Origin of the sequence: Saccharopolyspora sp. NPDC050389, from assembly GCF_040655595.1 — a bacterium.
Classification (GTDB): Bacteria; Actinomycetota; Actinomycetes; order Mycobacteriales; family Pseudonocardiaceae; genus Saccharopolyspora.
The window spans coordinates 1-56274 of the sequence record NZ_JBFAKG010000035.1; the positions used below are offsets into that span (position 1 = coordinate 1).

A 56274-nucleotide genomic window follows, 5' to 3' on the forward strand; every position below is an offset into this window, starting at 1 on the left:
CCCGCGGGCCCCCCCCTGCCCCCAGCCCCGCCCACCCCGCTCCCGTCGCTCCCCCTTAACCCAAACCACAACCCCGCGGTGGCGGTATTTTAATTCCGCTCCCCGACGTTCTGCTGTGGTTCGCCGGGAATAACGCCACCGGAAAAGGAACCAGTGGCTTCACCGGGCCTGCCGGTGAAGCCACTGCACGAGTGCGGCGCAGGCGGGCCGAAGGGCCAGAGTCACGCCCCGCAAATGCGATCCCGCCTTGGTTCCGCCACGTGGCGTGCGCGACCACGGACGGCGACTTTTACGCTGCACTCCTTGCCTTTCGGCAATCCCTGGGGTGCGCCGACGACGCAGGGGCGGCGCGGATGATCAGAAGTCGAACACGGAACCGGTCGCGGCCTTCAGCGCGCAAGGATTGGCCAGCTTCACCTGGTAGCCGACCGGCTGACCGCGCCAGGTGCCCTCCGCGGACGCGCTCACCTGACGGCTCTCCTTGGTGCAGGTCTTCGGCTCTCCCGGGTCCAACCGCTCGAACTTCCCGTCCACTTGTTGCAACTCCTCGCACGCATCGGACGCGCGCGGATGCTCTCCGCTCGCCGGATCGCAGGTCAGCGTGACCGTTCGGGATTTCTGGGATTCCGTCACCGTCAGCTTCAGCGTGCTCTGCCCCGCACCGTCGTCGGACGTGGCCGAAGCAACTCCTGGAACCAGTACCGCAGCAGCGAAAACGATGCTGACGGCACCGCGGCCGAGCAACCGGGAATCGGTCATTTCCTGCATCCTCCGTCCGAACCAGAAAGAAAGCCCCCGTCCTCTTTACCGCACCCCGAACGATCTCTCCGCGCGAACTACAAACGATCACCTATCGGGCTCCCTCGAAGCGGTAATCGCTACGGCCAGCCACCACCGGGCGGCGAATTCACTCCCTGCCGATCCACCGCGGCGATCGGCCGCTCCGATTCGGCGACGGCGCCGGACCACTCGGCGACGCCGGGTAGGCATCATTAACCCGCCAGTGTCCCAACCCGAAAAGAGGCGACGGAGTTTCACATCATTCTTCAATTTCGAGTACTCGCCGGCCGCGACGACGCCGGTGCCGCGCAAATTGAATGCAGGCCGGGGCCGGCGGACGGAACGTAGTCACGACGCGCCCCCAACCGGGCACGACCTGCCGATCGCGTGATCGTCTCGACACCGCCAAGCAGCGTGCTGCTGCACTGCGCAATGCCTTGCCTCTGACGAAGATCTCCGTCAGGTGCCCCACGGCGCGAGAACTCCGATCGAGATCATCAGATGAGGTGAGCGATCAAAATCTCGGGTTGCGCGGCTATCCGGCCACGCTATGTTTTAGACGACCCCGCTGCGGCAGGGTTTCAAAACCCGATGGGAATCCGCTGCCGATTCAGCCCAACGCAAAGTCGGCAAAGGATTCCTTGCGGCGTCATCCACTAAAGCAAGTACGAAGGGGATTTAAGTTATGCTTTCTGCCAAGCGCGTCATTGCTGCAACCGCTCTGGGGCTCCCCCTCATGCTCGGTGCCCCGGGAATGGCGCTGGCCGACGACGGCGGTCACGGGCACGGCAAGCCCTGCCACAGCAACAAGTGCCAGAAGAGCGATGACCAGAAAATCGACCAGGACCAGGACGCCAGCACCGACCAGGCCAACGTGAACGTGCCTACGCAGTACACGTTCAACGTGGGCAGCGGTGAAGCGAACTCGGCGAGCTGGAACAACCAGTCCAACGACGCCGACACCGACCAGACCGAGGTCGCCGTGCAGGAAGACTGGTGACGATAGCGGCCCCCTCGCTAGCTCAGTCCTCCCGCACCTGAAGAATGCTTGGCCCGGCGATCCTGTCGCCGGGCCAAGCACTTTTTCATCTCCACCTGTCTCCGTCGCGGTGCTCGCGCGGATTCGCCGAGGCTAGTCCTCGACCTGCATTTCGCCCTCGGTCTGCTCGGTGCCGTTGTAGTTGTTCTGCTGGGTAAAGGTCAGCGCCGCCTGCTCACCCTTGCCACCGTTGCTGACCTGGGTGATCGGCGAGACGTTGATGTTGTTCTGCACCGTGTGGTTCTGCTCGGCCTGCTCCTGGGTCTGCTTCACGATCCAGGAGGCCTTCGGCGGGCTCACCGAGTGCCCGTTGGCCGCCAGCGCCGTGCCGGACGCCACCAGCAGCAGCGGCAACGCGACAGCGGCCGCGGCGAGCGTCTGCTTCGCAGTACTCATCAACCGATTCCCTTCGTAGACCAATCGATTTCGTGCCGTCCCGGTGCCCCGCGGCGATCGGATTTGAAAACCACCTGGGCGCCCTGGAATCCGCAACCCCGAAATGGGGGGCAACAGAAACCTACCGGTGCAATGGCATTCGGAGGAGGATCCGAACATCTTGATCACTCCAAATAGTGATCACCTTTCGGGCGACATGCCGTCCACGGTGTCCGCTCCATGCCCATGACGAAACCCGCTGACCCGACGACTGCGCACGTCGGATCAGCGGGCTGCTACTTAGGCCCCGGCGGGGCCGGCCGGATCAGCTTCAGGCGTCGAACCGGAAGACGTTCGTGTTGCCGAACGACTGCCAGCGCGGTTCGAGCTTCAGCCAGGTCCCCACCGGAGCGTGCGGCTCGACGGCCACCGCGACGTCCTGGTCCAGCTTCGGGCTGATGATCCAGCCACCTTCGTCCCGCGCGAAAACCCAGTCTTGGCTCGGGTTTCCGGGCTGGCACGGCAGGGAGAGGACCTGCGGCCCGCCCTCCGCGTTGGCCTGCACACAACGGTTCGTCTGCTGGTTCCGAATGGTCCAGCTGCCGTCGAACCGGTCGGAGACGACCCACTTGTCGGCCTCGCCAAAGACGCCGAACGGGGCGGTCTTGACCACCGAGTCGCTGCCGAAGTCGACCCATCGGGACCCGTCGACGACGCTGCTGATCTCCGCCCCGGGGTACGCCGGGGAAGGAACCGAAGCGGCCTGGGCTCCCGCCGGCACGAGAGAAATCGCAGCCAGGGCACCGATAGCACCCAACATCCAGCGAGCACGCGTCATTACAAACCCCTCCAGACAGAAACTTCTTCGGGATCGGCGATCGGTTTTCCGACCGTCCGAATAAGATCTCTACCAGCACTGGAAGGAAATATCGCACCGGGTCACTACAAAGTGTGGCCACTGCGCGACATCGGTAACGACGCCTAGATCAAAGAAGATAACGGTCCTCAATGGACACGTTTCGGCAACGGCCGAGAACCCGAAAAGTGACAGTTGTTTCAGGTTAGCCGGGGCCGGGCGCACGGCTACCCGATCGCGTGAGGTGACGGGACCGGGCAGCCGCGCGGAGCGGCGTCAGGAGTACCGGATGTCCGGGAAGTCGCGCTGTGCCTGGACGAACTGGGCCTCCCAGTCCGCGGGCCAGCCGAACGCCTCGGTCGCAAGACCCTTCAGGTTCACCCCGGCCGCGCCGCTCATGAAGTGCACGAACTCGCCCCAGTTCATGTCGCGGGCGAATTCCTCGCCGGAAGCCGGGAAGTACCGCCCCAGCAGGTCGAAGTAGCGCACCATCACCTGGGCGCCGCCGTGGTCGCGCCACAGCGGGTGGAACCAGTCGCGGAACCAGTACGTGCCAGCGCGCGGGAAGTCGTCCACGTGGCCGTCGGCGGTCATCCGGTTGTAGAAGTCTTCCGCCTCGGCTGTCATTCCGAGCGACTTGTAGACGTCGTAGATGTAGAACTCCATCCACTTGCTGTCGCCCCACAGGCCGAATGCGGGCGAGCCGTGCTTCCCGGCGGCGATGCTCTCGACGACGTGCCCCGCCTCGTGCGTCACGAGCTCGTACTGCGGCGTGGTCCAGTTCTCGCCGCCGACGTCGCTGACGTTGCGGAAGTCGTGCGACTCGTTGTAGACGGTCGACGGATGGCCGCCGGAGTACTTGCCCTCGTGGTGGATCGAGTACAGCCGGTCGGCCGTCATCTGGTTGCCGGAGTTGCCGTAGGTCTGCTGCGAGTACTGCCACATCGACGTCAGGTAAGGCATCAGCCATTCCCGCGCGGCCGGGTCGACGTCCTGGTCGAAGTAGAGCGCCACGGTGTCGTTGTAGTCGATCAGCCGCAGGTTCTCGTCATGCTCGAACCAGTGCTCCTGCCAGTTGGCGGGCGGCGGATCCGCCAATTGCGCGGGATTCCCGGCGCTGGCGACGCCGGGGACCATCGCCGCCAGCGCCAGCGCCATTGCCGTGATCGCCCTGCTGCGCATGTCCACCTCGGGGCTCGGGGATGTTGGTCTGAACCAACGTAATCAGGCCGATGCGCACAGTCACCGACAGAACAGGACAGGTTCCCCATCGGGCAACAAGTCGACACGTCGACCCGCCGAATCCACAGTGGACATCTAATCGGCCGCAGGCCCGCGATCACCGCCAGAACGACGAAACCCTGCCGGTTAAGATCACCGACAGGGTTCGAGTGGAGCTGGTGCGCGATACTGGGATTGAACCAGTGACCCCTACCGTGTCAAGGTAGTGCTCTCCCGCTGAGCTAATCGCGCCGAGCGGCTCGGCCGCTTGCGAGGATCAGCTTAGCCGACCCTCGGAAGCGGCCGAGCACCGCCCCGCCTCACGCCTGGCGCTCGAAGGTGACCAGGAGACCTTCGACGCCGCCCGGGCCGAGCCGGCCCTTGACGTCCGCCCCGGTGATCGCCTTCAGCTGCCAGCCCTCGGCGGCGTAGTCGTTGAGCACCCGCTCCAGCTTGTCGCCCGACATCTTGCCGCCGAGCCACTTCTCCCGGAGCTCCACGACCTTGTACTGGTACGGCATCGGCTCTCCCGTCCGTTCGAAAACGTCCCAGGAGTCCAACGATGCGCGTCGCTCACCGGTTCCGTCAGGGATCGCAGGAGCTGCCCGGCACGGGCGCCAGGAACTCGGCGGCCACCCAACGCGCGTCGCCCAGATCGCGGAAACCGCCGACCACGTTGGGCGTCGCCGTCACCTCCTCGCCGTGGCCCAGCTTGCCGACCTTGTTCTCCCCGGAACCTGGCCCGGAGCGGACGTTGAGGACGTCGGCGGTGACGTGGAAGGTGCACGGCCCGGGCTCGCCGGCGCCGATACCGGCCTGGCCGGTGCCAACCAGGTAGCTCACCCCGAGCACACCGGCACCGACGAGCAACAACGGACGAGGCAACAGGAACACGGCATACCTCCTGGTCCGGGACGGTCAATCCAGCTATAACCGGCCCGGCGGCGGCCGCGGAACCCCAAGCCACCCGTCGGCACGCCCGGTTCAGCGCCTCGGGTGTCGCCCGCCTGGCGCTCGTGCGCGCGCGGTAATCCGGTTGGTTCCCGCATACCCGCACGCTTTAAGGACCTCGCATTGGACGCGCTCGACCACCAGGCGTTGGCGGACTGGTGGTGCCGGGCGATCGGCTACGTCCGCCGGGACAGCCTCACCGACGCCGACGACCGCCCCGCCGACTGGCCGGTGCCGATCGTCGACCCGGCCGGCGTCGGGCCGCTGATCTGGCTCAACCCGGTGCGGGAGCCGAAGAACGGCAAGAACCGGATGCACCTGGACGTCATCGGCGACCGCGACGAGCTGCTCGCGCTGGGCGCGACCCTGGTCCGCGCCAGGGACGAGGAGATCGGCTGGGACATCCTCGCCGACCCCGAAGGCAATACTCCAGTTGTGACCCTTTTTGCGGGCCAGCTTCAACCCTGGGTCCGCTCGTCAACATCTACACCGGTCGGCCCACAAAAGCGGCGAGCCGGAGGTACACGTCGGCGTCGTCGGCGACCGCCACGGCCGGTGCGAACGGTCCCCCCTCGCTGCGGTCCTCCGCCGCGAGGTTGCGGGTGAACCAGTCGAGGGCAGCCTCGGCCAGGACCGGGTCAAGGTCGTTGCCCCGATCGGTAACTCGGGAGAGATCCCAGGCGTGGACGGTGAATTCGTGCGTGTACGCCTCAAGCAGCTCATGTCCGGTCAGCGTTGCCCAGGACAGGGTGTAGCTCTTGCCGAGTGCCGAGTCGGGCTTCCAGACCTGTTCGAGGTCGGCACGAGCGCTGCGAAACGTGTCACCCCAGTTGTCGGTGTGGTCGTCGGCCGGATCTTTCACATGGGTCATGCCTTCGCCGTTGCCGAGGGACGTGAGCTTGCGCAGGACAGCGACGAGGTGAGCCAGCAGTGTCCGCAGGTCGTACTCGGCACACGGTGTGGGCAGGCCCAGGTCGGCGTTCCCAATCGCGTTGATCTGGTGTTCGGTCTGGTCGAGCGCGGCACTCAGGTGCGGCCGCGGATCCGGTGTCGCATCGACTTCGGTCATCAGGCAGATACCTCCTCGCGCTGGGCGGACGATCATCGGCGACCCAACCACGAGGTACCGACAACAATCCGTCCACAAGCCGATCCGCACGTGACAAGTCGGCGATGGGCCGCATCTGCTCGCAAATGAATGAGACGGCGACACCATCGGTGGCGATGACCAGAGCTGAAGGCAACGAGTTCTGCGCCTTCGCGCCCTGAGCGCGCCCATCACTCCTGTGCGAGCGCCGCCAGCTCGCGCCACTCCGGCATCGGCAGTTCGCCGGGCGTCGCTGTCAGCACCTGCAGGCAGACGTGGTCGGCACCGGCCTGGAAGTGCTCCCGCACCCGTTCGGCGATGTTCTCGACGCCGCTGGCGACGATCGCGTCGACCAGCCGGTCGCTGCCGCCGTCGGCGAGGTCGGCCTCGTCGAAGCCGAGCCGCAGCATGTTGTTGCGCTGGTGCGGGGCCTGCAGGTAACCGCCGACGTGCTCGCGCTGCGTCCGACGAGCCCGCTCCGGGTCCGGGTCGAGCACGACGGCCTGCTCGACCGCGAGGTACGCGCCCGAGCCCATGCGCTCACGCGCCATCGCAGTGTGCGAGACGGGCACGAAGTAGGTGTGCGCTCCCCAGGTGCGTTCGGCGGCCAGGTCGAGCATCTTCGGCCCCAGCGCGGCGAGGAGTCGCCGGGGCGGCACTGCTGCCGCGGCGGCGTTGAGCGGAACCTCGTCGAGGTTGTCGAGGTAGTCGCGCATGCTCGACACCGGCTTGCCGCTGAAGGGGATGCGATAGCCGGCGAAGGCGGTCGGCGAGCCGGACACCCGATGTCCGCCGAGGCCGAGCGCGAACCGGCCGGGGTGCTGATCGCCGAGCGAGCGTTCGGCGGCTGCCGTGGTGATCGGATCCCTCAGGTAGATGTTCGCGATACCGGTCGCCACGACGATTCTCTTCGTCGCGCCGAGCAGCAGCGCGGCCTGGGACACCGCGTCCCGGCCGAACGCCTCGCCGAACCACACCGCGCCGTAACCCAGGTCCTCCAGTTCCGCGGCGGCATCGCGGACCCGCGCGGCGGGATGCGGGTCGAACGCGAACGTCCAGATTCCGAGCCGGCCCGGGTCGTGCTGCGCGTGGGACATGTTCTGCCGCCTTCCGATTAAGCTGAGGCATCCTCCGGTTGAGGATACGGAGGCAGCCTCCGGTTGGCAACGAGTTTCCGATGGGTGAGGACATGACGACCGAGCGACGCCCGATGCGGGCCGACGCGCGCCGGAACTACGAACGACTGCTCGCGGAAGCCGAGGCCGCCTTCCGCGAGCGCGGAACCGACGCTTCGCTGGAGGAGATCGCGCGCAGCGCCGGAGTCGGCATCGGCACCCTCTACCGGCACTTCCCGACGCGAGACGCGCTGCTCGAAGCGCTGCTGCACGACCGCTTCGCCACGCTGTGCGAGATGAGCGCCGACCTGCTGAGCGCGAAGTCGCCGCACACCGCGCTGATCACCTGGCTGCGAGAATTCGCGAAGTCGTCGAACAGGTACCAGGGCCTGCCCGCCTCGGTGATGGCAACGCTGAACGACGAGGAGTCCCGGCTCTACGCGTCCTGCCATGCGATGCGGGACGCTGGAGAACAGTTGCTGGTGCGCGCCCAACAGGCCGGCGAGGTGCGCGCCGATCTCCGGGCGGACGAGCTCCTGCTGCTGGTGGCGTCGATCTCGTGGGCGAGCGAGCACAGCCCGAACAGCATCGACCGCTTCCTGACGTTGCTCGTCGAGGGCATCGAACCCTGACCGGCACTTGCGAACGCCGGGCGCTCCGCCGGAAATCGCGCCCGGAAACGGAAAACGCCGCTCCCCTGCTGGGGAGCGGCGTTCGCGGTGCAGAAGATCAGCGGTTGGCCATCTTCTTCTGGAGGTTCTCGTCCAGCGTCGCGAGGAACTCCTCGGTGGTCTGGAACGCCTGGTCGCCTCCGACCAGCAGTGCCAGGTCCTTGGTCATCTTGCCGCTCTCGACGGTTTCGATGACGACCTTCTCCAGCGTGTCGGCGAAGCCGACGACCTCCGGGGTCGAGTCCAGCTTGCCGCGGTGCTGCAGGCCGCGGGTCCACGCGAAGATCGACGCGATCGGGTTGGTCGAGGTGGGCTTGCCCTGCTGGTGCTGGCGGTAGTGGCGGGTGACCGTGCCGTGCGCGGCCTCGGCCTCCACCGTGCCGTCGGCGGTCATCAGGACCGAGGTCATCAGGCCCAGCGAGCCGAAGCCCTGCGCCACGGTGTCGGACTGCACGTCACCGTCGTAGTTCTTGCAGGCCCAGACGTAGCCGCCCTCCCACTTCAGGGCACTGGCGACCATGTCGTCGATCAGCCGGTGCTCGTAGCTGATGCCCTTGGCGTCGAACGCGGCCTTGTACTCGCTGTCGAAGATCTCCTGGAACACGTCCTTGAACATGCCGTCGTAGGCCTTGAGGATCGTGTTCTTGGTCGACATGTAGACCGGGTAGCCGCGGTCGAGGCCGTAGCGGAAGGACGCGCGCGCGAACTCCTCGATCGACTTGCGGTAGTTGTACATCGCCATCGCGACGCCGCCGTCCGCACCGAACTTGGCGACCTCGAACTCGATCGGCTCGCCGCCGTCTTCCGGCGTGTAGGTGACGGTGACGGTGCCCGGGCCGGGGACCTTGAAGTCGGTGGCCTTGTACTGGTCGCCGTGGGCGTGACGGCCGATGACGATCGGCTTCGTCCACGTCGGCACGTAGCGCGGGATGTTGGAGATCACGATCGGCTCGCGGAAGATGACGCCGCCGAGGATGTTGCGGATCGTCCCGTTCGGGCTCCGCCACATCTTCTTCAGGCCGAACTCCTCCACGCGGGCCTCGTCCGGCGTGATGGTGGCGCACTTCACGCCGACGCCGTGCTTGGCGATGGCATTGGCCGCGTCGACCGTGACCTGGTCGTCGGTGGCGTCCCGGTGCTCGATGCCGAGGTCGTAGTAGTCGAGGTTGATGTCCAGATAGGGGTGGATCAGCTTGTCCTTGATGAAGGACCAGATGATCCGGGTCATCTCATCGCCGTCGAGCTCGGCTACGGTGCCCTGGACCTTGATCTTGCTCATGTGGCGGGGTGCTCCTCTCGCGAGAATGCAAGCGGTACAAGCGTACTGCTATCGGCTTCGATTGTGCCTTGCCCCCGTCATCCGCCACCACCCCGGCGGACGCGCGATGCGCCACTGTTCGGCGACGCGACCAGGTGTCGTGATCTTCTTCTACGCTCGACACCCGACCGAGCGATCTTTGGTTGGCCGATCTTGGAGGGGGACCGTGGCTACCGGACCGACGCACGCGATGAGCGGGGTGGCCGCTTGGGCGGCAGTCACCGCCCTGGCCGACACTCACGCGTTAGGGCAATTATCCCCGAAGACCTGGGTGGTCGGGGCCACTCTGTCCGCCGGGGCCGCGCTGCTGCCCGACATCGATCACCCCAAGTCGACGGTGGCCAGCACCTTCGGCGCCGTCTCGCGCGGCGCGTCGGCCGGGATCAGCGGCTTCAGCGGCTTCGTCTACCGGATGACCCGCACCAAGCACGACAGCAACCGGGAGGGCACCCACCGCGGCTTCACCCACACCGTCGTCTTCGCCGTGCTCGCCGGGCTGATCACCACGGCCATCGTGCAGACCAGCGAGGGCGCCGCGCTCGGCGTGCTGATGTTCTTCTTCGCCGGGCTCGCGGTCCGCGGGCTCATGCACACCTGGTCGTCCAGCAAGGACGCGCTGATGATCACCGTGGCCTCGGTGCTGCTCACCCTCGCCTGCTGGGCCTGGGCCGGCGACCAGCCCACCAACGCCGCGGCCTTCGGGGTGGCGGTGATGATCGGCTGCGTCGCGCACTTCATCGGCGACGCGATCACCGAGCAAGGCTGCCCGATGCTCTGGCCGGTGCCGCTGAGCGGCAAGACCTGGTACCCGGTGGCCCCGCCGAAGGCAATGCGGATGCGCACCGGCGGCAAGGTGGAGATGGTGCTCGTCGGCCCGGGCCTGACGATCGCCGCCGTGGTGCTGAGCGCGGTCGTCCTCTTCCGGATCGGCGCGGCTCCGTGGCTCGCCCAGCTCGACCTGCCGCCCGAGATCATGGCCTGGATCGTCCCGTCCTGAACCGGTCCCGCACCCGAATCCACGGGAATTAGTCGATCTCGCGCCCGCTGGATGCGACATTTCGCCCATCGCTCGTTCCGGGGTCGATAGGGTACAAGAGCGGCACCACTTCGGTGCCGCCCGAAGCCCCGGAGGGAAGATGCGAGCTCGAAAGAGGTTCGTGGTGGCCGCCCTGTCGCTGCCGCTGCTGGCCGGCCTCGCCGCGTGCGGTGAGGTCCAGGAGGTCCGGCAGGGCCTGCAGAACGCCGACGAGCAGATCCAGCAGGCGCAGCAGAACCTGGATGCGGTGTCGGCCTGCGCGCAGGCGATCAACGTCGCGAGCTTCATGCCCAACTTCGCCGACCCGCAACAGGCGAAGGCCGACGCGGAGGCGAAGGCCGAGGAGCTGCGCAAGCTGGCCGAGCAGACGGCCGACCAGACGTTGCGCCAGAACCTGCTCGAAGTCGAGCAGTCCGTGCAGCGCGTCGCCTCCGGCGAGATCACGCTGGAGTCGAGCGCGGAGTGGACCACCGCCCAGCTCGAGCGGTACCAGCAGGTGACCACCACCTGCTCGCAGATCGGCAGCTGAGGTCGCCGCCCGCACCTCCGCGGCGCACCCGATGCGCGGTGTGGCCCCGGTCACTTAGTCTGGGACCGCGGAGGTGATGGGTGATGAAAGCAGCCGTTGGTGATCAACTGCACGTGCACAGCAGGCACGTCGACGAGGCCGACCAGATCGCCGAGATCCTGGAGGTCCGCGGCGAGGATGGCGCCCCGCCGTACAAGGTCCGGTTCAAGGACGGCCACGAGGGCCTGGTTTACCCGGGCAGCGATTGCTCGATCGAGGCGCCCCGTCCCCGGGAAGGGGACTGACCCGCAAGACACGGCCGGCGCTTCTCGCCGGCGCGGCTCCCCCGGGCGTCGCCTCGCAGCTCCAGAACTCCCCCAGCCGAGGCGCCCCCGAGGAGTCGGCGCGCGGCTCACTGCCAGGGCTGGTCGATTATCGACTCCAGCTCCGCCCGGAACAGCGGTTCCGGGTCGACGCGCATCCCGACGAATTGCCCCTCCACTTCGAGGCTGATCAGGCCGTGCATCCGCGACCACGCCTGCAGCCCGCGCTGCAGGACGACCGGCGGGAGCGGTGACCCGCCACGTCGCTCATGCCAAGCGGTGAGCTGCCGGTCGAACGCGGTGCGCTCCGCGGGCAGCCCGTCGGGCGCCAGGTCGGCGACCGCGTCGAGGAGCGGCCGGAGCGCCCGGTCGGCGAGGCCGATGGTGAGCTCCGGGGCCCGGAAGCCCGGCACCGGCGTGCCGAACAGCAGCAGGTAGCGGTGCGGCTGCTCCAGCGCCCAGGCCCTGAACCGCGCGCCGAGCTCGCGGACCTTCGCCGCCGGCGCCTTGCGGCGGTGCGCTTGCGCCGCGGCTTCCATCGCGTCGCCGAGGTCGTTGAAGGCGTCCACGATCAGATCGGTCAGCAGCGCGTCCCGGTTCTCGAAGTACCGGTACAGCGCTGGGCCGGTGATGCCCATCCGTTTCGCGATCGCGTTCACCGAGATCCCCGCCGGCCCTGATTCGGCCAGCTGGTCGAGCGCGACCCGCTTGGCCTCGTTGCGGGTCTGCTCCCGGAACCGCTCTCGCGGGCTGCGTGGCGCTGCGTCCATGACCCGTCCTCTCCACTTGACACCTCCACCGTAACAGGCTCATAGTTGCGTTAGAAGCTCTAACTAACGCGACAGCTCGTAACACGGAGGCGTCATGAGCATCCCCACCACCGGAACCGAGGTCGTGCTGACCGGCCTCGGCGGGACCGAGGTCGTCACCACGCGGCGCAGCGCGCCACCCGCGCCGGGACCGCACGGCGTGCTGATCCGGGTCGAAGCCACCGGGGTGTCCTTCGCCGAGGTCCAGATGCTGCGCGGGCGCTACCCGGCCCAGCCGAAGTTCCCGTTCGTGCCCGGTTACGACCTGGTCGGCGAGGTCGTCGCGGTCGGCTCGTCGGTCACCGGGTGGCGGCCGGGCCAGCGGGTCGCGGCCATGCCGCGCACCGGCGCGTGGGCCGAGTACGCCGAAATCCGGGACGGCGAACTGGTTTCCGTGCCGGACGAGGTCGATGCCACCGATGCGGCGGCGGTGATCCTCAACGGCGTCACGGCCTGGCAGCTGCTGCACCGCGCCGCGAAGATCCGAAGTGGACAGACGGTGCTGGTGCACGGCGCTGGCGGTGGCGTCGGCACCCTGCTGGCGAAGCTCGGCGTCGCCGCCGGCGCCCGAATGATCGGGACGGCCTCCGCGCGCCGGCACGAAGCGCTGCGGGACATCGGCATCGAGCTGATCGACCACCGCACCGAGGACGTCAGCGCCCGCGTGGCCGAGCTCGCGCCCGGCGGCGTGGACGCCATCTTCGACCCGCTCGGCCCGGCGAGCCTGGACCGGTCATGGCGACTCCTTGCGCCCGGCGGCTCCCTGCACGCCTACGGCAGCTCGGCGACGCTGCACGACGCCGGACCGTGGTGGCTGCCCTACCTGGGCCTGACCCGGCGGCTCGCCCGGTGGGAGCTGGCGCGGCTGCTCGGGCGCACCGGCGGCCGGCGCGCCCGCACGTACTACGTCAAGTCGAACGCGCAGTTCCGGACGGATCTGGCCGGGTTGCTCCGAATGGTCGCCAGTGGACAGTTGCGGCCGCTGGTCGCCACGCGGCTGCCGCTGGAATCCGCGGCGCGCGCGCTCGACCTGCACATCTCGGGCACCCAGACCGGGCGAATCCTGCTCGTCCCCGGACTTTCCCCGGATGGCGCCGGGGCTTGACGGCCGCAGACTGCGCACCGCCACGCGAAACCGGTCGAGGCCAGGCTCTAAGGTGGTCCGCGACGAGGGGTGTTTGGCTAGGAGGCGGTGAAGTGTTGCGAGACGACCGGCAAGCGGGGGCTCCTGCCGACCTGTCCGCGGTTTTCGGCACCGGTACAGGGGTTTCCGTCCCGCTACCGCCCGGTGAGGTCCTGACCGAGCAGACCACCCTCACCGATAACCCCAACCCGCTGTGCTGGATCAGCGACGCCGCTCCGGCTCCGCAGCTCGTCGCCGCCCTTCGCGCCGAGCATCGCATCACCGGGCTGTGGCCACTGCTGCTGTGCGACAGCGACGAGGTTTACGGGGAGCGGTGCACGGTCGGCGTCGTGCCGCCGGAACCGCTCGAACACATCGACCGCTGGCGGGTGGTCGACGTGATGGCCCGGATCTGGGACGGCCTGGTGCAGGCCGACGACGAGCTCGGCCCGGCGTACGACCTGGAAGTGCTGGCGCCGTTCGAATACGACTGCCCGGGGCCGGCGCAGGGCGGGAACCTGCTGGCGGATCCGGACGTCCTGGCCAACCAGCAGCTGCCGCGCTTCATCGACGCCGACACGCGGCTCGCGCTCGTGCCGGTGCGGCGCGGCGCGGACGTGCTGACGGCGCTGGGCTGGTCCGGCGCGGCGAACCACGTGTCGCGCACGGCCGGGCTCTCGGCGATGGCCCGCAGCTGGGAAGAGCGGTTCGGGGCGCGCATGCTGCGCCTCGGCCCGGACCGGCTGGACCTGAGCGTCGCGGCGCCGCCGCAGGACCCGGACCACGCCGCGGCCGTCGCCGCGGAGCACTGGACCTTCTGCCCGGACCGGATCCTGCAGGAGACGGGCACCATCGAGGCCTACGCCCAGGAGATCCGCGGCCGCCGCACCTGGTCCTTCTGGTGGGAGTGAGCCCGGATACGTCGTGCCTGGTCACGGGCCGTGAGTGTTTTGTGCTGCTATAGCGCCTGTTTTGGATGTGGTGACGTGCGGATGTGGTAACGCGGGGCTTTGTCTTTGAAGCCGCGCAGCCGCTTAGCCCACCCACGCCGCTTGCACCGCCGCGGGTTCTCAGGTGTCTTCTCGCGAGGACAGCCCCGACGTGGTGAATTGGCATTCATGATGTCGGGGATCCCACAGCGAGAAGGCGCCTGAGGTTCCGCCACCCGCACCGCCACGCAGATCGAGTTTGGAAACAGCCTCTATAGCGACACAAAACGCGCACGGCCCGTGACCAGCGGAAACGCCCGGTCAGGCGTGGAGGACCTTGCGAAGCCAGAGGGCTAGCAGCTCGACGAGCATCACCACCGCGAAGGTGAGCAGCAGAACCGTTGTGACCACGCCGAATTCCAGGACCCGCGAGGCGTTCAGCAGGTAGTAGCCGATGCCGCCCGCGCCGACCAGGCCCAGCAGCGTCGCCGAGCGCAGGTTGGTGTCCAGCTGGTACAGGACGTGCGCCACGAACGCCGGGGCCGCCTGCGGCACCGTCGCCGCGAAGAACACCTGGAGCCGGTTCGCACCGGTCGCGCGCAGCGCCTGCTCGCGGCCGCGATCCACCTCCTCCAGCGAATCCGCGACGAGCTTCCCGAGCAGGCCCACCGATCCGACGCCCAGCGCGAACGCGCCCGCGACCGCGCCGAGCCCGGTGATCACCACGAACACGATGGCCAGCACCAGCTCCGGCACACCGCGAACCGCAAGCACCACGCCGCGGAAGAACTTCGCCACTGCCGGGCTCGGCGCCACGTTGGCCGCCGCCAGCGCTCCAATCGGCAGCGCCAGCACCGCGCCGATCAGCGTCGCGGCCAGCGCGATCTGGACGGTCACCAGCAGCTCGCCCAGCAGCTCGCCGAGGATGCCACCGGTTTCCGGCGGCCAGAACAGCGCCAGCGTCGGGCCGAAGTTGGTGATCGCGCGCTCGAACTGGGCGAACGAGATGTCCGCGCCCCAGATAGACGCGGCCACGATCAAGGCGGTCAGCAGCCAGTAGCCGGTGCGCCGCAGCCGGGCCGCCGTCCACTGAGGACTGATCGACGGTCGTGAGTGCTCGTTCCGGTAAGAACCGGAGTCACCGCTCACGAGCCCGGCGCTCCGCTGAAGCGGCACCCGCACGCCGGGCTTGCGCCCGGTCAGCGCCGCGAGCACCCCGCCGGGCCGCTCCTCGCGCACGCCCAGCAACGCCTGGCGGATAGATCCGGACACGATTTCGACCAGCACGCACAGCAGGAACACCACCGACGCCAACGCCATCCCGCGCTGGTAGTCGAGGGTGCGCAGCGAATCCGCGATCGCCTGCCCCAGTCCGCCGACGCCGACGAAACCGAGCACCACCGACACCCGCAGGTTGATGTCCAGCCGGTGCAGCGAGGTCGCCACGAACGACGGCAGCACCTGCGGCAGAACGCCGCTGACCAGCTGCTGCAGCCTGGTGCCGCCGGCCGCGCGGATCGCGGTGCGCGGCCCCTCGTCGACCTGCTCGATGGCGTCCGCGTACAGCTTTCCGATCATGCCGACCGAGTGCAGGCCCATGGCGAGCACGCCGGTCAGCCCGCCGAAGCCGAACATCCGGAAGAACACGATCGCCAACACCACGTCCGGCACGGCGCGGGCCACCACGATCACCACGCGCGCGCCGAACCGGCCGGCGCCGCCGAGCGTGGTGTTGCGCGCCGCCAGCACCGCCACCGGCACGCTGATCAGCGACGCGACCAGCGTCGCGCAGACCACGATCGCCAGCGTTTGCCCGGCCAGCCCGAGCAGTTCGCCGATCGGCGGGAAGTCCAGCGGCAGCGTGCGGGCCGCGAAGTCCGCCGCGTTGCCGAACCCGTCCACAATGGTCGCCAGGTTCAGCCGCAGGTCGCTGAACGCCCAGATCGAGGCCCCGAGCAGGGCGAACACGACCAGTGCCGCCGCCGCGCCCTCCGGACGAGGCCGGGCCAGCGTCCGGCGGTGCGGCGCCGACGCGGTCGGGCGGGCCGGCGCTTCTGCTGTCGTGGTCACGGAATTCACCCCGTCGTCGCGAGTTCGGCCGATCCGACCTTGGCGTAGATCCCCATCGCCGCGTCCCGGCTCAGCCCGTCGACCGGGGTGTCCAGCACGACGCGCCCGGAACGCAGCCCGACGATCCGATGCCCGCAGCTCAACGCGAGGTCGACCTGGTGCAGGCTGCAGAGCACGGTGAGCCCGTCCTCCCGGCCGATCTCCGCGATCAGGTTCATCACCTGCGCCGCCGAATCCGGGTCCAGCGACGCGACCGGCTCGTCCGCGAGCAGGACCTCCGGCTTCTGCAGCAGCGCCCGCGCCACCGCGACCCGCTGCTGCTGCCCGCCGGAAAGGGTGTCCGCGCGCTGCAACGCCTGATGCGTGAGGCCGACCCGCTCCAGCTGCTCCATCGCGGCGTAGCGAATCCGCTTCGGATAGGAGAAGAGGCCGAGCCGCGGGCCGCGCAGGCTGCCCAGCGCGCCCGTGCACACGTTCTCCAGCACCGTCAGCGATCCGACGAGGTGGAACTGCTGGAACACGAACCCGACCCGGCGGCGCAGCGCTCGCAGGCGGAATCCGCGCAGCGCACCGACGTCCTCGCCGAGCACGCGGACGCTTCCGGAGGTCGCGCGCTGCAGCCCGTCCACGTGGCGCAGCAGCGTGGACTTGCCCGATCCGGAAAGCCCGAGCAGCACGACGACCTCGCCTCGCTGCACATCGAGTGACACCTCGTCCAGCGCCTGCACGCTGCCGAACGACTTGCTGACCTGGTCGAAGGCGATCACTGGCACTGCTTGTCCTTAGTCACGTCGCAGACCTCGCGGATGCCGTTGTAGAAGGCGTCGTCGACCGGGGCGAACCCGTACCCGTCGACGTCGCCGATCTTGCACTCGCCGGTGCAGAACCCGTTGGCGCTCAGGTAATCGCTGTTGGCCTTGTCCCGCAGCGCGGCGGTGATCTTCTCCTTCAGCGCCGGGTCCAGGTCGTCGGAGATGGCCACCGGGTCGCCGGGGATCACCACCGACTTCCACACCGCGGTCAGCTGGCCGGGCTGCAGCTGGCCCTTCTGGATCAGCTGCCGGTCGACCATGCTGTCGTAGGCGAACCCGGCGTCGCAATCGCCCTTGGCGACGGCGATCGCGGAGGCGTCGTGGCCGCCGGCGAAGATCGGCTGCACGTCGGTGTCCGGGTTGATGCCCGCCTGCAGCAGGCCCGCCTTCGGGTACAGGTAGCCGGAGGTCGAGGTCGGGTCGACGAAGCAGACCTTCTTGCCGCGGAAGTCGGCCAGCGACTTGATCCCGCTGTCCGGGCGGGTGATCGCGTAGGAGCGGTAGCCGGGCTGCTCGCCCTTCGCCTCCACCTGGCCGGCGACCGCGTTCGCGGGCACGCCCTGCTTCTTGGCCAGCACGTAGGAGAACGGCCCGTACTTCGCGATGTCGATCTTCCCGGCGCGCTGGCCCTCGATGATCGCGGCGTAGTCGGTGGCCTTCTGGAAGGTGATCTTCTTGCCGGTCTCCTTGGCCAGCAGGTCCAGCACCGGCTGGTAATCCTGCTGCAGGCTGGCCGATTCCTCCGACGGAACGGCGGCGAACACGAGCTCGTCGGACTCGCCGCCCTGCTCGGCCGCGCTCGGCCCGCACGCCGAGAGCAGGCCCACCGCGGCGAGTCCGACGACCAGTCGGCTGATGCGTTTCACGGCTGATCTTCCTTTGCTGGCAGTACGAGTTCGGGGAGTTCCCGGACGGATTCGAGGATGTGGGTGGCACCGGCATCGGTGAACGCGGCGCGTCCGTGCGCGCCGGTGACCACACCCGCGACGATCGACGCCCCGGCGCGCAGGCCGGAACGCACGTCGTAAGCGGTGTCGCCGGCGGTGGCGACCTCGCGCACGTCATCGATGCCCAGCCGCAGCAGGGCGGTGAGCACCATGTCGGGAAACGGCCGGCCGCGGCCGGCCTGCGCCGGGGTCAGGGTCAGGTCGGTCAGCCCGCCCCAGCCCAGCGCGTCGAGGATCTGGTGCTGCGTCGTCTCGGAGAAACCGGTGGTCAGGGCGACCTTGACGCCGTTGTCGCGCAGCCGCCGGATCGCCGCCGCGGCACCGTCGATCTCCCGGCAGCCGCCGTCGGCGACGCGTTCGGCGTACGCCCGCTCGAAGGCCTGGTTCGCCTGCTGCGCAAGGCCTTCGTCGCCGCCCAGCAGATGCCGGAAGACGGTGATCTTCGATTCGCCCATGGTGCGGCGGACGTAGTCGAGCATGCCCGGGAACGCGGCGGCGCTCCCGGCGATGCCGACCTCGCCGATCGCCTGCGTGAACGCCCGCTCGACCAGGCCGTCGTCGGCCACCGTGGTGCCGGCCATGTCCAGCACTACCAGCTTGATCATGCGTCGATCTCCCGCCAGGTGTCGGCGGCGATCGCCGGAGAACCGGTCATGCCGCGCCCGCCGGGCCCGGTCACCAGCCAGACGCCAGGCAGCACCTGCTCGCGGTGTACGACGCGCGACTTGTCCGCGGTCTGCGCGTAAACCCCGGCCCAGCGGCGGGCGATCCGCGGCAGCGGACGGCCGAGCAGTTCCTCGGCGCGCTGCTTGAGGTGCTCGTAGGGATCTTCGTGGACGTCGAAGGCGAACGGCGCCTCGTACTCGTGGGTGTCGCCGATGGTCAGTCCACCGTGGACTCGCTGCACCATCAGCAGCTGCATGCCGTTGTCCGCCGCCACCTCCGGCTGCGACTCGGCGGCGTTGAGCGCGTCCAGCGACGCCCCGCGGTAGCCGGGGTAGTAGCGCATGCTGTCGGCGTCGGCGACCGAGGTCGTCAGGGTTTCGCCGAGCGGATCGGTCTGCATCATCTGCAGCCGCACCCGACGCACCGGCAGCTCCGGCCGCAATTCCCGGACCAGACCGCCGAGGGCCGCGCCGGTGCAGAGGATCACGACGTCGGCCTCGTGCCGCTCGCCGGTGTCATCCCGCACCCAGCCCTCGGCGACGTCGCGAACCTCGCGGCCGGGCAGCCATGCGTAGCGGCCGGTCTTGGCGAGGTGCGCGCGCAGCGCGGGCTGCGCGATCCGCGACTCGACGGCGCCGTCCTGCTCGCACCACAGCGCAGCGAGCATCTCGCCGCGCAGCGCCGGGTTCAGCGTCCTCGCCTCGGCTGCGTCCAGCAGCTTCGTGCCGCGCTCGGCGGCGTCCGGGCGGGCGACGAAGTCCTCGGCGACCGCCAGCTCGGCCGGCGTGCGGAGCACGGTCAGCGAACCGTTGCCGCGGAAGCCGAGCTCGGGCACGTCCGCTGCGATGCGCTCCCAGTCCTGGCGGGCGCGCATCGCGACCTCCAGGTCCGGGCCGGCTTCCCGGCCGCTGACCCAGATCAGCCCGAAGTTCCGGACCGAGGCGCCACGGGCCTCGGCCTCGCGCTCCAGGTGCACCACTTCGTGGCCCCGTTCCAGGGCCCGCAGCGCGTGCATGGTGCCCAGCACGCCGCCGCCAACAATCAGAACTCGCACGTCGCACACGCTCGCGGCCGCCGACGAATAGCCAGTGCAGGCCCGGCGAACCCCAGGTGAACACCACCAGAAGGACTAGATCAGTTATCTATTCGTTATTTTCGATGCGCCAGGAGAAAGGTTCGGCCTGGTCAGCTGCCGTGCGTACTTTTGGTTGCTATAGCGACCAAAAGTACGCACGGGTGTTCACCAGCGGAAACCCGGCCGCCCGAGGGGATTTCAGTCGCGGAGGCGGGTGACGAGGCTGAAGCGGTCGCCGCGGAACAGGGAGCGGACCCGCTCGATCGGCTCGCCGTCCGGCGTCCACGAGCGCCGGTGCAGCAGGATCATCGGCGTCGCCGGATTGGTGCCGATCAGCAGCGCTTCGCGCGGCGTCGCGAGCACCGTCTCGATGCGCTCCTCGGCCTCGCCGAACCGCACGCCCAGCTTCTCCTGCAGGAACGCGTACAGCGAACCGGTCGGGTCGAACTCCCCCAGCAGCTCCGGAAAACGCTGCCTCGGCAGGTAGCTCGACTCCAGCCCGACCCGCTCGCCATCGGCCAGCAGCACCCGCTCCAGGTGCACCACTTCGTCCCCTGGTGCCAGCCCGAGATCCGCCGCCAAGCGCGGATCGGCCGACCGCGGCTCGACGGTGATCACCGTCCGGCCGGGCTCCTTGCCCTGCGCCCGAACGCCCTCGGTGTAGCTGGCCAACGCCAGCGGCTGCACGATTTTCGGCGGCGCCACGACGGTGCGGCTGCCCTGCCGCCGCATCAGCCGGCCTTCGAGCACCAGCTCGGTGACGGCCTGCCGCAGCGTCACCCGTGAGACCCCGCACCGCTCGGCGAGCTCCCGCTCCGCGGGCAGCGCGGCTCCTTCGCCCAGCTCCTCGACCAGTTCGAGCAGCTCGATCTTCGCCGCGTAGTAGCGCGGAATCCGGCCGTGTTCCGGGATTCCGGAACGAACCGGCTCATCCGCCCGGTGGTCGATGCGCACGACGAGCAAGCCTACGGGCGCTCAGCCCAGCAGTCCGCCCTTGATGGTCATCGCCACTGCGATGATCACCAAGCCGAACCCGCTGTAGACCAGGACGTCCACGGCGCGGCTGCGGATCGTCAGCAGCCCCGTCCGCTCCGACGGGATCACGGCGCGCATCGCCGCCGCGATCAGCAGCGCGACGCCGAGCAGCACCGAACCCCGCCGCCAATGCCCCAGCGCGACCAGCAGCAGCCCGATCAGCGCGATCAGCAGCACCAGGCCGAACGGCACGTGCACCGACAGGCGCGACCTGCCGCCGAACCGTTCGCTCACGCCGTTCCTCCCGTGGTGGTGGGCCAAAACCGGGTGGTTCCACGCGAAACCACCCGGCACGAATCAGCCGACGTTGCGCTCCGCGGCCTCGACGACGTTGGACAGCAGCATCGCGCGGGTCATCGGCCCGACACCGCCGGGGTTGGGCGACACGAACCCGGCGACCTGCACGACATCCGGGTGCACGTCGCCGGCCAGCCCGGCATCGGTGCGGCTCACACCGACGTCCAGCACCGCCGCGCCCGGCTTGACCATGTCGGCCGTGATCAGGTGCGGCTTGCCGGCCGCCGCGATGACGATGTCCGCGCGGCGCACCTCTTCGGCGAGGTCCCTGGTGCCGGTGTGGCAGAGCGTGACGGTGGCGTTCTCGCTGCGCCGGGTGAGCAGCAGGCCGATCGGGCGGCCGACCGTGATGCCGCGGCCGACGACGGCGACCTGCGCGCCGTTCAGCGGCACGTCGTAGCGGCGCAGCAGCTCGATGATGCCGCGCGGCGTGCACGGCAACGGCGCCTCCTCGCCGAGCACCAGGCGTCCCAAGCTGATCGGGTGCAGCCCGTCCGCGTCCTTCTCCGGTGCGATGCGCTCCAGCAGCGGGCCCGCGTCGAGGTGCTTGGGCAGCGGCAGCTGCACGATGTAGCCGGTGCAGGCCGGGTCGGCGTTGAGTTCGTCCAGCACCGCCTCGACGTCGGCCTGGCTGACGTCGGCGGGCAGGTCCTTGCGGATCGACTTGATGCCGACCTTGGCGCAGTCGTTGTGCTTGGCGCGCACGTAAGACTGCGAACCCGGGTCATCGCCGACCAGCACCGTGGCCAGCCCGGGGGCCTGTCCCAGCTCGGTGAGCCGGGCGACCCGCGGCCGCAGCTCGTCGAAAATCGCGTCCTTGGTGGCCTTGCCGTCCAGAATCGTCGCGCTCACGGCTGTTTATCGTGGCAGACGACGCGCAGCGCGTCCCGCCCGGTCCGGCAATGCCGCCACGCCGACGGCGACCAGCGTGAGCAGCACGCCGAGCACAGTGGACGCCGAGATGCCCGTCCCGGCGGCCGGGGCGAACACGTCGAGCAGCAGCGCACCGACCAGCTGACCGGCGATCATGCCCAGGCTGAGCACCAGCACGCCGGTGAAGCGCACCAGCGCCACCGACCCACCGATCACGAAGATCCCCAGGAAACCGCCGGTGTAGAGCCACGGCTCGGCCGGGAGGTGCGGCAGGCCGCGCAGCGCGACCTCGACCGCGAAGGCCACCGCGAGGGCGGTCATCCCGATGCCGAAGTTGAACATGGCCGCGAACACCGCCGAGTCGGCCGCCTGCTTCATCCGGCCGTTCACCGCCGCCTGCCAGCCGAGCCCGATCCCGGCGAGCGCGGGCAACAGCACCAGCCAGCTGGCCTCGCTGCTGCCCAACTTCGTGGACACCGCGATCACCACCGCCACCACGGCAAGCCCCGCTCCCAGCAGCCGCGCGGGCGTCACGTGCTGCGGCCCTGCGGGGCCCAACCCGAGCCGGTCGACGACGAGCCCGCTGCTGACCTGCCCGGCCACCACCGCGACGGTGAACATCGCGACGCCGAGCGCGGCCGCCGCCATCCCCTGGGTGAACACCAGATATCCGCCGCACACGCCGCCGAGGCACTGCCACGGCCGCAGCCCACCCGGCCTGCGGAGTTCGGTGCGCAGATTCCGCCAGCCACGCCGGGCCTGCGGGAACGCGAAGGTGGCGGCCAGGAGCACGACGAAACCGCAGCAGAACGAGATCAGCCCGGCGGCGATTCCATCGTCCATCCGCATGCCGAGCGCGCCGTTGATCCGCGCCTGGATCGCGAGCAACACCCCGACCCCGGCCGCGCCGGCCATGCCGAGCATCCGTTCCCGGGTCGTCGGCCGGTCATCCTGGTGTCGCAGCGCTGAAACAGTCACGTAATCGCAGTCTGCTCGCTCTCCCGCGGCGCACGCGACGCCCGGGCGCTGTGATGTACGACAAACCCGAAGCCCAGGAAGGCCAACCCGGCCGCGATCGCGGCGGCCGCCGCCGGGCCGGAGAGGTCGAGCATCCAGCCCGCCAGCGGCGAAGCGAGCGCCCCGCCCAGCGTGGTGGCGCTGGCCAGCCAGCCGAACGCCTCGCTGCGCCGCGCGGCGGGCGCCAAGTCCGCGATCCGCCCGTTGCAGGCGGCCAACGTCGGCGCGATCGCGGTGCCACCGACCAGCAAGATCACGCCGACCAGCCACGGCGAGCCCGGATCGGCGATCGGCGGCAGCACCGGCACCAGCGCGGCCATTCCCAACGCGCTCAGCAGAACCCGCAGCCAAAGCCGCGGTCGCGCCGCGAAACCGCCCGACACCAGGCCACCGGTCAACGACCCGACCGCCCACACCATGGCCAGCAGCCCCGCCAGCTCCGGCGCACCGCGCTCCCGGGCCCAGCCGACGAGCACCAGGTCCATCGAGATCAGGCCGCCCACCAGCAAGGCGTAGAACATCAGCAGCGACGTGAAGCCGCGCACCCGGAACAGCGACCCGGCCCCGCGAGCGCCGCTCGCGCCTTCTCCCGGCGCCTCGCGCAGCCCGGCGCGCACCAACGCCGCCGCGAAGATCACCGCCCCGAGAGCCGCCCAAGCCGCGCAGGCCAGCATCGCGACGGCCGGCCCCCAAATCGCCACCACGAAGGTCGCCAGCATCGGCGCGACGACGAACAGCAGCTCCTGCATCGTCGCCTCCACCGCGAAGGCCGCCTCCCGCGCCGGACCGTCGGTCAGCCGCGGCCAGATCGCCCGGCCGACCTGGGTGATCGGCGGGTGCGACAGCCCGGTGAGCACCGCCACCGGCAGGATCAGCCACCACTGCGACGGCTCCACCCAGCGGGTCACCAGCACCAGCGCCGCCATCCCGAGCCCGGAGCCCAGGCCGGTCAGGACCAACAGCTTCGGCGCCGAGCTGCGGTCGGCGGCCCGGCCGCGCAGCGGTCCGGCGATGGCCTGGCCGGCCGTCACGGTCATCCCGATGACGCCGCCGATGGCGTACGAGCCGGTCCAGTCGACGACCAAGAAGGCCAGCACCATCGCGAGCGCCGGCATGTGCAGGCGCCCCAGCAGGCTGAACGCCATCAGGTTCGAGGCATGCGGAACCGCCGCGAGAAGTCGGTAGGGACGCAGCACGTGCCTCACTCTGACTTCTGGCACGCCCGTGCCGCTACCTAATTTCGTCGACCGTCCGCCGCCGACCGGGCGCCGCTGATCGATACACCTGGTGGTGTGATGTTCATCCGGCCGCCCAACAGGCAGGCTTTCGTGACGAGATCACCGCGCGCTGTGACAAGGATCTTGTGCGCGAGCACGTGTGCTGGATCAACGGCACCGAACTCGCACACAGCGCACATGGCCGCACCCGCGTCGAGTAGCGTCTTGGCGGGGTGGAGTCGGGTTGCCTCGTCGAGAGGGGGAGGATGTCACCCATGTCGCGTCCGACAGCGATCAGTCCGGAAGAGCAGGAGCAGATCGCCCGCAGGATCGGGGTTCTGCTGTTACAGGGCGCTCCCGAGGACTGGCAGGAGATCACGGTGGAGTACCGCGCCACCGGTGAGTACCACGACCTGCTGGGTGAGGTCGCCGCTCAGGACGGCAGCTCCCACCCCTGGGAGCCGCCGATCGAACTGCAGGAGATCTTCGAGCGCCTGCGCGAAGGCATGTACCGCCCCGATGTGGGCACCTGGCTCAGCGCCCTCTACGTCGTGGAGCGCCCGTCGAGCTACCGGATCGATATCAACTTCGATTCCGAGCCGCAGTGGCAGCGCCCGCTGCCGCGCGCCGCGTACGTCGACGAGCTGCGTCGCTACCCGCGCGCCGAGGAGAACATCCCGGACTGGATGCGGGAGCGCTTCGACGGCACCGCCCAGTCCCAGTCCGCCGAGCTATCGACCGCTGAGCAGGCGGTCGCGGAATCGCACGTCGCCGAGCCGCCGGTCGCCGAGGCACCGATCGTCGAGCCGCCGATCGTCGCGGCACCGGTCGTCGACCCGATCGAGCCCGAGGCCCCACCGGCCGCCGAACCCGCCATCGCCGAAACGCCGATCCCGGAGCCGGGGATCGACGAGCCGGACAGCGGATTCCAGGTCGCCAACGTCTTCGACGACTACGACGAGCAGGGCCGCCCGGTCGTCGCCGACCGCGAGCCGATCCCGACCGAAGAAATCGGGGTGCTGCGCCAGTACCTGGAGAACGCCCCGATCGTGCTGGCCTCCCGCGATGACGAGGAAGACCAGCTCGACCCGGAGCGCGCCGCGTCCGTCCCGGGCACCTGGCACACCGACGGCACCTGGCTGTGGCCGGGCGCCATCGCCTTCTACCTGACGCAGTACGGGGTGCCGCCGGAAGCCGAACTCGTCGAGCACATCCGCCGGCGCGCCTTCCAGCTGACCGAGGTCGACGAGGCCACCCGCGACGCGGCCGTCAGCGAGCTGCTCGACCAGCCCGCCGACGACCTCGACGGTGAACCCGACCGCGAGTTCGACCGCGAGCCGCAGGACTACGCCGAACCGGCGGCCGACCCGGAACCCGACCTCGACGACGAGGCCGACGAGTCGTTCGCCGAGCCCGAGCCATCGGGCGGATCCCGGCACGTGCTCGACGAGACCGACGCACCGGACACCCAGGAAGTGCTGGCCAAGCTGCACGACCGGCTCACCGACCACCAGGTGGACGGCGGCGGCTACCGCATCGGCAGCCACAGCCCGGACGCACGCTGCCTGCTGGAGGACGGGGCGGACTGGGTCGTCACCGCCGGTTCCGACGACGGCGAGGACGTCCGGTTCGCCCGCGTCGACCACGCCGCGGCGTACCTGCTGGGCAGCCTCCTGATGGACCGGCCTGCGCCGGAACCGGTCGACGCGATTGCGCTGCCGGCCGAGCTGCCGCAGCGTTCCGCGCCGGACTTGCCGCAGCGGTCGCCGGAGGTCTCCGACCTTCCGCAGCGCTCGGCGCCGGAAGTTGCCGACCTGCCACAGCGCTCGGCACCGGAAGTTGCCGACCTGCCACAGCGCTCGGCACCGGAGGTCGCCGACCTGCCACAGCGCTCGGCACCGGAGGTCGCCGACCTGCCACAGCGCTCGGCACCGGAGGTCGCCGACCTGCCGCAGCGAGCGGCGGCGGAGGTCTCCGACCTTCCGCAGCGCTCCGCAGAGGTGAGCGATCTGCCGCAGCGTTCCGCGGCGGAACCGGCTGAGCTGCCGCAACGACCGGCACCGGAACCGGATCACGGCGGGGCGAACCCGCTGTTCACCGCGAACCAGGACCCGGCGGGCGGACCGCAAGAACCGCCGCAGGACACCCCTGCCCCGGCGGGAGAAGAAGCCACCCGGTTCCAGCCCGCCCCGCGGATGGACCGTCCCGCACCGCCTCAGTCGGCTCCGGCGGCTCCGCCGTCGCCGCCGGTCGGGCAGCCCGTGCAGCCGCCGGTCGGCGGGCCGGGCGCACCGCCGCCGCTGCCGAAGCGCCAGCCGCGCCGCGAAAGCGGAGCGCCTGTGCCCCAGGCCGGACCCGCGCAGGGGCCGGCCGGCGGCGCGGAGCGGCGTCCGGGCCCCGGTGGGCCCGGCATGGCTGGCCCGCCGCGGCAGGCTCCGCCGCGTCCGCCGCAGGGCGGGCAGCCGGGCCAGCCGCCGGGCGGGCAGCCCGGCGCGCAGCCGCAAGGTGGTCAGCAGATCCAGCCGCTCAGCGGTGAGCCGCCGCTGACGCTGTACCGGGACCGCCGGATCGTGATGTTGCAGCCGGGCACCGAACTGGACCGGTTCGGCGAGCCGAACGGCAACGTCACGTACGCGATCCGCACGCCGTACACGCACCGTTCGCTGCCGCCGCAGTGGTCGAACCGCTCGTACTTCGCGTACCGGGTGCAGCGACCGATCCAGGCGCTGCGCGGAACGGCGGTGCCGTGGTTCGAACAGCCCGGCGGCGGCACGGCGTTCGTGCTCCCGACGACGATCGGCGACCTGCTCGCGGACGGCACCCTGGCCGAAATGCCGGCCAACGACCGCCCGCCCATGGAATAACCGATCCAGCGCGAAGGGCGCCTTCGACCGGCACGGTCGAAGGCGCCCTTCGTTCGTTCAGCGATCGAAGCGGCCCGACTTCACCGCGGCGAGGAACCCGTGCAGCTGGGCGGGACGGAACACCAAAGCTCCCTGGTCCGGGGCCTTCGAATCCCGCACCGCGCCAACTCCCGGCACATTCAACGCCAACTCCACGCAGGTGCCTTGCTCAGTGCTGTGCGTGCTTTTTCGCCATAAGGCGCTGGAAAGATCCGTCACGTCGCGCTTCTCCCTCAGGCGTGTTCACAGGGACGAAGCAAGGCTATCCATGAAATCCGCGGTTTCATCCGGCGCGAGCGCGACTTCGGTCATCCGCTCGAAGAGCCGGATGTAGTACTTGATGTCCGTAGGGCGCTCCATCCAGATCGCACCCCGCTGGTTCTCCAGATACACGGCGTCCATGTCATCGAATCCCTCGGCGAACCGAAGCAGGTGGAACGGGCTCTGCATGCCGAGGTATGCGCCCGCGTCGAAAGGCACGACCTGGATCGTGATGTTGGGCCGTTCGGCAAGCTCGACGAGGTGGCCGATCTGGTCACGCATCGCGTCGACGCCGCCGACCGTCCGGCGCAGCGCCGCTTCATCGAGCACCACACGCAGTTTGGTCGGACTGTCTTCTCGATTGACTCGATCCTGACGTGCACGACGGAAGTCGACTTGCTGCTTGATGATCTTCTCGGTCGCCTTTGGAACCAGCTCTAGGAAGGCAGCGGCGTACTCCGGGGTCTGCAACAGACCATCGATGAAGTTCGGCGAGTACCGCCAAACTTCCTCGGCGTCGGATTCGAGGCCGACGAAGGATTCGAACCAGTCCGGGAGACTATCGCTGAAGTCCGTCCACCAGCCGCGTTCGTTGGATTCCTCGGCCAAGCGGATCAGCGTGTCGAGCATCGACGCACCGACTTCATAGCACTGGCAGAGCAGTCGCACGTTCCGCGTCAGGATCGTCTGCTTGCCGCCTTCGATCCGGCTGATCGTGGTGCTCGTCAGACCTGCGAACTTCGCTGCCTCCTTGAGTGTCATGTCGGCCTTCTCGCGCAACTTCCGCAATTCCCGGCCTAGTTGACGGCGCCGCACGTTCGGACCTGGCCCGTCTTCGCTCATCGCTGATCTCCCAATGTTCGAGACATCTGAAGGCTATGTCATGTCATCACACAAGGAAGTTCCACGATTGAGCGATCATTCTATGTAATCACACAGGTTTGATTGCATGAGAAGTTTTCATGCGCCACTGTGGATCACATCGCCCCGCCTCGACTGGTTCACGGGGACATTCCGGCGGGGCGGGCGTCCGATGACTTTTCCTTGCTGCGGCGGGTTTTCCGCCCGAGATGGTGATGGCGATGCCTTACCCGTTCCACTGGGTTCCGGCCGATGGCCAGCGACACGCGAGCCTGGATTCCCGCCCAGGCGGCGGCTATCCGACCAGCATGGACGTGACAACCCTGTGCCGGCAACACTTGTCGGCCGACAACACCGAGCTGGGCTGGCTGTGGTCCACGTGCGATGACTGCAACGCGGAAGCGCACCGGATCGCGCAACATCTCGCATCTGCAGTTCCGAGCGAACGAACTTTCGCGCCGAAGGGCGCAACGAAAGTTCCGCTCGCCTCAACACGATCGGGCGTCGGTCGCGACGCAATGGGCGCTGAGAACGCAGCGCTGGCCGTGCCGCTGCGGCGAACCCAATGGCTACTCGACGACGTCGCCTTTCAGGTCGGCGCAGGACACCTCGACGCCGACGACTTCTCCGCAGTCACCACCGCCCTGGACGAGGTCTCCCTGCTGCTCAAGGAAAAGGCTCCGACTAGCACCTACTCGGAAGGATCATCCGAATGTTCGCCATGCTCCCGTCCATCGCCGCAATCGTCGCCGCCCCGACGTTGCTCCTCCTCGCCATGCACTGGAAGTCCTACCGGCCGCAACACGCCGGAGGCGGCGACGGAGCCTTGACGGTCTGGCAGCTCATCGCAGAAGCCGAGGCCGAACGACAACAACGTCAACGAGGCGGCCGCCACCGCCTCCGCGATCCCGAAGGGTTCCGCCAGTCCACATCGGACACGAATGGCTCCGGGCCACCGCCACCGGAGATCCAACGCCGAATCCTCGAAGCCCTCCACCGGCTCTGAGCCCCGAAACCTCGGGCCCGGCAGCCGACGCGCCCCCGACCTCCGGCGCCGGTCCCCTGCGGGCCGGTCGGTGCGGCCCCCTCCCCACGCACCGACCGGCCACCCCGTCACCTGCCTTGCGACATGCTCCACACCTCGCAGGCCCTTTCGGAATTCGAGGATCGCGATGCCCCGCCTGGGGCTTCCAGTTTCGGCCCCGGACACCCTGGCGGCGTCGTGCGGCCGGTCAGTCGACGCGGAGGCCGTGGGCGGCGGCGAATGCGAGTGCCGTCATCGTGTCGATTCGGGCGCCCCAGAGCTTCGCCTGCACCAGGGCATCGGCATCGATCCGGGCGTCGCGCAGATCGGCATCATCCAGCCTGGCGCTGAGCATGCGTGCGCCGGTGAAATCCGCCTCGCGGAGATCGCAGCGACGCAGATCGCATTCGACGAGATTGGCCTCCCGGAATCGGATTCCGCGCAGATCCAGGCCTCGCAGGTCCGCCTTGCCCATGCCGACCAGCGTCAGATCCGTCTCTCGCAACGTCCAGGCGCGCAGGCGGCAGTCCACGAAGCTCGACCCGAGCAGGCTGCATCCGTCCATGGTGGACTTCCCGAACACGGTGCGCTCGAACTTGCACGACCGGAACGCCGTCGCGACGTGCTTGGAACCGTTGAGATCGGTGCCGGTGAAGACGCAGTCGGAGAACACGCAGTTGCGGGTGCTCAAGCCCGTCAGATCGGCGTCGGTGAAGTCGCAGCGCTCGAAGGTCCGGCCCTCCCACTGCTCGTCCGTCAGCACCGCGTCCTGGAAATCCTCGCCGACCACGCTCGTCATGACTCCTAGAGTGGCACGTGACACCGACCCTCCTGGAGGCACCGTGCGCGTGCGCCGAGTCGTACCCAACATCCACGCCGACGACCTCGCGGCGACCCGCGACTTCTACGTAGACGCCCTGGGCTTCCAGGTCGTCATGGACCTCGGCTGGATCGTCACCGTGAGCGCGCCTGACGATCCGCAGCGCCAGATCAGCATCATCAGCGAGGACGCCACGGCACCGGCGCACCCGGACATCTCCATCGAAGTCGACGACGTCGACGCGGCTCACGAGCAAGCCGTGCAGGAGGGCCGCGAGATCGTGCACCCGCTTACCGACGAGGCGTGGGGCGTCCGCCGCTTCTTCTGCCGCGACCCCAGCGGAACGGTGGTCAACATCCTGTCCCACCGCTGAACATTAATAGCCGATCGTCGCGAGCAGAATAATCCGTGGCACCCGGCGGACGGCTCTGCCAGTCTGCGCCGGGTGAATCCGACTTTGCTCGCACACGCAGACCTCGACTTCAACGCGCCGATGTCGGACGCCCGCGCAGAAGAGCTCATCGCCGCGCTGGCGCCGCTGAACTCCGCCGAGGTCGTCGATCTCGGCTGCGGGTGGGCGGAGCTGCTGCTGCGGCTGCTCGAAGCGGAGCCGAGCGCGACCGGCATCGGCATCGACACCACCGGCGAGGAGCTGTCCCGGGGCCGCCACAACGCCGAGATTCGTGGTGTCGCTGAGCGGGCGCGGTTCGTTCAGAGCGATGCCGGAAGCTGGGACGGAACCGCGGACGTCGTCATCTCGGTCGGCAGCAGCCATGCGTGGGGCGGCACCCGGCAGGCGCTCGAAGCGATCCGGCCGCGACTGCGGCACGGTGGTCGGCTGCTCTTCGGCGAGGCCTTCCGGGAGACGACGCCAATGCCGGACGACCTCGGCGTGGACCTGTCGCTCGCCGACCTGGTCGAGCTCACCGAGGAATGCGGGTTCCGGATGCTGCGGCTGGCGACCGCCAGCACCGACGAGTGGGACAGCTTCGAATCCCGCTGGTGCGGCGCCTTGGAGAAGTGGCTGTTGAACAACCCCACCGCGGCCGGGCGCGAAGAAGTCCGCGCCCTGGCCGACGAGCACCGCACCGGGTGGCTGCGCGGATACCGCGGCGCACTCGGCTTCGCTTACCTCGTGCTGACTCCGGGCTCGTGAGAGCTCAAGGCACGACCACGACCGGCCGGACCGCCTCGACCACCAGCGTCGCCGGCACGGTGCCGAGCAGGCCGCCTCGCCGACGGGATCGGCCGACCACGATCAGATCCGCCCGGTACTGCTCGGCGACCTGCTCCAGGCCGACCGCCGGATCGCCGCGGTGGTGCACGAAGTCCCAATCGATGTCCACCCACTTCAGGTGGGACACGACTTCCTTCTTCAGCTCCTCCACCAGACTCTCGGCCGCCTCGCTGGCCACCGCTACGCCCATCGGCGACCAGTAGGCGACGCCGCCCACTGCCTCGACGTAGACCAGCACCAGGCGGGCACGCTCCCGCCTGGCCAGGCCGGCCGCCCACGCCGCGGCGTGGAAGCTCGCCGGGCTGCCGTCCATGCCCACGACGATGCCGCCCAGTCCGTCCTTGCCGATCTCGAATTCCCGCTCGGTCTTGTCGCCTTCGGCCACGCGGAGATGGTAGTGGGCGCGCGTCGAGCCGTTGGACGCATGCGACACACTCGAAACGTGAACGGCGCACATACCCCCTCCGACCTCGAACTTCGCGCGCTCGACGCGGTGGACGTGAACGGGATTCTGGACGACCTGCGAGAACTCGTCGCGATTCCGAGCGTCGGCGGCACCACCGGCGAACACGACGCCCAGCAGTGGTGCGCTGACAAGCTGGGCGCGCTGGGGCACCGGGTGGACCACTGGCGCATCGATGTCCCGGCCCTCGCCGAGCAGCCGGGCTTCCCCGGGCAGGAGGCCGACCGCGACGTCGCCTACGGCTGCGTCGGCGTGCACGGGGACGGCCCGGAGCCCGCGCTGATCTTCTGCGGGCACACCGACGTCGTCCCACCCGGCGATCTCGACCGGTGGCCGAATCGCGACCCGTACGCCTTGCGCGTCGCGGACGGCATCGCCGCCGGTCGAGGCACCTGCGACATGAAGGGCGGGCTGGCCGCGATCTTCGGCGCGCTGCAGGCCCTGCGCGCGGCCGGGATCGAGCTCGCCCGGCCGGTGGCCGTGCACACCGTCGTCGGCGAGGAGGACGGCGGGCTGGGCGCGTTCGCGACGCTCCAGCGAGGCCATCGCGGTGCCGCGTGCGTCCTGGCCGAGCCGAGCTCGGGCACGATCGTGGCCGCGAACGGCGGCTCGCTCACGTTCCGGCTCGAAGTCGCCGGTCAGAGCACCCACGGCTCCACCCGCTACCGCGGTGTGAGCGCGCTGGACAACCTCGCCGCCCTGCTCCCAGCCCTGCGCGAACTAGAGGCCCGCCGCAACGCCGACCCCGATCCGCTGGTCGCGCACCTGGAAGTGCCGTACCCGCTGTCGATCGGCATGGCAAGAGTCGGCGACTGGGCCAGCACGGTGCCGGACCTCGCGATCGCCGAAGGCCGCTACGGCGTACGGCTCGACGAGTCGATCGCCGCCGCCAAAGCCGAGTTCGAAACCGCCATCGCGCAGGCCTGCACCACCGACCCGTGGCTCTCGGAACACCCGGTGCGGGTCAGCTGGCCCGGCGGGATGTTCGCCAGCGGACGGCTGCCCGAAGGACACCGTCTGCTCGCCGAAACCCAGGACGCCGCCGCAACGGCCGGAACTGCCCACCCAACGGCGGTGGGCGCCCCGTACGGAACCGACCTGCGGCTTTACGCGGCCGCCGGAATTCCGACGCTCCAGTACGGGCCCGGAGACATCCGCTACGCACACGCGCACGACGAGCACGTCGCGATCGCGGAGCTGGAACGGGCCGCGCGCGCCTACGCCCTGCTCGCGATCCGCCGCTGCGGCGTCGCCTGATCGCCCAAGCACCACGCCGCTCGCGCACGGTGATCATCAAGCCCGCGTCGCCTTCTTGAAGATCTCGAACACGGCCAGGTAGTTCTTGTCGCCGTAACCCTCGGCGATCGGCCGCTCGGCGATCGTCGCCATCTGTCGCGGCAGGTCGGCGTGGACGCCCTGTTCCGCGCAGGTCCGAGCGATGTGCTCGAGCGCGTTCAGGTTCATCTCCATGGTGCCGAGGTCACCGGGGTAATTGCCTCGGTCCAGATCGGACGCCTGCTCGACGAGGGTCGAGTTCACCACCACCGCGGGCATGAACCAGTTGATGGCGAGATCGGCGAACTCGACCGCCGAGACGTTCGCCGAGCCGACCAGGGCGGTGGCGTGCAGGAAGCCGTTAATGGTCGCGTACATCAGGCCGAGCAGAGCCGTGTTGTGCAGCACCGCCAGGCTCGGGTCGGTGCCGAGGAAACGAGCGTCACCCATGCTCGCCAGCGTCGCCCGATGCTCGCCGAACACTTCCTCCGAGCCGCTGTAAAGGAAGACGGATTCGGGGTGGCCGACGAGCTGTGGCGGCACCATGATCGCGCCGTCGAGGTACTCGGCGCCGCTCCCGTTCGCCCAGCCGACCGCTGCAACGGCCTCGCTCGGCGTACCGGAACAGAGATTCACCAGTACCCGTCCCGGCAAAGCGTCTGCTGCGGAGTCGAATACCCCGTACATGGTCTCGTAATCCTTGAGGCAGATGATCGCGACGGTGCTCGCTGACACCGCTTCGAGGACAGTTTCCGCGCGGTGGGCTCCCTTCTCGACTAGTCCGTCGGCCTTCTCGGGAGTGCGGTTCCAGACGGTCGTGGGGTGGCCGCGATCCAGAAGCGCTTCTGCGAGCGCCAGGCCCATGGGGCCGAGACCGACGACGGTGACTGGTGCGTGTTGCTGCATTGCCGATTGCTGGTTCGTCATGCTGGCTAGACTGCTGTGTCACATCGATGTGAGAGTCAACTGGACATGGTGGTCATCACATGCGGATGGGCGAGTTCGCCCGACGAACCGGGGTCAGCCCCCGGTTGTTGCGCTACTACGAGCAACAAGGGCTGATCAGGCCATCGCGACGGCCGAGCGGATACCGCGAGTACTCGGAAGGGGACGTCGCCACGGTGCGAGGCATCCGCATGCTGCTCGCCGCCGGACTCAACACCGCGACGATCTCCGAATTGCTGCCGTGCATGGTCAACGACGGGCAAACCCTGTCGCCGGCCTGTTCCGGCATGCTGCCCGACCTGAACCGGGAACGTGAGCGCATCGACGAAGCCGTGGCCAGCCTCCTGGCCGCCCGCGACGCACTGGACACGATCATCGACGCCACATTGTCAGCAGGTGTCGACGATCTGGAGGCCTGCGACGCGGCCGGTGCCGCGAAGATCGACTTCTCCTGACGCTGCTGCTCACGAATTCGGGCCGAGGCCAGGGCCAGCACAGCGACTCGGCCGCCAGAGCCCCAAAGCCGAGCAGCACTCCCCGAAAGTCCTTGGCGGCTACCAGTAGCACGAGGTCCGCTCTGCGCGTGCTCATTCACACTGCCGGGCATCCCTGCGCCAACGACGAGAGATCCCCGTTCCATCAACGTGTTGAGCCTTCGGTGGCGACCTCGGCCTCCGGCATATCGCGGCGACAGTTCCGAATTTCTCCACAGCACCGGCCCGCTTCCTTCCAGCAGGACGCGGCGAACGGCGGGGCCGGATGGGCCCGGGCACGGCATGCCGGCACGCACGTCGTGCCCGGGCTCTTGGCGTTCCGGTGCCCGCCGGTCAGATCGGGGAACAACACTCTGGGAGGGAGAAGTGTCCTTCCGCTGCCGGTCGGGCATGGTCGACGCCCGGTTCGGTGGCCGCAGTCACCAGCGAGATGCGAGGCTCGCCGCAGCTAGTGGAAGTCGCGCGAGGTCGAGGGGATGCGCACTTCCAGTTTCTGCAGCCGGTCAGCTCTCAAATTGATCACTCCTTCCGCTCGTTCGACGATTCCGCGCACCAGCAAAGCGGCGCTGGTACGCCCGACTTTCCGGTAGCGCGCCCACAAACCCGGTGAACACATGACGTTGACCATGCCGGTCTCGTCCTCCAGGTTCAGGAACGTGATGCCGCCCGCCGTGGCCGGTCGCTGCCGATGGGTCACCGCGCCACCCACCAGCACCCGGGCACCGTGCTCCACTTCGGACAGTCGCTCCGCCGGGAGCGCGCCCAGTTCGTCCAATCTGGATCGGACGAACTGCAGTGGGAAGCTGTCCGGCGACACCCCGGTGGCCCAAACGTCCGCGGCAGCCATCTCCACGCCGTCCATTCCCGGCAGCGCCGGTGCGGCGGCCGACGCGGTGGTGCCCGGCAACCGATCCGGCCGATCACCTGCAGCGGCGGCGGCATTCCACAACGCCTCCCGCCGGGACAGGCCGAAGCAGTCGAACGCGCCGGCCGTCGCCAACGCCTCCATCTGCGCAGCAGTCAGCTGCGTTCGGCGCGCCACATCGGCCATGTCGACGTACGGGCCGTTCTCCGCGCGCTCCATGACTAATCGCTCGGCGGCACTCTCGCCGAGCTTGCGCACGGAAGCCAACCCAAGGCGCACCGCTCGCTTGCCCTCGCTGTCGGCGTCCGGCTCCAGATCGGCCTGGGCGCGGCTCGCGTTGACATCCGGCCCGCGCACCCGCACTCCATGCCGGCGGGCGTCGGCGACCAACGACTGCGGCGAGTAGAAGCCCATCGGCTGCGCCTTGAGCAGCGCGGCGCAGAACACCGCCGGGTAGTAGTGCTTGAACCACGCGCTGGCGAACACCAACAGCGCGAAGCTCAGGGCATGGCTCTCCGGGAAGCCGTAGTTCGCGAAAGCCAGCATCCGGTGGTAGATCCGCTCGGCCAGCTCTCCAGAAATGCCCTTCGCTGCCATTCCCTCGAACAACCGACCCCGAAGCCGTTCCATGCGCTCCTCGGAACGCTTGGCCCCCATCGCCCGCCGCAGCTGGTCCGCCTCGGCCGCGGAGAACCCCGCGACGTCGACCGCCAACTGCATCAGCTGCTCCTGGAACAGTGGAACGCCGAGGGTCTTCTTCAAGGCGCCGGCCATCGACGGATGCTCAAAGTCCCAGTCCTCCAACCCGTTCCGGCGCCGGATGTACGGATGCACCGAACCGCCCTGGATCGGGCCCGGCCGGATCAGCGCCACCTCCACCACGAGGTCGTAGAACTCCCGCGGCTTCAACCTCGGCAACGTGGCCAGCTGCGCGCGGCTCTCCACCTGGAACACCCCGACCGCGTCGGCCCGCCGCAACATCTCGTACACCGCGTCGTCGTTCAGGTCGAGCTCGCCGATGTCGACCGCGATCCCGTGGTGTTCGAGGGTCATGTCGATCGCGTAGTGCAGCGCCGAGAGCATGCCGAGCCCCAGCAGGTCGAACTTGACCAGGCCGACCTCCGCGCAGTCGTCCTTGTCCCACTGCAGGACCGTGCGGCCGGGCATCCTCGCCCACTCCACCGGGCAGACCTCGCCGACCGGCCGGTGGCAGATCACCATCCCACCGGAGTGGATGCCCAGATGCCGTGGGAAACCCAGCAGCTCGTCGGCCAGTTCCCGCACCGGTTCGGGGATCTCGGAGTCCTCCGGCAACGGCCCCCAGCGCTCGATCTCCTTGCTCCAGGCGTCCTGCTGGCCGGGCGAGTAGCCGAGGGCCCGCGCGACGTCCCGCACCGCCGAGCGCGGTCGGTAGCTGATCACGTTCGCGACCTGCGCGGCGTGCATCCGGCCGTACTTGCGGTAGACGTACTGGATCACCTCCTCGCGGCGATCCGACTCGATGTCCAGGTCGATGTCCGGCGGCCCGTCCCGCTCCGGGGCCAGGAAGCGTTCGAAGAGCAGCTGGTAGCGGACCGGATCGGCGTTGGTTATCCGCAGCGCGAAGCACACCGCCGAGTTCGCCGCCGAACCCCTCCCCTGGCACAGGATCCGCTGCTCCCGGCAGAACTCGACGATGTCGGACACCACCAGGAAGTAGCCGGGGAACTCCATCTGCTCGATCAACGCCAGCTCGTGCTCGATCTGCCGGTAGGCCGCGGGATTGTCCTGCGGCAGGCCGTACCGGTCGAGCGCGCTGCGGAAGACGAGTTCGCGCAGCCAGCTCGCCTCGGTGCGGCCATTCGGCACGTCGAACGGCGGCAGCTTCGGGGCGACCAGCTTCAGATTGAAGGCGAACTCCCGGCCGAGCTCGGCGGCCCGCTGCACGGCCCCCGGGTAACGGGCGAACATATCGGCCAGCTCCGCGCCGGAACGCAGGTAGTTGCCCGCCCAGCCGGGCAGCCAGCCGTCCATGTCGTCCAGGCTGCGGCGAGCTCGAATCGCCGCCACCGCCGCGGCCAACCGAGCACGTTCCGGTCGGGCGAGGTGCGCGCCGGTGGCGGCCACTGTGGACACTCCCGCTCGGTCGGCGAGCCCTGCCAGGGCGTCGTTGCGCTCCGAGTCGGCGGGCAGCCCGTGATCGGTCAGCTCCACCGTGACGTGGTCCCGCCCGAACAGCGCGATCAGCCGATCCAGCTCAGCGGCGGCCGCCGCCGGGCCGCTCTCGGCGAGCGCCGCCGGGACGGCACCCTTGCGGCACCCGGTGAGCACCTGCCAGTGCCCCGCCGCCGCTTCCGCGAGCTTCTCCAGGTCGTACACCGGACGGCCCTTCTCCTTGCCCTCCAAGTGCGCCTCGCTGATCGCCCGGCACAGGCTCGCGTAGCCGGCCGGATCGCGGGCCAGCACCAGCAGGTGGCGGCCTTCGGGGTCGGCGATCCCGTTCTGCGGCGCCGAAAGCCCCAGGCTCAGCTCGGCGCCGAACACCGTGCGCACCCCGTGCTCGGCCGCGGCCTCGGCGAAGCGGACCACCCCGTACAGCCCGTCGTGGTCGGTCAGCGCGATCGCCTCCAGCCCGAGCCGAGCCGCCTCCGCCGCCAGCTCCTCGGGATGACTCGCGCCGTCGAGGAAGCTGAAGTTGGAGTGCGCGTGCAGCTCCGCGTAGGGCACCGTCGGCACCGCGGGAGCGGTGTCCGCCTCGTACCTGGCGCGTCGCCGGGTCCACGCCGGGCTGTCGTTCCCGTCGCCGGGATGCCTCTCGTCGCGCGGGCCGGATCCGTCGGCCGGAGGCAGTCGGCCGGAGAGCGCTTTCTCCAGGTCCGACCAGGTCTGGTGCGGGTTGAACCAACTCATGAAATCCAGTGAACTCCTGTTCGAATCACCGTTGCCATCGAATAAGCCCGACTCCACTCGAACGAGTGTTCGCCGCTATCGATAGGCACCCTGCACCCACCACCGGCCCCCTTCGTGCACCAGCAACAGCGCCACCTCGCCCGCCTCGGCGTCGCCGTCCCCGGCCGGGTCCGCCTCCGGTTCGAGCACGACCTGGACCCGCACCACCGCCCGCGACGGCACCTGCGCCGCCGGCGCCGTCTGGCCGACTCCGGCCGCCAGCAGCTCCGCCCACCAGCGCTCGACCACCGGCCACGGCCCGGCCCAACCGGACACCGCTCGCGACCGCCCGCCCGACACCTCCACGCGGCACGGCGCGGCGGTGAGCCGATGCCGGTCGGTGACGCCCACCGGGCGGCCCTCGTCGTCGAAAACCGCCGCAGGCCACGGCGAATCCGGCACCACCGACGGCGACGGCGAGGGAATGCGCCCCGGCCACGGCCGGTCGGCGGGCAGCGCGGGACGGCGTTCGTCGCCCCACGGCACGAACCGCACCTGATCGCGCAGGTCCCGGCCGCCGCCGAGCACCCCGGTCAGGACCGCCTCCGGGCCGAGCAAACCCTGCACCCGCGCGAACGCGCGCCCGGCGCGGGCATCCGCCTCCCCGGTCGCGGAGTTGAGCAAGTCGAGCTGCAGGCCGCCCGCCCCGACCACCTCTTCCGGCCGCAGGCTCAGCACGCTCACCCCGGCCGTCGGGCGCTGCCGACCACTGCGCCCGTGCAGCCAGCCGTCGAGCTGCCAGCGCACCCGGTCCGCAGTGGCCGCCGGCGTCAGCGGCTCCGCGCACCGCCAGACCCGGTGCAGCTCCTCGCCGTGCTCGGTGCGGGCCGAAATCCCCAGCCTGGTGCAGGCCAGCCCGAGTTCGCCCAGCCTGGCGTGCAGCTGGTCCGCCAGGATCTTGGCCGCGAACGCGGCCTTGTCCACCCGGTCCACCGGCGGATCGAGCTCCTCCGCCACCACCAGGTCCGGCGGCGGCTGCCGCCGCTGGACCGGCCGCTCTTCCCGGCCGCCGGCCGCGCGGTGCACCAGCAGCGCGGCCCGGCCGAACCGGGTGGACACGTCGGACGGGGACAGCGCCGCGAACTCGCCCAGCGTGCGAATCCCCAGGCGCCGCAACAGATCCACCAGCTCCGCCTGATCGGCGGCGCGCGGCCCGGGAAGCCGGTCGGTGAGCTGGTCGATCTCCTCGATCAGCAGCGGAGCGAGGAACTCCCGGCTGCGGCCGGGTGCCACGAGCTCGTTGCGCCGGGCCGCCAGGACGGCCGCGAACAGCCCGTCCGCGACGCCGATCTGGCACTCGACGCCGACCTGCGCGTCCAGCTGGTCCAGCACGCGCTCGGCAACGGCCTCCTCCGAACCGAAGTACCTGGCCGGGCCCCGCGCCGGGACCGCCACCAGACCCGGGCGCACGACCTCCACCCCCGGCATCAACTCCTCGACCGCCGCCACCACCGGCTCGAACAACCGCGCATCCCGGGCCGGATCGTGTTCGCACACAACCAGTTCCGGGCATCGGCCCTGCGCCTCGCGGCGGCGCATCCCGCGACGCACCCCGCTGCCGCGGGCCGTTTCGGAACAGGCCACCACCCGGTTGGCCGCGAACACCGCGGCGGGCACCAGCGGCCCGAGTTCGGCCGCGCGAGCGGCGGCGACCACCGGCCAGTCCGGACACCAGATGACGAGTCGACGAGGAGGCACCGTTCTCACCCCGCCACCGGGTGCAGCTGCGGCCGGATGCTCTCGCCCTGCTCGTCCGCGGGCACCCCGATCGCCCCGTCGCGCGCCGGGAGCAGCAGTCGGCACGAACGTGGCCTGGATGCCGCGCCGCGCCCTCCCGCTCGCACCGTGACGGCACGTTCCCGCAGGTAGCCATGGCCCTGTCCGAGTCCCCAGTCGGCACCGACGCAGCGCAGCTGCACCTCGGCACCTGACCACGGGCCGAACGGCAGCAGCACCGAACCGCGGTTGCGCGCCCGCGCCGACAGCCGCCGGGCATCCGAATCGGTCACCTGCCGGGTACCGCCCACCACCACCAGGTCGACCCCGTCGAGCAGCGCGGCGATCACGCCTACCGGGTCTCCGCCCGGCCGCGGCACCACCGCGAGCCTGGCGAGCTCCACACCGGCTTCGGCCGCCGCCACCAAGCTGATTCCGGACAGCCCCACCACCGCCGCCCACGACCCGTTCGCCGTCGCCTCGGACAGCAGCGCGAACAGCAGCGAGACCGATCCGTGCACCGCCACCGTGCTGCCACGACGCAAACCTGGCCATGGCAGCACGGCGGCGAGCTCCGTCCGCGTGGGCAGCACCCGGCCCGCTCCCGGAATGCCGCCGGCCTCGACGGCCTGCACGCCCACAGACACCCCGTCAGCCGTGGACGCGCCCAGCGCCGTCAAGGACGCCATCGCGGACATCGCCGCCTCCCCACATCGTGACCGCAATGGGTGCCCGACCCCGGCGCGGGCACCCATTCAGCCGCTGCGGGGAAGGCAGCGGTGGAGCCGGCGCTGCGCCTGCACCTGACACAGCGCCGGTTCCATCGGAGTAGCCGACCCCGACACCGGCCACTTCCGTTATCTCGAACCTCAGTTCGAACAAAGTCAAGTAAACCCTGCACAGCGACCCGCGTCAAGGCCTCCGACTAGATCGGGTGAACATTTGTTCGATCATCTGATCTTGGCGGAAATGTCCGCTACAACTTGACTCATGACCGCGTTTCCACCTCGCGAGGCAGCCGCCGTCCGAGCAGTTCCGGCGGCCGTCCGAGCAGGCGGGCCAGCCCACGGCGAGCCCGCGAACGGCAACCGACACCGCCCGTCGTAGCCACCAGCCACCGGCCTTGCGCCGACGGCTGCGGCACGCAGCCCGAGGAGGCAAGGAACCATGAGCACGGACGAAACGCGCACCGATCACCGCCCGGCAGGGGAACCCGCCGAAACGAAAACGGTGCGGCCGACCGAAGTCGACCGCACCGTCCACAGTGCACCGGAATCAGTGCGCGAAGTGGCGCGTCCCGGTGAAGTACATCGGCACGCCGGCCGCCTCCGCCGCCGCGATGGTCTCCGCGTCCCGGACCGAACCGCCGGGCTGCACGATCGCGCGCACACCGGCGTCCAGCAACACCTGCGGGCCGTCCGCGAACGGGAAGAACGCGTCCGAGGCGGCCACCGAGCCCTTCGCCCGGTCGCCCGCCCGCGACACCGCGAGGCGCGCCGAGTCGACCCGGTTCACCTGGCCCATGCCGACGCCGACGGTCGCCCCGTCGTCGGCCAGCAGGATCGCGTTGGACTTCACCGCGCGGCAGGCGCGCCACGCGAACTTCAGGTCCGCCAGCGTCGCCTCGTCCACCGGCGAACCGGCCGCCAGCGTCCAGTTCGCCGGGTCGTCGCCCTCGGCGTCGATCGCGTCGGAGCCCTGCACCAGCATGCCGCCGGAGATCGCCCGCATCTCGATCCGGCCGCTCTTGGGCGGCTGCGCGGTCAGGATCCGGATGTTCTTCTTCTTGCTCAGCACGTCCACGGCGCCGTCGGCGTAGCCCGGCGCCACGATCACCTCGGTGAAGATCCCGGCGACCTGCTCGGCCATCGCCACCGACACCTCGCGGTTCGTCGCGATGACGCCGCCGTACGCGCTCACCGAGTCGCACTCGTGCGCCTTGCGGTGCGCCGCGGCGATGTCGTCGGCCACCGCGATGCCGCACGGGTTGGCGTGCTTGATGATCGCCACGCACGGCTCGCTGTGGTCGTGCGCAGCGCGCCAGGCCGAGTCGGCGTCGACGTAGTTGTTGTACGACATCTCCTTGCCGTGCAACTGCGCCGCGGCCGCCAGCCCGGTCGCTTCGCCGCCGGAGACGTACAGCGCGGCGGGCTGGTGCGGGTTCTCGCCGTAGCGCAGCGCGGAGCGCCGCTCCCAGGTCTCCCCGATCCAGCCGGGGAACACCGAGTCGTCACCGGTCGGCACCTTGCTCATCCAGGACGCCACCGCGACGTCGTACGACGCGGTGTGCCGGAACGCGGCCGCGGCCAGCTCGACCCGGTCGGCCAGCGTGAAGCCGCCCTCGCGGATCTGCTCGAGCACCCACTCGTAGCGGCTGGGGTCGACCACGACGGCGACGTTCGCGTGGTTCTTGGCGGACGCCCGGACCATCGCCGGCCCGCCGATGTCGATCTGCTCGATCACCTCGTCCGGCGCGGCGCCCGAGGCCACCGTCTGCACGAACGGGTACAAGTTCACGATCAGCAGGTCGAACGGCGCGATGTCCAGGTCGCGCAGCTGGTCGGCGTGCTCCTGGCGGCGCAGGTCGGCGAGCAGCCCGGCGTGCACCCGCGGGTGCAGGGTCTTGACCCGGCCGTCGAGCGCCTCCGGGAACCCGGTGAGCTCCTCGACCGGGGTGACGGGCACGCCCGCGGCGGCGATCGTGCGGGCCGTACCGCCGGTGGACACGATCTCCACGCCGGCGCCGTGCAGCCCGGTGGCCAGCTCCAGCAGGCCCGACTTGTCCGACACGCCGATCAGCGCGCGGCGAACAGCGCGCCGCTCCTGCGAGTTCGCGGTCACGGGATACTCACCTTCCGTCCCTGCACGGTCCAACCGTGCAGTGCCAGCTGTTCCAGGGTGTCGACCAGCAGCCGCCGCTCGACGGCCTTGATCCGCTCGTGGAGGCTCGCCTCGTCGTCGTCGGGCCGCACCTCGACGGCCTCCTGCGCGAGGATCGGCCCGGTGTCCACGCCGGCATCCACCACGAACAACGTGCAGCCGGTGACCCGAACTCCATACTCCAGCGCATCCCGCACCCCGTGCATGCCGGGGAACGACGGGAGCAGCGCCGGGTGGCTGTTGAGGTACCGGCCGGCGAAGCGGGCCAGGAAATCGGTGCCGACGAGCTTCATGAAACCGGCGGAGACCACCAGGTCCGGCTCGTGCTCGGCACAGGCCTCGGTCAGCGCCTGGTCCCACTCGGCGCGGTCGGCGTGGTCCTTGATCCGGCGCACGAAGGTCGGCACCCCGGCGCGCTCGGCGCGGGCCAGTCCCTCGATGCCGTCGCGATCGGCGCCCACCGCGACCACCTGCACCGGGAAGTCCGGCGAACTGGTCGCGTCGAGCAAGGCTTGCAGCAGGGTTCCGGAGCCGGATACCAACACGACGACCCGTGCAGGGCCGGTGGTGGCGAACCGGGTTGACTTCGAGTGCTCGGCGGCGCTCGGCTGGTCGGGCGTACTCGGATTCAGCGTTCGCTCCTGACATGCCTCGGCACGATCTCCCGAAGCAGCGTAAGCGCTGATTGCGGTGCCGACGCCGCCAGGGGCCGGGCGAGTGGCGCAGCCCTCACCTGCGGTCGTCCCAGGAGAGGTCACCGTCGAACTCGGTGGGGTCGATCTCGGCGTGCTTGTTCCGGGGCGGTTCCGACTCAGCGGCCTTGCGGGCGTGCGGAATCTTCGGTGCGAGGTCGTCCGGTTCCAAGGCGTCCGCGTCGGCTGCCTCGGCTTCGGACGCGTTATCGCTCGCCGGGTCGTCCGCTCGATCGCCGTCGAGACCGGCGGTGTTGTCAGTGCCGGTTTCGGCGTCGTCGGAGGTGTCCGATGCGGCGGCTTCGGCCGGATCGTGGCCTGCGTCGTCCGTCGTCTCATCCGCGGAGTCGGCGTCGTCGTTCGCCGCGGTCGAATCGGCCACGTCTCCGGTCTCCGCCGGATCGGCGCCGAACTCGTCATCGAGGTCCGGCCCGGCGAGCCACGTGACGGCGGCGGCCGGGATGGCGACCCAGCACAACGTCGCCGCGGCCAGCGCGACCGGCTGCAGCGTCACCTGGCCGAATGGGCCATTGCCCAGATCGCCCCCGGCTACGTGCGCGAGCAGCAGCGTTCCCATCGCCGCAACCGCTGCCGCCACGCCGACCGCGAGCAGCCTGCGCGCCAAGGAGCCGGGCACCCGGCGGGCGGCGCTCCCGACGAGGAGGCCGACGACCAGTGGCAGCGCCAACACGATCGCCCACCAGGCCGCCGAATCATGCGTCGGCAGGACGGAGAGGAGCGGCAGGTCCGGCACCGGACCGGGCACGACGTGCAGTGGCTGAACCTCGAGCCGACCGACCGCCAGACCGGTTCCGGTGGCGAAGGACCAGCCCGCCATGACCGCATTCGGGAGGTAGAGCAGCGACAGCAGCGTGGCGCCGATCGCGTCGCCAGCCGTGTTCCCGAGCCGAGCCAGCGCGGCGACCATCTCCGGAGCCGACAGGCAGATCCCAGCCAGCAGCACCACTCCACCGGCCGCGACGAGCGCGGCCAGCGCAAGCAGGCCGAGGCGCAGGCCCGACCAGACCTCGGCTTCGACCCGTTCCCAAACCAGGTAGATCAGCCCGCACCGATTCGCCACGCCCGCCGTCGAGGCGATCGTGGCGACCAGCCCGCAGCTCAGGAACGCATCCACCGGGACCGCGCTCACCGGCCCGTCCAGCACCACTGCGATGGCGGTGCCGACGAAGGCGTGCACCAGCCCCATCGCCGCGATCAACGGCCACGCCTGGTCTGGGCGGCGCAGCCGCGACCGCCGCGCGACCCAGGCGGATGCGACGGCGATCAACAGCATCACCAGCGCGGTCGGCAGCAGCGGCAGGACGCTCAGCGGCGCGTCCATGATCTTCAGCGCGGTCTGGTGCAGCGCGAGCCAACCGGGCAGGGCTGCCACCAGGACCACGACCGGGTCGAACTCGGCGCTGCCGGCGGTGGCCATCACCAGCGCGATCAGTCCCGCGGCGACCAGGTAGCCGATGAGCAGGACGGCGCCGACGGCCACGGCGAGCAGCCACCAGCGGATCCCGTGCCGGCGTTCGCGGGGACCGTCGGCGATGGCGTGGGGGATCGAGTCGAGCACTGACACGCCGCTGAATGTCGCATCGAAGTTACGCCGAACGGGTCACAACACGCCGTCGCTTCCGCCCATCGAGCGACAATATTTGTCCACATTGGACATTGACGTCGCCTCGCGAGCGCCCTACCGGGCTTCGACGACCTCGGCACCCGCGACGTACTCCATCGCCTTGACGAACTCCGGCAGTTCGGCGCGCCGGGCCAGCTCCTCGACGGGAAGGTCTTCGACCCGGGTCTGCAGCCACCAGAGGTTGCCGAACGGGTCGCGGACCCGGCCCACCCGATCGCCGAAGGACAGGTACGTCACCTCGGTCACCGGGGTGGCTCCGGCGGCCACCGCCTGCCGGAACGTGGCATCGCAGTCCGGAACGTACAGGCGCAGGAACGCCGGGGTTTCCGGCCATTCCGGACGGGAGTCGAACATCATCACGACCGAGTCGCCGATCCGGACCTCGGCGTGCCCGATCGAACCGCCGGGCATCACCACCCGAGCAAGTTCTTCGGCGTCGAAGGCTCCCTTCAAGAAGTCGATCAGCGCTGCGCTGTCGCGCGCGATGATCCACGGGGTCACGGTGCCGTAGCCCTCTGGAACCGGTCGTGCTGCGGGGAACTCGAAACCCATCGTGCTTCTCCTCGTCTCGTTTCGAACGAGACCAACACTAGAGAGCATGTAGGTCGGATCACGTCCTAGTTCTCCGGCATTCTTCGAACGGATCCCGCAACGAGGCCGCTGAGCTTGCTTTCGCTTCTCCCCACAGCTGGCCGTGCCGGCCACGGCGATCGCGAGCCGGGAGCCGGGAGCCGGGAGCCGGGAGCCGGGAGCCGGGAGCCGGGAAAGAGAAAACGCGCGGGCGGCAGAGCCGCGCGCGCGTTTTCAAGTCGAACTGATCAGAAGCCGGGCGGGTTGGCGCCCGGGTGCGGCATCTGCTGGGTGCCTTGCGGACCGGCACTCTGGCCGGGCTGACCCGACTGGCCGGGCTGACCCGACTGAGCAGACTGGCTCGGCTGGCCGGACGATCCTGGCTGTCCCGACTGGCTCGGCTGACCGGACGAGCTCGACTGCGGCGCGGACTGGCCGGGCTGCGGCGGCTGACCCGACGGCTCGGGCTGGCCCGGCTGGTTCGAGGCCTGGAAGCCGCCGGAGGCGGGCTCCCAGCTGCCGGACTGCTGGGGCTGCGGGCTGGACGCCGGGCTCCAGCCGCCACCCGGCTGACCGAACTGGCCGGGCTGACCGGGCTGATTCCAAGCCGGCGCGCCCGGGCCTCCAGGCCCACCAGGCCCACCAGGACCACCAGGACCACCAGGGCCGCCAGGGCCGCCGGAACCGGCCGGGCGTCCAGGGCCGCCCGGGCCTCCAGGCCCACCGGGACCGGCGGGGCCGCCGGGCTTGCCCGGCTGGAACGGGGCGGGCTGGCCGAAGGGCGGCTTCGGCGGCTGCGCGAGCTTCGAGGGCGCGTTGATGATGCCGCCCTCGATCAGCAGGATGCCGACCACGGCACCCAACTGCGCAATCGCCAGGAGCAGAAGCACCACGACGATCCCGCCGGAGCCACCGCCGACCAGATCCTGCAGCAGGCTGAGGGTCGCGTAGGCGGACAGCGGCGCGGCCGCGAACAGCGCGTCCGGCGTCTTCGGCACGAACCGCAGGCCCGCCAGCGCCGCGGAGACGATCAGGGAGAACCCGACGAGGCTGCCGATCGTCACGCCGGCGACCCCGTCGAAGAAACCGATCAGGTAGCCGATCAGACCGGCGCCTGCCGCCACCAGGGCCAGGATCTCGTTGAGACCGAGCGAAACGCCGGAGCGTCCCGGGGTGGCCGGCGGCGGCGACTGGGGGAAGGGCGCGGACATGGCTGGACGGACTCCTCGCTTCAACACTCGGGGGCGGAGCTTGCTGACGGTATCGAATCAACCGGCCTCGGTGCACCGAAAGACCGCAGAACCGGGACTTGCCAGCGGTTTCGGCGAGGCCTCGCGGTTGACGTCGGCGCCGCGCAAAAGCATGCAGACAGCCACCGGGGCCGGACGCCCGAAGGCGTCCGGCCCCGAAAAGGACGTGTCGAGATCGGGCTCAGCCCTTGACGATCTCGCGCATCAGCTTGGCGGTCTCGCTCGGCGTCTTGCCGACCTTGACCCCAGCGGCCTCCAGGGCCTCCTTCTTCGCCGCGGCGGTGCCGGACGAACCGGAGACGATGGCGCCCGCGTGGCCCATGGTCTTGCCCTCCGGCGCGGTGAAACCGGCCACGTAGCCCACCACCGGCTTGGTGATGTTGGCCTTGATGTAGTCGGCCGCCCGCTCCTCGGCGTCCCCACCGATCTCGCCGATCATGACGATCGCCTCGGTCTCCGGGTCATCCTCGAAGGCCTGCAGCGCGTCGATGTGGGTGGTGCCGATGATCGGGTCACCACCGATGCCGACGGCGCTGGAGAAACCGATGTCCCGCAGCTCGTACATCATCTGGTAGGTCAGCGTGCCCGACTTGGACACCAGACCGATCTTGCCCGGGCCGGTGATGTCGGCCGGGATGATGCCGGCGTTGGACTTGCCGGGCGAGATGATGCCCGGGCAGTTCGGCCCGATGATCCGGGTCTTGTTGCCCGTGGCGTTGGCGTGCGCCCAGAAGTAGGCCGAGTCGTGCACCGGGATGCCCTCGGTGATGACCACGGCCAGGCCGATCTCGGCATCGATGGCCTCGATCACGGCGTCCTTGGCGAACTTCGGCGGCACGAAGACGACCGACACGTCGGCGCCGGTCTCCTTCATGGCCTCCTTGACGGTGCCGAAGACCGTGAGCTGCTTGCCCTCGATCTCGACCGTCTGCCCGGCCTTGCGGGCGTTCACGCCGCCGACGATGTTGGTGCCGGAGCGCAGCATCCGAGCGGTGTGCTTGGTGCCTTCAGAGCCGGTGATGCCCTGAACGATGACCTTGCTGTTCTCGTTGAGGAAGATAGCCATGGCCTCATGCCCCCGCAGCCAGCTCGGCGGCCTTGTCGGCCGCACCGTCCATGGTGTCCACCATCGTCACGACCGGGTGGTTGGCCTCGGCCAGGATGCGGCGACCCTCTTCGACGTTGTTGCCGTCGAGGCGGACGACCAGCGGCTTGGTGGCCTCGTCGCCCAGGATCTTCAGCGCCTGCACGATGCCGTTGGCAACCGCGTCGCAGGCGGTGATTCCGCCGAAGACGTTGACGAACACCGACTTCACGGCCGGGTCGCCGAGGATGACGTCCAGGCCGGCGGCCATGACCTCGGCAGAGGCACCGCCGCCGATGTCCAGGAAGTTCGCCGGCTTCACACCGGCGTGCTTCTCCCCGGCGTAGGCGACCACGTCGAGGGTGGACATGACCAGCCCGGCACCGTTACCGATGATGCCGACCTCGCCGTCCAGCTTGACGTAGTTGAGGCCCTTCTCCTTGGCCTTGGCCTCGAGCGGGTTCTCCGCTTCCTTGTCCACCAGCTCGGCCTGCTTGGCCTGGCGGAACGCGGCGTTCTCGTCGAGGGTGACCTTGCCGTCCAGCGCGATGATCTTGCCCTGCGGGTCCTTGACCAGCGGGTTGACCTCGACCAGCGTGGCGTCTTCGGAGACGAAGGTCTCCCAGAGCTGGACGATCACGTCGGCGACCTGGTCGGCGACCTCGGCCGGGAACTTGGCGGCGGCGACGATCTCCCGCGCCTTCTCCTGGTCGACGCCCTCGATCGGGTCGATCGCGATCTTCGCCAGCGCCTCGGGCTTGGTCGCCGCGACCTCTTCGATCTCCATGCCGCCCTCGACGGAGGCCATCGCGAGGAAGTTGCGGTTGGCGCGGTCGAGGAGGAACGAGAAGTAGTACTCGTCGGCGATGTCGGAGGCGGTGGTGACCAGCACCTTGCGGGTGATGTGGCCCTTGATGTCCAGGCCGAGGATCGCCCCGGCCTTGGTCTCGGCCTCATCCGGGGTCTCGGCCAGCTTCACGCCACCGGCCTTACCGCGGCCCCCGGTCTTGACCTGGGCCTTGATCACAACGGGCCCGCCCAGTTCTGCGGCGGCTGCCTTGGCCCCTTGCGGCTCGGTTACCACGGCGCCGGGCAGCGTCGGCACTCCGTGGGAGGCGAAGAGCTCCTTCGCCTGGTACTCGTACAGGTCCACTCGACTCTCCTGCGACGTCGGTGTCGGACTCGGTGACGATATCGACCTGCGACGACGCATGGGGCGGCGCACCCGGTGAACTGCCTCACCTGAGGTGGGGCGTTAGGCCTGGTCGAACCGTCCAGCACGGGGATTCGCCTGCTCCGCAGGCTCGATATCGACGTTCGTGGTGACGAACGGAACAGCGCACCGTGACGGTGTGCCAGGCATTGTCGACCGCGCCGCGGGCGTCGGCAAGGCGGCAGATCGAGTGATCCGCCCGCGGCGAACGGCCGAACACCCGCGTCACTCCCGTTCGTCGTTTCCGCTGCTCACCTGGGCCATGAGCCATTTGGGAACCGTTTTGCGCAGTGGTGCGCGTGACGTCGTTTCCCGTGGAAACCGTGGCCTCCGCCCGAGCACTCGGTGATTCCCGGCTCACGTATGCCGCGACACGCGGCGTTGGGACTGTCCCCGCTGGCTGGCGTGGAGCGAACGGCCTGTCCGCTCCGATAGACGATTGAGGCGACCGTTCGCCTCGGTAGCTGGGTGGACAGGCGGCTTCCAACGACGCAAGCCGCCTCCCGCGACCACAGCCAGCGACCCAAGCGAGCCCGTGCCCTGCGGGAACTCCGCTCCAGGGCCGCTAGGTGCGATCAGGAAGCCTTCCTTATTACTGTCGATCGCGGGGCACGCGGGCAGCCGCGATCGCGGTTCCGAGCAGCACCACCACGCAGGCCGCTCCGAACCACAGGCCCAGGCCGGGCTCCGAGCCCGGCAGCCGTTCCGCGGTCAGCGGGAATTCGAGCACACGGACCGCCACGACTAGCGCCGCTGCGCACAGCAGCGCCGCAGCGCGAGGCGGTCGGCACATCGGCGCCAGCACCGCTGCTCCGACCACCGCGGCCAGCGCGATCACCAGTCCCCAGGACGTCGTCCCGAAGGCGGTGAACACGCCGGGCGCTGTGTAGTCCGGGGCCGTGAGCACCGGGAAGCTGAACGCGCCGGCACCGAGCAGCAACGCGACGAGCGACGGAACCAGCACCATGCGGTGCATCGCCATTTCCGTCAGATCCACGTCGTCGCGCTCGACCGCGCCGGCGATGGCCGCGATGATCGCCGCGAGCGCGGCGAACAGCACCGCGATCCCGGCCGCCCAGGCGCCGATCCCGGCGTGCGCGTCCGCTGCCTGCACGGCGGTGAACACCGCGTCGAGCACCCCGGCCGCCGCGAACGGGATCACCACCCAGACCACCGGCAGCATCGGGCGCAGCCATCCGGCGGCGCGCGGCAGCAGCAGTCCGATGCCCAGCGCCACCAGCAAGAAACCGGCCGGCCACAGCATCCGCGCCGGATACGGCGACGGGTCGCGCAGCCCGAAGGGCATCTCCACCTGCGGCGCGGCCGCCGCCAGCACAGCCAGCGCACCGGCCACCAGCGCGAGCACGGCCGAGATGGTGATCAGTCGGGTCAGCGCGGGCAGGCGCAGATCGTCGGCCGGCTCGGCGGAATCGGCGCGCCCGGCAGGCACCGCCAGCACCACCAACGCGATCACCGCGACCACGACGAGCACCGGCCCCCAAGCGAACTGGACCCCGTCGAGCACGGCCGCGGAGACCAGCGGCGGCACGGCCACGCAGGCCAGCGCCGCGGCCACTCCGAGCAGCCCGCCGCGGGCGAACTCCGGGTCGGTGGAGCCCGCCAGGAATCCGGCGGCGCTCGGCACGGCGACGGCGAGCAGGATGCCGCCGATCAGCAGCACCACCGGCCCATCCAGCGCCGGATGCGGCAATAGATATGGATCACCGGAGGCGAACGGCGCCATCAGGACGCCGACGGCCGCGACCACGCCGGCGCACAGCACGAGCGTGAGCAGGCCTTGCCGGTGCGAGCCGGTGTCCTCATCGCCGTGCCCGATGCCCCGAACCGCGAGAACACCGGCGACGATCGCCGCGACGTGTCCGGCGATGAGCAGCCAGACTCCGGTCGACGGGGCGAGGGCCTCGAGGGTTTCCACCCGGAGCAGCTCGGGCCGGGCGGCCAGCCCCGCCTCGGCGACGAACTGCAGATCCAGCACCAACCGGCCGGGCGCGAGCGCCGCCGGGCCGACGAGCACGGCCGCTGCCGTTCCGAGCCGCCCGCGCTTGGCGAAGACGAAAGCCAACGCAGGGGCGAGCAGGGCGAGCACCAGCAGGAGCGGCCATGCGAGGAATGCCGCCGGAGCGCTGGGCACGACGAGCCCGAGCAATGGCCCCAGGCCGACGAGCAGGGCACCGGCGGCGGCCACCACGATCGCGACCCTCAGCCGCATCGGTAGATCGAGGTCGGGCTGCGGATTCGTGGCGTGAGCCGAGGAACCGCCGGACGGATGGTCGGGCCGCGCAGTCACCGCGCAGACGCTAGCAACCCCGGATGCCGGCGCCGCTCACCGGTCGCACCACTCAGGGACATCCCCTAGAACCGCCCGAACGGAGCACTTCCGAGTGCCCATCAAGCCGCTCTTAGAGTGTGACTCGCGACACATTTCACTACGGCCCGGCATCTTGATCGAAACATCTTCGCGTCCACGACGGGCCGATCGATCTACCCCGCGGCGATCACGAACCCGCTGGCAGCTCCGCTGCGCGACGACCACTCCCAGTATCTACACAGGCCCGACAATCAGGCCCGCCGCGCTCCTTTTGGGCACGTTCCGTAGTCGAGCCACCACGGACCGGGATTTGCCCCTAGGGGATCACCTTGGTTACGGTCCCCCGGTCCGTTGTCACGGTCTGATCACGAAGGACAACCTTCGGCCGGTTCCCCGACCGGCCCCGGGATCCCCGCCCGGGAAACGTGATCCGGCTCCCCGAGACGGAAGGGCAGGCATTGGCTCGACACCGCTCCCCCGGCGGCGAAGAACAGTCTCCGGGCTGTGCGGAGGCGTCCCCCGACGACCCCTCCAGCAGTCCGGCGAAGACCCGGGGCTCCTCACCCGCATCGGTCTGGCGCGGCCGCGTGGTCGTCGCCGCCGTCGCAGCCGGCGCCTTCGCGGCCGCCGGGCAGTCGATGGCCGCAGGTGAAGGGCACGCCGCCCCGGACCACGACGACTTCAACCCCTCCGACGCGTCGGCCTCGTTCAACACCGCGATGGCCGAGCAGTCCTACACCGGCGTCGGCGGCAGCGCTCCCGCTCCGGCGATGCTCCCGGTCGCGAAGACCACCGACGTCAGCTCCGACATGGAGAAGCTCGAGAAGAGCGAGCGGATCACCCAGGAGCGCGACGCCGCCCGCATCGCCGCCGAGGAGGCGGCTCGGGCCCCGAAGTACGTGCTCCCCGCTGACGGCAGCTTCACCTCCGGTTTCGGTGGCCGCTGGGGCACCACGCACTACGGCATCGACATCGCCAACGCCAAGGGCACCCCGATCTATTCCGTCGCCGACGGCGTCGTGATCGAGGCCGGCCCGGCCAGCGGTTTCGGCCTGTGGGTGCGGGTGCAGCACGAGGACGGCACGATCACCGTCTACGGCCACGTCAACACCATCACGGCCAAGCAGGGCACGAAGGTCAAGGCCGGCGACCAGATCGCCACCATGGGCAACCGCGGCTTCTCCACCGGCCCGCACCTGCACTTCGAGGTGTGGAACACCAGTGGCAAGAAGATCAACCCGCTGCCCTGGATGCAGTCCCGCGGCATCTCGCCCGCGTAGGACCCAGCGCGAATTCAGAAGTGGCGCCGACAACCGTCGGCGCCACTTCTGTTTCCAGACCGGCCTGATCTCGTTGCTCATGCCCCCCATGTAGGACCGTTTTCGACCTACATGGCGTGGCATCCTGCATCGCGTGACCGACACGACGTCCCGCCTGCTCACGCTGCTGTCGCTACTGCAGACCCCGCGCGAATGGCCGGGCAGCGAACTCGCCACGCGCTTGGAGGTCAGCCCGCGCACCATCCGCCGCGATATCGACCGGCTGCGAGAGCTCGGCTATCCGGTTGAGGCGACGATGGGTGCGGAAGGCGGCTACCGCCTGATCGCCGGCACGGCCATGCCTCCCCTGCTGCTCGACGACGAGGAGGCCGTGGCCGTTGCGGTCGGCCTGCGCACGGCGGCGCGGAACACCGTGCACGGCATCGAGGAGACGTCCGTGCGGGCGCTGGCCAAGCTCGAACAGGTTCTGCCCTCGCGGCTGCGGCGGCGGGTCAACGCCCTCGGCGCGGCAACCGTGCCGCTGACGCTGGCCGGCGACGGGCCGGCCGTCGATCCCGAGCTCCTCACCACGCTGGCCAAGGCGATCACCGCCCGGGAGCGGCTGCGCTTCGCCTACCGCACCACCGATGGGTCCGAGAGCAAGCGCCTGGTCGAGCCGCACCGCCTCGTGACGGCCGGCCGCCTCTGGTACCTGCTGGCCTACGACAACGATCGCGACGACTGGCGAACCTTCCGCGTCGACCGGATCACCGAGCCCTGGCCGACGGGAGTCCGGACCGCGCCGCGCGAACTGCCCGCCGAGGACGCCGCCGCCTTCATCAGGCAGAAGCTGTTCGGCCTCGCTCCGACCTACCGGGCGGTGGCGACGCTGCACGCTCCGGTCGAGCAGATCTCCGCCCGTCTCGGCGACCAGGTCGATCTCGAACCGATCGATGAGCACAGCTGCCTGCTCCGCAGCCGTACCGACACGCTGGATTGGCTGGCGTTCCGGCTGATCCAGCTCGGCTGCGAGTTCGAGGTGCACGAGCCTGCCGAACTCGTGGAGCACCTGCGCGAACTGGGCGCTAGGGTGAGCCGCGCAGCGGGACCACGGCGTTGAGCCTCGCGTCACGACCCTCGCTGCCGGTGCCACTTCTGCATCAGCTCCGGAATCTCGGCGCGGAGGAACTCGAAGAACCGGCGAGTCTCGTCCAGGCGCAGCCCCGCCCCGGTTTCCGCGCCGACCGCGGCCACGCCTTCGGCGAGGGTCCGCTCCCAGCCGAGCAGTTCCGCGTCGCGCTCGACGATGCTGGTGTACCAGACGTCGTCGAGCACCCGGTAGTGATCGCGCCGCTCGCCGGGACCGCGTTCCCGCACCACCAGCTTGACCTGCGCCAGGTAGCGGACCGCGCCGGACACCGCCGCCGGGCTCACGTCCAGCGCCTCGGCGAGCTCGCTCGCCGTCCGCCGCCCCTCGTCGGCGACCAGCAGGCTCGCGAACACCCGCGCCGCCATGCGTGGGAAGCCGGCGCCGGTCAGGTCCAGGGCGAACCGCTCGACGAACCGCAGCACCTCGTCGCCGGTGCGTTCTGCCATGTCCTCATCCTCAGCAGCCGTGTCGATCACACGAAAGATTTTATACGTTTTCTTTATTTCACGAATTTGTGAAACAAGTGTAGCTTGGGCCGCGTGACCGAACAGATCCGGTTTACCGGCGCTCAGCAGACGCTCCTCGGCCCCCTCTACGCCCGGGCCCTGGACAACCGCAGGCCCGATCCGGTGCTCGGCGACGAGACCGCGGATCGGCTGCTCGACCGCATCGACTTCGACTTCCGCCGGCTGATGAGCACGGGAGACCGGATGGCGGTGATCCTGCGGGCCAAGCAGCTCGACGACTGGGCGGCGCACTACCTCGCCGAGCACCCCGATGCAGTGGTGTTGCACCTCGCGTGCGGCCTGGACAGCCGGGCGTTCCGGCTCGACGTGCCCGCCGACGTGCACTGGTACGACATCGACATGCCCGACGTGATCGAGCTGCGGAACCGCCTCTACCCGCAGGGCCCGGCGAACTACCGCACCATCGCGGCGTCGGTGACCGAGCGGGACTGGCTCGACGAGATCCCGACGGGGCGGCCGACGCTGGTCATCGCCGAGGGCCTCACGATGTACCTGACCGAGGCCGACGGCGTGGACCTGCTGCGCCGGCTGGTCGAGCGCTTCGAGATCGGCGAGATGATCTTCGACTCGGTGCTGCCGTGGACCGTGCGGGCTGCCCGCTTCTCCGGGTTCCTGCAGCGAACGGGCGCCTCATTCCACTGGGGCATCGGCGATCCGCACTCCCTCGAACTGCGCGTGCCAGGACTCCGGCTGCGGCAGGAACTGCCGATGATGGACCTGCCGACCGTCGCGAAGATGGACGCGACCAACCGGACGATCGCGAAGTTCATGAACGCCATCCCTCCGCTGCGCAAGGCCATGCGGCTGCTGCACTACAGCTTCGAGCACCAGCCGCGGGAGAAGGTCGAGCTGACCGGCGCGCAGGCGACCATGCTCGCCACGCTCTACCTGCGCGCGCTGGACAACCGGTCGGCGGATCCGATGCTCCGCGACCGGCACGCCGACGAGGCCGTGCAGCGCATCGACTTCGACTTCGGCAAGTTCAAGCTGCACGCGCACAACGCCGGTTCGGTGGCGATGCGCGCCAAGGCGCTGGATCGCTGGGTCGAGGAGGCGCTGCGGCCCGGCATGACGGTCCTGCACCTGGGTTGCGGGCTGGACAGCCGCTTCGAGCGGATCGATCCGCCGGAGAGCGTCGAGTGGTACGACATCGACCAGCCCGACGTCATCGAGCTGCGCCGGCGCCTCTTCCCGGAACGCCCGCACCACCACACCATCGGTTCGTCGGTGACCGCGACCGGCCTGCTCGACGACATCCCCGGCGACCGCCCGGTGCTGGTGGTCGCCGAAGGACTCACGATGTACCTGTCCGAAGTGGACGGTCTCGCGCTGCTGCGCCGCATCACCGGGCACTTCCCCAGCGGAGAGCTGATCTTCGACGCCTTCAGCAGCCTGGGGGTCCGGGTGTCCAACCGGTTCAACCCCGCGGTGGTCCATGCCGGGGCACGCCTGCACTGGGGCATCGACGAGCCGCGAGCGCTGGAATCCAACGTGCCCGGGCTGCGGTTCGTCACCGAGTGGTCGTTCACCGATGCACCGGAACTGGACAGGTACCCGCGACCGGTGCGGGCCGCCATCCGCGCGTCCGGGCGCATCACCGCGATGCGGCGGATGGGCCGAATGCTCCGCTACCGCTTCTGACTCAGCAGGACGCCGCCAGGTCCAAGAGCCGGTGCGCGCCGGGCGACTCGATCGGGAAGTGCCCGGCGCCCGGCAGCATGGCCAGTTCCTTC

55 protein-coding genes, 1 tRNA gene and 1 pseudogene (1 of these 57 only partly in view) are annotated in these 56274 nt (G+C 69.8%); 18 read left to right on the forward strand and 39 right to left on the reverse strand.

Annotation, left to right across the window (positions count from 1 at the left end; all coding sequences use genetic code 11):
- Positions 1 to 357: 357 nt before the first annotated feature.
- A complete protein-coding gene (locus tag AB0I53_RS22960; protein WP_358606348.1) occupies positions 358 to 759 on the reverse strand; it encodes an SSI family serine proteinase inhibitor in 402 nt (133 codons plus the stop codon).
- Positions 760 to 1465: 706 nt separating this feature from the next.
- On the opposite strand from AB0I53_RS22960, the gene AB0I53_RS22965 reads away from it, so the two are divergent.
- Complete coding sequence (locus AB0I53_RS22965) at positions 1466 to 1780, forward strand: hypothetical protein (RefSeq protein WP_358606351.1); 315 nt, start codon at positions 1466 to 1468, stop codon at positions 1778 to 1780.
- 132 nt (positions 1781 to 1912) lie between these two features.
- On the opposite strand, the gene AB0I53_RS22970 is transcribed toward AB0I53_RS22965, so the two are convergent.
- The 6 genes from AB0I53_RS22970 to AB0I53_RS22995 all read right to left on the reverse strand — a co-directional run bounded on the left by AB0I53_RS22970 (position 1913) and on the right by AB0I53_RS22995 (position 5165).
- Entirely contained in the window at positions 1913 to 2215 is a 303-nt protein-coding gene (locus AB0I53_RS22970) for a hypothetical protein (protein WP_358606354.1), read from the reverse strand.
- 310 nt (positions 2216 to 2525) lie between these two features.
- Positions 2526 to 2975, reverse strand: a complete 450-nt coding sequence (locus AB0I53_RS22975) for an RICIN domain-containing protein (protein ID WP_358606357.1) — start codon at positions 2973 to 2975, stop codon at positions 2526 to 2528.
- Between the two features lie 351 nt (positions 2976 to 3326).
- Positions 3327 to 4232 carry a hypothetical protein gene (locus AB0I53_RS22980; protein ID WP_358606360.1) on the reverse strand — a complete coding sequence of 302 codons (906 nt, stop codon included), beginning with the start codon at positions 4230 to 4232 and terminating at the stop codon, positions 3327 to 3329.
- Positions 4233 to 4448: 216 nt separating this feature from the next.
- Positions 4449 to 4523 (reverse strand) — tRNA-Val (locus AB0I53_RS22985).
- A 68-nt stretch (positions 4524 to 4591) separates the two neighbouring features.
- Positions 4592 to 4792 (reverse strand): DUF4177 domain-containing protein, encoded by a 201-nt coding sequence (locus AB0I53_RS22990; RefSeq protein WP_358606363.1) that lies wholly within the window; start codon positions 4790 to 4792, stop codon positions 4592 to 4594.
- A 64-nt stretch (positions 4793 to 4856) separates the two neighbouring features.
- Positions 4857 to 5165, reverse strand: a complete 309-nt coding sequence (locus AB0I53_RS22995) for an SH3 domain-containing protein (protein ID WP_358606365.1) — start codon at positions 5163 to 5165, stop codon at positions 4857 to 4859.
- Between the two features lie 102 nt (positions 5166 to 5267).
- Here AB0I53_RS22995 and AB0I53_RS23000 point away from each other — a divergent pair.
- Positions 5268 to 5591, forward strand: a pseudogene (locus AB0I53_RS23000) (VOC family protein); the annotation flags it as partial.
- A 115-nt stretch (positions 5592 to 5706) separates the two neighbouring features.
- On the opposite strand, the gene AB0I53_RS23005 reads toward AB0I53_RS23000, so the two are convergent.
- On the reverse strand, positions 5707 to 6291 hold the full coding sequence (locus AB0I53_RS23005) for a TIGR03086 family metal-binding protein (protein ID WP_358606368.1): 585 nt from the start codon (positions 6289 to 6291) through the stop codon (positions 5707 to 5709).
- Between the two features lie 209 nt (positions 6292 to 6500).
- The gene (locus AB0I53_RS23010; protein ID WP_358606371.1) at positions 6501 to 7406 is read right to left on the reverse strand and encodes a TIGR03620 family F420-dependent LLM class oxidoreductase; all 906 of its coding nucleotides are present in this window, start codon (positions 7404 to 7406) and stop codon (positions 6501 to 6503) included.
- Positions 7407 to 7486: 80 nt separating this feature from the next.
- Here AB0I53_RS23010 and AB0I53_RS23015 point away from each other — a divergent pair, with 80 nt between their 5' ends.
- Positions 7487 to 8056, forward strand: coding sequence for a helix-turn-helix domain-containing protein (locus AB0I53_RS23015; protein WP_358606373.1), 570 nt, complete (start codon positions 7487 to 7489; stop codon positions 8054 to 8056).
- 97 nt (positions 8057 to 8153) lie between these two features.
- Here the strand turns inward: AB0I53_RS23015 and AB0I53_RS23020 are convergent, their stop codons facing one another.
- The gene (locus AB0I53_RS23020; protein ID WP_358606376.1) at positions 8154 to 9374 is read right to left on the reverse strand and encodes an NADP-dependent isocitrate dehydrogenase; all 1221 of its coding nucleotides are present in this window, start codon (positions 9372 to 9374) and stop codon (positions 8154 to 8156) included.
- 205 nt (positions 9375 to 9579) lie between these two features.
- Between AB0I53_RS23020 and AB0I53_RS23025 the strand changes: the two genes are divergently transcribed.
- The 3 genes from AB0I53_RS23025 (at position 9580) to AB0I53_RS23035 (ending at position 11262) form a co-directional block, all read left to right on the forward strand.
- Positions 9580 to 10410 carry a metal-dependent hydrolase gene (locus tag AB0I53_RS23025; RefSeq protein ID WP_358606378.1) on the forward strand — a complete coding sequence of 277 codons (831 nt, stop codon included), beginning with the start codon at positions 9580 to 9582 and terminating at the stop codon, positions 10408 to 10410.
- 139 nt (positions 10411 to 10549) lie between these two features.
- Positions 10550 to 10978: a hypothetical protein gene (locus AB0I53_RS23030; RefSeq protein WP_358606380.1), complete on the forward strand. Its 429-nt coding sequence runs from the start codon at positions 10550 to 10552 to the stop codon at positions 10976 to 10978.
- 83 nt (positions 10979 to 11061) lie between these two features.
- Positions 11062 to 11262: a DUF1918 domain-containing protein gene (locus tag AB0I53_RS23035; protein ID WP_358606383.1), complete on the forward strand. Its 201-nt coding sequence runs from the start codon at positions 11062 to 11064 to the stop codon at positions 11260 to 11262.
- A 107-nt stretch (positions 11263 to 11369) separates the two neighbouring features.
- On the opposite strand, the gene AB0I53_RS23040 is transcribed toward AB0I53_RS23035, so the two are convergent.
- Positions 11370 to 12050 (reverse strand): TetR/AcrR family transcriptional regulator, encoded by a 681-nt coding sequence (locus AB0I53_RS23040; RefSeq protein WP_358606386.1) that lies wholly within the window; start codon positions 12048 to 12050, stop codon positions 11370 to 11372.
- Positions 12051 to 12144: 94 nt separating this feature from the next.
- On the opposite strand from AB0I53_RS23040, the gene AB0I53_RS23045 reads away from it, so the two are divergent.
- Together AB0I53_RS23045 and AB0I53_RS23050 are read left to right on the forward strand one after the other, a co-directional pair.
- Entirely contained in the window at positions 12145 to 13194 is a 1050-nt protein-coding gene (locus AB0I53_RS23045; RefSeq protein WP_358606389.1) for a medium chain dehydrogenase/reductase family protein, read from the forward strand.
- Between the two features lie 92 nt (positions 13195 to 13286).
- Positions 13287 to 14123 carry a DUF4253 domain-containing protein gene (locus AB0I53_RS23050; RefSeq protein ID WP_358606392.1) on the forward strand — a complete coding sequence of 279 codons (837 nt, stop codon included), beginning with the start codon at positions 13287 to 13289 and terminating at the stop codon, positions 14121 to 14123.
- A 339-nt stretch (positions 14124 to 14462) separates the two neighbouring features.
- Here AB0I53_RS23050 and phnE read toward each other — a convergent pair whose 3' ends face one another.
- The 10 genes from phnE to AB0I53_RS23100 form a co-directional block, all read right to left on the reverse strand.
- Positions 14463 to 16211: a phosphonate ABC transporter, permease protein PhnE gene (gene phnE, locus AB0I53_RS23055; RefSeq protein WP_358606395.1), complete on the reverse strand. Its 1749-nt coding sequence runs from the start codon at positions 16209 to 16211 to the stop codon at positions 14463 to 14465.
- Positions 16212 to 16216: 5 nt separating this feature from the next.
- Positions 16217 to 16984, reverse strand: coding sequence for a phosphonate ABC transporter ATP-binding protein (gene phnC, locus AB0I53_RS23060; protein WP_358606398.1), 768 nt, complete (start codon positions 16982 to 16984; stop codon positions 16217 to 16219).
- The gene (locus tag AB0I53_RS23065) at positions 16975 to 17889 is read right to left on the reverse strand and encodes a phosphate/phosphite/phosphonate ABC transporter substrate-binding protein (RefSeq protein ID WP_358606401.1); all 915 of its coding nucleotides are present in this window, start codon (positions 17887 to 17889) and stop codon (positions 16975 to 16977) included. The genes phnC and AB0I53_RS23065 overlap by 10 nt, the downstream gene beginning before the upstream one ends.
- Positions 17886 to 18575 (reverse strand): phosphonatase-like hydrolase, encoded by a 690-nt coding sequence (locus AB0I53_RS23070; RefSeq protein WP_358606403.1) that lies wholly within the window; start codon positions 18573 to 18575, stop codon positions 17886 to 17888. The genes AB0I53_RS23065 and AB0I53_RS23070 overlap by 4 nt, the downstream gene beginning before the upstream one ends.
- Positions 18572 to 19690 carry a TIGR03364 family FAD-dependent oxidoreductase gene (locus AB0I53_RS23075; protein WP_358606406.1) on the reverse strand — a complete coding sequence of 373 codons (1119 nt, stop codon included), beginning with the start codon at positions 19688 to 19690 and terminating at the stop codon, positions 18572 to 18574. The genes AB0I53_RS23070 and AB0I53_RS23075 overlap by 4 nt, the downstream gene beginning before the upstream one ends.
- A 219-nt stretch (positions 19691 to 19909) precedes the next feature.
- Positions 19910 to 20665, reverse strand: coding sequence for a GntR family transcriptional regulator (locus AB0I53_RS23080; RefSeq protein WP_358606408.1), 756 nt, complete (start codon positions 20663 to 20665; stop codon positions 19910 to 19912).
- A 21-nt stretch (positions 20666 to 20686) separates the two neighbouring features.
- The gene (locus AB0I53_RS23085; protein ID WP_358606411.1) at positions 20687 to 20980 is read right to left on the reverse strand and encodes a DUF3017 domain-containing protein; all 294 of its coding nucleotides are present in this window, start codon (positions 20978 to 20980) and stop codon (positions 20687 to 20689) included.
- Positions 20981 to 21043: 63 nt separating this feature from the next.
- On the reverse strand, positions 21044 to 21895 hold the full coding sequence (locus AB0I53_RS23090) for a bifunctional methylenetetrahydrofolate dehydrogenase/methenyltetrahydrofolate cyclohydrolase (protein ID WP_358606414.1): 852 nt from the start codon (positions 21893 to 21895) through the stop codon (positions 21044 to 21046).
- Positions 21896 to 21901: 6 nt separating this feature from the next.
- Complete coding sequence (locus AB0I53_RS23095) at positions 21902 to 22894, reverse strand: DMT family transporter (protein WP_358606416.1); 993 nt, start codon at positions 22892 to 22894, stop codon at positions 21902 to 21904.
- Positions 22891 to 24129, reverse strand: a complete 1239-nt coding sequence (locus AB0I53_RS23100) for an MFS transporter (RefSeq protein WP_358606419.1) — start codon at positions 24127 to 24129, stop codon at positions 22891 to 22893. The genes AB0I53_RS23095 and AB0I53_RS23100 overlap by 4 nt, the downstream gene beginning before the upstream one ends.
- Before the next feature lie 296 nt (positions 24130 to 24425).
- Here AB0I53_RS23100 and AB0I53_RS23105 point away from each other — a divergent pair, with 296 nt between their 5' ends.
- Entirely contained in the window at positions 24426 to 27014 is a 2589-nt protein-coding gene (locus AB0I53_RS23105) for a glycohydrolase toxin TNT-related protein (RefSeq protein ID WP_358606422.1), read from the forward strand.
- A gap of 57 nt (positions 27015 to 27071) precedes the next feature.
- Here AB0I53_RS23105 and AB0I53_RS23110 read toward each other — a convergent pair whose 3' ends face one another.
- Together AB0I53_RS23110 and AB0I53_RS23115 are read right to left on the reverse strand one after the other, a co-directional pair.
- Positions 27072 to 27272, reverse strand: coding sequence for a DUF397 domain-containing protein (locus AB0I53_RS23110; RefSeq protein ID WP_358606424.1), 201 nt, complete (start codon positions 27270 to 27272; stop codon positions 27072 to 27074).
- A 24-nt stretch (positions 27273 to 27296) separates the two neighbouring features.
- Positions 27297 to 28157 carry a helix-turn-helix transcriptional regulator gene (locus AB0I53_RS23115; protein WP_358606427.1) on the reverse strand — a complete coding sequence of 287 codons (861 nt, stop codon included), beginning with the start codon at positions 28155 to 28157 and terminating at the stop codon, positions 27297 to 27299.
- A 239-nt stretch (positions 28158 to 28396) separates the two neighbouring features.
- Between AB0I53_RS23115 and AB0I53_RS23120 the strand changes: the two genes are divergently transcribed.
- Both AB0I53_RS23120 and AB0I53_RS23125 read left to right on the forward strand, forming a co-directional pair.
- Positions 28397 to 29005: a zinc finger protein gene (locus tag AB0I53_RS23120; RefSeq protein ID WP_358606430.1), complete on the forward strand. Its 609-nt coding sequence runs from the start codon at positions 28397 to 28399 to the stop codon at positions 29003 to 29005.
- Positions 28888 to 29181 carry a hypothetical protein gene (locus tag AB0I53_RS23125; RefSeq protein ID WP_358606432.1) on the forward strand — a complete coding sequence of 98 codons (294 nt, stop codon included), beginning with the start codon at positions 28888 to 28890 and terminating at the stop codon, positions 29179 to 29181. Before AB0I53_RS23120 ends, AB0I53_RS23125 begins: the two co-directional genes overlap by 118 nt.
- A 226-nt stretch (positions 29182 to 29407) precedes the next feature.
- Here AB0I53_RS23125 and AB0I53_RS23130 read toward each other — a convergent pair whose 3' ends face one another.
- Positions 29408 to 29998 (reverse strand): pentapeptide repeat-containing protein, encoded by a 591-nt coding sequence (locus AB0I53_RS23130; protein ID WP_358606435.1) that lies wholly within the window; start codon positions 29996 to 29998, stop codon positions 29408 to 29410.
- A gap of 43 nt (positions 29999 to 30041) precedes the next feature.
- Between AB0I53_RS23130 and AB0I53_RS23135 the strand changes: the two genes are divergently transcribed.
- Positions 30042 to 30392, forward strand: coding sequence for a VOC family protein (locus tag AB0I53_RS23135; protein WP_358606438.1), 351 nt, complete (start codon positions 30042 to 30044; stop codon positions 30390 to 30392).
- Between the two features lie 72 nt (positions 30393 to 30464).
- Entirely contained in the window at positions 30465 to 31175 is a 711-nt protein-coding gene (locus AB0I53_RS23140) for a class I SAM-dependent methyltransferase (RefSeq protein ID WP_358606441.1), read from the forward strand.
- A gap of 4 nt (positions 31176 to 31179) precedes the next feature.
- Here AB0I53_RS23140 and AB0I53_RS23145 read toward each other — a convergent pair whose 3' ends face one another.
- Positions 31180 to 31641, reverse strand: coding sequence for a universal stress protein (locus AB0I53_RS23145; protein WP_029536194.1), 462 nt, complete (start codon positions 31639 to 31641; stop codon positions 31180 to 31182).
- A 57-nt stretch (positions 31642 to 31698) separates the two neighbouring features.
- On the opposite strand from AB0I53_RS23145, the gene AB0I53_RS23150 reads away from it, so the two are divergent.
- Positions 31699 to 32976 (forward strand): ArgE/DapE family deacylase, encoded by a 1278-nt coding sequence (locus AB0I53_RS23150; protein ID WP_358606443.1) that lies wholly within the window; start codon positions 31699 to 31701, stop codon positions 32974 to 32976.
- A gap of 36 nt (positions 32977 to 33012) precedes the next feature.
- Here the strand turns inward: AB0I53_RS23150 and AB0I53_RS23155 are convergent, their stop codons facing one another.
- Positions 33013 to 33921 (reverse strand): NAD(P)-binding domain-containing protein, encoded by a 909-nt coding sequence (locus AB0I53_RS23155; RefSeq protein WP_358606446.1) that lies wholly within the window; start codon positions 33919 to 33921, stop codon positions 33013 to 33015.
- Positions 33922 to 33986: 65 nt separating this feature from the next.
- On the opposite strand from AB0I53_RS23155, the gene AB0I53_RS23160 reads away from it, so the two are divergent.
- Positions 33987 to 34394 carry a MerR family transcriptional regulator gene (locus AB0I53_RS23160; protein WP_358606449.1) on the forward strand — a complete coding sequence of 136 codons (408 nt, stop codon included), beginning with the start codon at positions 33987 to 33989 and terminating at the stop codon, positions 34392 to 34394.
- Between the two features lie 487 nt (positions 34395 to 34881).
- Here AB0I53_RS23160 and AB0I53_RS23165 read toward each other — a convergent pair whose 3' ends face one another.
- The 11 genes from AB0I53_RS23165 to AB0I53_RS23215 form a co-directional block, all read right to left on the reverse strand.
- Positions 34882 to 38187, reverse strand: a complete 3306-nt coding sequence (locus AB0I53_RS23165; protein ID WP_358606451.1) for an error-prone DNA polymerase — start codon at positions 38185 to 38187, stop codon at positions 34882 to 34884.
- A 75-nt stretch (positions 38188 to 38262) separates the two neighbouring features.
- Positions 38263 to 39933 (reverse strand): DNA polymerase Y family protein, encoded by a 1671-nt coding sequence (locus AB0I53_RS23170; protein WP_358606454.1) that lies wholly within the window; start codon positions 39931 to 39933, stop codon positions 38263 to 38265.
- On the reverse strand, positions 39930 to 40640 hold the full coding sequence (locus AB0I53_RS23175; protein ID WP_358606457.1) for a hypothetical protein: 711 nt from the start codon (positions 40638 to 40640) through the stop codon (positions 39930 to 39932). The genes AB0I53_RS23170 and AB0I53_RS23175 overlap by 4 nt, the downstream gene beginning before the upstream one ends.
- Before the next feature lie 577 nt (positions 40641 to 41217).
- Complete coding sequence (gene purH, locus AB0I53_RS23180; RefSeq protein WP_358606460.1) at positions 41218 to 42783, reverse strand: bifunctional phosphoribosylaminoimidazolecarboxamide formyltransferase/IMP cyclohydrolase; 1566 nt, start codon at positions 42781 to 42783, stop codon at positions 41218 to 41220.
- The gene (gene purN, locus AB0I53_RS23185; protein WP_358606463.1) at positions 42780 to 43367 is read right to left on the reverse strand and encodes a phosphoribosylglycinamide formyltransferase; all 588 of its coding nucleotides are present in this window, start codon (positions 43365 to 43367) and stop codon (positions 42780 to 42782) included. Before purN ends, purH begins: the two co-directional genes overlap by 4 nt.
- Before the next feature lie 184 nt (positions 43368 to 43551).
- A complete protein-coding gene (locus AB0I53_RS23190; RefSeq protein WP_358606465.1) occupies positions 43552 to 45099 on the reverse strand; it encodes a DUF6350 family protein in 1548 nt (515 codons plus the stop codon).
- Positions 45100 to 45213: 114 nt separating this feature from the next.
- Positions 45214 to 45711: a VOC family protein gene (locus AB0I53_RS23195; protein ID WP_358606468.1), complete on the reverse strand. Its 498-nt coding sequence runs from the start codon at positions 45709 to 45711 to the stop codon at positions 45214 to 45216.
- 266 nt (positions 45712 to 45977) lie between these two features.
- The gene (locus AB0I53_RS23200; RefSeq protein WP_358606471.1) at positions 45978 to 46940 is read right to left on the reverse strand and encodes a DUF5336 domain-containing protein; all 963 of its coding nucleotides are present in this window, start codon (positions 46938 to 46940) and stop codon (positions 45978 to 45980) included.
- 220 nt (positions 46941 to 47160) lie between these two features.
- Positions 47161 to 48045 carry a succinate--CoA ligase subunit alpha gene (gene sucD, locus AB0I53_RS23205; RefSeq protein ID WP_358606473.1) on the reverse strand — a complete coding sequence of 295 codons (885 nt, stop codon included), beginning with the start codon at positions 48043 to 48045 and terminating at the stop codon, positions 47161 to 47163.
- A gap of 4 nt (positions 48046 to 48049) precedes the next feature.
- The gene (gene sucC / locus AB0I53_RS23210) at positions 48050 to 49216 is read right to left on the reverse strand and encodes an ADP-forming succinate--CoA ligase subunit beta (protein WP_358606476.1); all 1167 of its coding nucleotides are present in this window, start codon (positions 49214 to 49216) and stop codon (positions 48050 to 48052) included.
- Positions 49217 to 49868: 652 nt separating this feature from the next.
- Positions 49869 to 51584: a hypothetical protein gene (locus tag AB0I53_RS23215; protein ID WP_358606479.1), complete on the reverse strand. Its 1716-nt coding sequence runs from the start codon at positions 51582 to 51584 to the stop codon at positions 49869 to 49871.
- Between the two features lie 608 nt (positions 51585 to 52192).
- Here AB0I53_RS23215 and AB0I53_RS23220 point away from each other — a divergent pair.
- Both AB0I53_RS23220 and AB0I53_RS23225 read left to right on the forward strand, forming a co-directional pair.
- Positions 52193 to 52885, forward strand: coding sequence for a M23 family metallopeptidase (locus AB0I53_RS23220; protein WP_358606482.1), 693 nt, complete (start codon positions 52193 to 52195; stop codon positions 52883 to 52885).
- 133 nt (positions 52886 to 53018) lie between these two features.
- Entirely contained in the window at positions 53019 to 53984 is a 966-nt protein-coding gene (locus AB0I53_RS23225) for a YafY family protein (RefSeq protein ID WP_358606484.1), read from the forward strand.
- An 8-nt stretch (positions 53985 to 53992) separates the two neighbouring features.
- On the opposite strand, the gene AB0I53_RS23230 is transcribed toward AB0I53_RS23225, so the two are convergent.
- On the reverse strand, positions 53993 to 54460 hold the full coding sequence (locus AB0I53_RS23230) for a MarR family transcriptional regulator (RefSeq protein ID WP_358606487.1): 468 nt from the start codon (positions 54458 to 54460) through the stop codon (positions 53993 to 53995).
- Between the two features lie 93 nt (positions 54461 to 54553).
- On the opposite strand from AB0I53_RS23230, the gene AB0I53_RS23235 reads away from it, so the two are divergent.
- Positions 54554 to 56182, forward strand: a complete 1629-nt coding sequence (locus tag AB0I53_RS23235) for a class I SAM-dependent methyltransferase (RefSeq protein ID WP_358606490.1) — start codon at positions 54554 to 54556, stop codon at positions 56180 to 56182.
- 1 nt (position 56183) lies between these two features.
- On the opposite strand, the gene AB0I53_RS23240 is transcribed toward AB0I53_RS23235, so the two are convergent.
- Positions 56184 to 56274: the end of an alpha/beta hydrolase gene (locus tag AB0I53_RS23240; protein WP_358606493.1), read on the reverse strand. 797 nt of this gene lie beyond the right edge of the window; the window shows 91 of its 888 coding nt (coding positions 798-888); the start codon falls outside the window, past its right edge; its stop codon occupies positions 56184 to 56186.

Bases quoted from the DNA above. Each gene is read 5' to 3' on its own strand.
- AB0I53_RS22960 (WP_358606348.1), bottom strand. From the start codon at position 759: ATGACCGATTCCCGGTTGCTCGGCCGCGGTGCCGTCAGCATCGTTTTC.
- AB0I53_RS22965 (WP_358606351.1), top strand. From the start codon at position 1,466: ATGCTTTCTGCCAAGCGCGTCATTGCTGCAACCGCTCTGGGGCTCCCC.
- AB0I53_RS22970 (WP_358606354.1), bottom strand. From the start codon at position 2,215: ATGAGTACTGCGAAGCAGACGCTCGCCGCGGCCGCTGTCGCGTTGCCG.
- AB0I53_RS22980 (WP_358606360.1), bottom strand. From the start codon at position 4,232: ATGCGCAGCAGGGCGATCACGGCAATGGCGCTGGCGCTGGCGGCGATG.
- AB0I53_RS22990 (WP_358606363.1), bottom strand. From the start codon at position 4,792: ATGCCGTACCAGTACAAGGTCGTGGAGCTCCGGGAGAAGTGGCTCGGC.
- AB0I53_RS23005 (WP_358606368.1), bottom strand. From the start codon at position 6,291: ATGACCGAAGTCGATGCGACACCGGATCCGCGGCCGCACCTGAGTGCC.
- AB0I53_RS23010 (WP_358606371.1), bottom strand. From the start codon at position 7,406: ATGTCCCACGCGCAGCACGACCCGGGCCGGCTCGGAATCTGGACGTTC.
- AB0I53_RS23015 (WP_358606373.1), top strand. From the start codon at position 7,487: ATGGGTGAGGACATGACGACCGAGCGACGCCCGATGCGGGCCGACGCG.
- AB0I53_RS23020 (WP_358606376.1), bottom strand. From the start codon at position 9,374: ATGAGCAAGATCAAGGTCCAGGGCACCGTAGCCGAGCTCGACGGCGAT.
- AB0I53_RS23030 (WP_358606380.1), top strand. From the start codon at position 10,550: ATGCGAGCTCGAAAGAGGTTCGTGGTGGCCGCCCTGTCGCTGCCGCTG.
- AB0I53_RS23035 (WP_358606383.1), top strand. From the start codon at position 11,062: ATGAAAGCAGCCGTTGGTGATCAACTGCACGTGCACAGCAGGCACGTC.
- AB0I53_RS23040 (WP_358606386.1), bottom strand. From the start codon at position 12,050: ATGGACGCAGCGCCACGCAGCCCGCGAGAGCGGTTCCGGGAGCAGACC.
- AB0I53_RS23045 (WP_358606389.1), top strand. From the start codon at position 12,145: ATGAGCATCCCCACCACCGGAACCGAGGTCGTGCTGACCGGCCTCGGC.
- AB0I53_RS23070 (WP_358606403.1), bottom strand. From the start codon at position 18,575: ATGATCAAGCTGGTAGTGCTGGACATGGCCGGCACCACGGTGGCCGAC.
- AB0I53_RS23105 (WP_358606422.1), top strand. From the start codon at position 24,426: ATGTCGCGTCCGACAGCGATCAGTCCGGAAGAGCAGGAGCAGATCGCC.
- AB0I53_RS23115 (WP_358606427.1), bottom strand. From the start codon at position 28,157: ATGAGCGAAGACGGGCCAGGTCCGAACGTGCGGCGCCGTCAACTAGGC.
- AB0I53_RS23120 (WP_358606430.1), top strand. From the start codon at position 28,397: ATGCCTTACCCGTTCCACTGGGTTCCGGCCGATGGCCAGCGACACGCG.
- AB0I53_RS23125 (WP_358606432.1), top strand. From the start codon at position 28,888: ATGTTCGCCATGCTCCCGTCCATCGCCGCAATCGTCGCCGCCCCGACG.
- AB0I53_RS23130 (WP_358606435.1), bottom strand. From the start codon at position 29,998: ATGACGAGCGTGGTCGGCGAGGATTTCCAGGACGCGGTGCTGACGGAC.
- AB0I53_RS23155 (WP_358606446.1), bottom strand. From the start codon at position 33,921: ATGACGAACCAGCAATCGGCAATGCAGCAACACGCACCAGTCACCGTC.
- AB0I53_RS23160 (WP_358606449.1), top strand. From the start codon at position 33,987: ATGGGCGAGTTCGCCCGACGAACCGGGGTCAGCCCCCGGTTGTTGCGC.
- AB0I53_RS23165 (WP_358606451.1), bottom strand. From the start codon at position 38,187: ATGAGTTGGTTCAACCCGCACCAGACCTGGTCGGACCTGGAGAAAGCG.
- AB0I53_RS23175 (WP_358606457.1), bottom strand. From the start codon at position 40,640: ATGTCCGCGATGGCGTCCTTGACGGCGCTGGGCGCGTCCACGGCTGAC.
- AB0I53_RS23195 (WP_358606468.1), bottom strand. From the start codon at position 45,711: ATGGGTTTCGAGTTCCCCGCAGCACGACCGGTTCCAGAGGGCTACGGC.
- AB0I53_RS23200 (WP_358606471.1), bottom strand. From the start codon at position 46,940: ATGTCCGCGCCCTTCCCCCAGTCGCCGCCGCCGGCCACCCCGGGACGC.
- sucD (WP_358606473.1), bottom strand. From the start codon at position 48,045: ATGGCTATCTTCCTCAACGAGAACAGCAAGGTCATCGTTCAGGGCATC.
- AB0I53_RS23230 (WP_358606487.1), bottom strand. From the start codon at position 54,460: ATGGCAGAACGCACCGGCGACGAGGTGCTGCGGTTCGTCGAGCGGTTC.